The 50625-nt window shown below is 67.6% G+C and carries 45 protein-coding genes; 25 read left to right on the forward strand and 20 right to left on the reverse strand.

Annotated elements, in window-relative coordinates; genetic code table 11:
* Positions 1 to 694, reverse strand: a 694-nt coding sequence (locus D3261_RS15125; protein ID WP_147464985.1) for a type II CAAX prenyl endopeptidase Rce1 family protein, incomplete at its 3' end; no start/stop codon positions are given.
* Positions 695 to 799: 105 nt separating this feature from the next.
* Here D3261_RS15125 and D3261_RS15130 point away from each other — a divergent pair.
* The 4 genes from D3261_RS15130 (at position 800) to D3261_RS15145 (ending at position 3298) form a co-directional block, all read left to right on the forward strand.
* Entirely contained in the window at positions 800 to 1153 is a 354-nt protein-coding gene (locus D3261_RS15130) for a helix-turn-helix domain-containing protein (protein ID WP_120073777.1), read from the forward strand.
* Positions 1153 to 1554 (forward strand): hypothetical protein, encoded by a 402-nt coding sequence (locus D3261_RS15135; RefSeq protein ID WP_233554013.1) that lies wholly within the window; start codon positions 1153 to 1155, stop codon positions 1552 to 1554. Before D3261_RS15130 ends, D3261_RS15135 begins: the two co-directional genes overlap by 1 nt.
* A gap of 127 nt (positions 1555 to 1681) precedes the next feature.
* Positions 1682 to 2428, forward strand: a complete 747-nt coding sequence (locus tag D3261_RS15140; RefSeq protein WP_158589402.1) for a sensor domain-containing protein — start codon at positions 1682 to 1684, stop codon at positions 2426 to 2428.
* Between the two features lie 207 nt (positions 2429 to 2635).
* Positions 2636 to 3298 (forward strand): HAD family phosphatase, encoded by a 663-nt coding sequence (locus tag D3261_RS15145; protein ID WP_120073783.1) that lies wholly within the window; start codon positions 2636 to 2638, stop codon positions 3296 to 3298.
* A gap of 373 nt (positions 3299 to 3671) precedes the next feature.
* On the opposite strand, the gene D3261_RS15150 is transcribed toward D3261_RS15145, so the two are convergent.
* The 3 genes from D3261_RS15150 to D3261_RS15160 form a co-directional block, all read right to left on the reverse strand.
* Entirely contained in the window at positions 3672 to 5408 is a 1737-nt protein-coding gene (locus D3261_RS15150; RefSeq protein WP_120073785.1) for an alkaline phosphatase, read from the reverse strand.
* 407 nt (positions 5409 to 5815) lie between these two features.
* Positions 5816 to 8143, reverse strand: a complete 2328-nt coding sequence (locus D3261_RS15155; RefSeq protein WP_120073787.1) for a DEAD/DEAH box helicase — start codon at positions 8141 to 8143, stop codon at positions 5816 to 5818.
* Between the two features lie 217 nt (positions 8144 to 8360).
* Positions 8361 to 8957, reverse strand: coding sequence for a hypothetical protein (locus tag D3261_RS15160; protein ID WP_120073789.1), 597 nt, complete (start codon positions 8955 to 8957; stop codon positions 8361 to 8363).
* An 88-nt stretch (positions 8958 to 9045) separates the two neighbouring features.
* Here D3261_RS15160 and D3261_RS15165 point away from each other — a divergent pair, with 88 nt between their 5' ends.
* Positions 9046 to 10722 (forward strand): TrkA family potassium uptake protein, encoded by a 1677-nt coding sequence (locus tag D3261_RS15165; RefSeq protein WP_120073791.1) that lies wholly within the window; start codon positions 9046 to 9048, stop codon positions 10720 to 10722.
* A 21-nt stretch (positions 10723 to 10743) separates the two neighbouring features.
* On the opposite strand, the gene D3261_RS15170 is transcribed toward D3261_RS15165, so the two are convergent.
* The gene (locus D3261_RS15170) at positions 10744 to 12147 is read right to left on the reverse strand and encodes an MATE family efflux transporter (RefSeq protein ID WP_120073793.1); all 1404 of its coding nucleotides are present in this window, start codon (positions 12145 to 12147) and stop codon (positions 10744 to 10746) included.
* A 146-nt stretch (positions 12148 to 12293) separates the two neighbouring features.
* Between D3261_RS15170 and lipA the strand changes: the two genes are divergently transcribed.
* The 5 genes from lipA (at position 12294) to lpdA (ending at position 18897) form a co-directional block, all read left to right on the forward strand.
* Positions 12294 to 13238, forward strand: coding sequence for a lipoyl synthase (gene lipA, locus D3261_RS15175; RefSeq protein WP_120073795.1), 945 nt, complete (start codon positions 12294 to 12296; stop codon positions 13236 to 13238).
* A 541-nt stretch (positions 13239 to 13779) separates the two neighbouring features.
* On the forward strand, positions 13780 to 14880 hold the full coding sequence (pdhA, locus tag D3261_RS15180; RefSeq protein WP_120073796.1) for a pyruvate dehydrogenase (acetyl-transferring) E1 component subunit alpha: 1101 nt from the start codon (positions 13780 to 13782) through the stop codon (positions 14878 to 14880).
* Entirely contained in the window at positions 14880 to 15893 is a 1014-nt protein-coding gene (locus tag D3261_RS15185; RefSeq protein ID WP_120073798.1) for an alpha-ketoacid dehydrogenase subunit beta, read from the forward strand. Before pdhA ends, D3261_RS15185 begins: the two co-directional genes overlap by 1 nt.
* On the forward strand, positions 15894 to 17417 hold the full coding sequence (locus tag D3261_RS15190) for a dihydrolipoamide acetyltransferase family protein (RefSeq protein ID WP_120073800.1): 1524 nt from the start codon (positions 15894 to 15896) through the stop codon (positions 17415 to 17417).
* A 55-nt stretch (positions 17418 to 17472) separates the two neighbouring features.
* Positions 17473 to 18897, forward strand: coding sequence for a dihydrolipoyl dehydrogenase (gene lpdA, locus D3261_RS15195; protein WP_120073801.1), 1425 nt, complete (start codon positions 17473 to 17475; stop codon positions 18895 to 18897).
* Positions 18898 to 18942: 45 nt separating this feature from the next.
* On the opposite strand, the gene D3261_RS15200 is transcribed toward lpdA, so the two are convergent.
* A complete protein-coding gene (locus tag D3261_RS15200; protein ID WP_120073803.1) occupies positions 18943 to 20220 on the reverse strand; it encodes a glycoside hydrolase family 26 protein in 1278 nt (425 codons plus the stop codon).
* A 125-nt stretch (positions 20221 to 20345) separates the two neighbouring features.
* Positions 20346 to 20969 carry an MBL fold metallo-hydrolase gene (locus D3261_RS15205; protein ID WP_120073805.1) on the reverse strand — a complete coding sequence of 208 codons (624 nt, stop codon included), beginning with the start codon at positions 20967 to 20969 and terminating at the stop codon, positions 20346 to 20348.
* A 125-nt stretch (positions 20970 to 21094) separates the two neighbouring features.
* Between D3261_RS15205 and D3261_RS15210 the strand changes: the two genes are divergently transcribed.
* From D3261_RS15210 to hisS, 3 genes are all read left to right on the forward strand, one after another.
* A complete protein-coding gene (locus tag D3261_RS15210) occupies positions 21095 to 21448 on the forward strand; it encodes a DNA-binding protein (RefSeq protein WP_120073807.1) in 354 nt (117 codons plus the stop codon).
* A 225-nt stretch (positions 21449 to 21673) separates the two neighbouring features.
* Positions 21674 to 22816, forward strand: coding sequence for a M23 family metallopeptidase (locus D3261_RS15215; protein WP_158589403.1), 1143 nt, complete (start codon positions 21674 to 21676; stop codon positions 22814 to 22816).
* Positions 22817 to 22965: 149 nt separating this feature from the next.
* Positions 22966 to 24273 carry a histidine--tRNA ligase gene (gene hisS / locus D3261_RS15220; protein WP_120073811.1) on the forward strand — a complete coding sequence of 436 codons (1308 nt, stop codon included), beginning with the start codon at positions 22966 to 22968 and terminating at the stop codon, positions 24271 to 24273.
* Between the two features lie 24 nt (positions 24274 to 24297).
* Here hisS and D3261_RS15225 read toward each other — a convergent pair whose 3' ends face one another.
* Positions 24298 to 25599: an MFS transporter gene (locus D3261_RS15225; RefSeq protein WP_120073812.1), complete on the reverse strand. Its 1302-nt coding sequence runs from the start codon at positions 25597 to 25599 to the stop codon at positions 24298 to 24300.
* 176 nt (positions 25600 to 25775) lie between these two features.
* On the opposite strand from D3261_RS15225, the gene truA reads away from it, so the two are divergent.
* The gene (truA, locus tag D3261_RS15230) at positions 25776 to 26579 is read left to right on the forward strand and encodes a tRNA pseudouridine(38-40) synthase TruA (RefSeq protein ID WP_120073814.1); all 804 of its coding nucleotides are present in this window, start codon (positions 25776 to 25778) and stop codon (positions 26577 to 26579) included.
* Here truA and D3261_RS15235 read toward each other — a convergent pair.
* The 5 genes from D3261_RS15235 to D3261_RS15255 form a co-directional block, all read right to left on the reverse strand.
* Positions 26576 to 27910, reverse strand: coding sequence for a M28 family metallopeptidase (locus tag D3261_RS15235; RefSeq protein ID WP_120073816.1), 1335 nt, complete (start codon positions 27908 to 27910; stop codon positions 26576 to 26578). The genes truA and D3261_RS15235 overlap by 4 nt on opposite strands.
* 55 nt (positions 27911 to 27965) lie before the next feature.
* Positions 27966 to 28568, reverse strand: coding sequence for a TetR/AcrR family transcriptional regulator (locus D3261_RS15240; protein WP_120073818.1), 603 nt, complete (start codon positions 28566 to 28568; stop codon positions 27966 to 27968).
* A gap of 40 nt (positions 28569 to 28608) precedes the next feature.
* A complete protein-coding gene (locus D3261_RS15245) occupies positions 28609 to 29016 on the reverse strand; it encodes a zinc ribbon domain-containing protein (RefSeq protein ID WP_120073820.1) in 408 nt (135 codons plus the stop codon).
* 75 nt (positions 29017 to 29091) lie between these two features.
* Positions 29092 to 31293, reverse strand: coding sequence for an LUD domain-containing protein (locus D3261_RS15250; RefSeq protein ID WP_120073822.1), 2202 nt, complete (start codon positions 31291 to 31293; stop codon positions 29092 to 29094).
* Positions 31290 to 31796, reverse strand: a complete 507-nt coding sequence (locus tag D3261_RS15255) for an LUD domain-containing protein (protein WP_120073824.1) — start codon at positions 31794 to 31796, stop codon at positions 31290 to 31292. Before D3261_RS15255 ends, D3261_RS15250 begins: the two co-directional genes overlap by 4 nt.
* Positions 31797 to 31914: 118 nt before the next feature.
* Here D3261_RS15255 and pepF point away from each other — a divergent pair, with 118 nt between their 5' ends.
* Genes pepF through D3261_RS15275 form a run of 4 tightly spaced genes read left to right on the forward strand, consistent with a single transcriptional unit; the run spans position 31915 to position 35970 of the window.
* Positions 31915 to 33705: an oligoendopeptidase F gene (pepF, locus tag D3261_RS15260; RefSeq protein ID WP_120073826.1), complete on the forward strand. Its 1791-nt coding sequence runs from the start codon at positions 31915 to 31917 to the stop codon at positions 33703 to 33705.
* Positions 33706 to 33756: 51 nt separating this feature from the next.
* Entirely contained in the window at positions 33757 to 34974 is a 1218-nt protein-coding gene (locus tag D3261_RS15265; protein WP_120073828.1) for a proteasome-activating nucleotidase, read from the forward strand.
* 53 nt (positions 34975 to 35027) lie between these two features.
* Positions 35028 to 35537: a pyruvoyl-dependent arginine decarboxylase gene (locus D3261_RS15270; RefSeq protein WP_120073830.1), complete on the forward strand. Its 510-nt coding sequence runs from the start codon at positions 35028 to 35030 to the stop codon at positions 35535 to 35537.
* Between the two features lie 46 nt (positions 35538 to 35583).
* Positions 35584 to 35970, forward strand: coding sequence for a DUF5811 family protein (locus tag D3261_RS15275; protein ID WP_120073831.1), 387 nt, complete (start codon positions 35584 to 35586; stop codon positions 35968 to 35970).
* Positions 35971 to 36022: 52 nt separating this feature from the next.
* On the opposite strand, the gene D3261_RS15280 is transcribed toward D3261_RS15275, so the two are convergent.
* Positions 36023 to 36268: a hypothetical protein gene (locus tag D3261_RS15280; RefSeq protein WP_120073833.1), complete on the reverse strand. Its 246-nt coding sequence runs from the start codon at positions 36266 to 36268 to the stop codon at positions 36023 to 36025.
* A gap of 55 nt (positions 36269 to 36323) precedes the next feature.
* Positions 36324 to 38141 (reverse strand): translation initiation factor IF-2, encoded by a 1818-nt coding sequence (infB, locus tag D3261_RS15285; protein WP_120073835.1) that lies wholly within the window; start codon positions 38139 to 38141, stop codon positions 36324 to 36326.
* Positions 38142 to 38285: 144 nt separating this feature from the next.
* On the opposite strand from infB, the gene D3261_RS15290 reads away from it, so the two are divergent.
* On the forward strand, positions 38286 to 38528 hold the full coding sequence (locus tag D3261_RS15290) for a PRC-barrel domain-containing protein (RefSeq protein ID WP_007691219.1): 243 nt from the start codon (positions 38286 to 38288) through the stop codon (positions 38526 to 38528).
* Positions 38528 to 38986: an NOB1 family endonuclease gene (locus D3261_RS15295; RefSeq protein WP_120073837.1), complete on the forward strand. Its 459-nt coding sequence runs from the start codon at positions 38528 to 38530 to the stop codon at positions 38984 to 38986. The genes D3261_RS15290 and D3261_RS15295 overlap by 1 nt, the downstream gene beginning before the upstream one ends.
* Before the next feature lie 14 nt (positions 38987 to 39000).
* On the opposite strand, the gene D3261_RS15300 is transcribed toward D3261_RS15295, so the two are convergent.
* Together D3261_RS15300 and D3261_RS15305 are read right to left on the reverse strand one after the other, a co-directional pair.
* Positions 39001 to 39789, reverse strand: a complete 789-nt coding sequence (locus tag D3261_RS15300; RefSeq protein ID WP_120073839.1) for a CPBP family intramembrane glutamic endopeptidase — start codon at positions 39787 to 39789, stop codon at positions 39001 to 39003.
* Positions 39790 to 39832: 43 nt separating this feature from the next.
* A complete protein-coding gene (locus D3261_RS15305) occupies positions 39833 to 41116 on the reverse strand; it encodes a glucose-6-phosphate isomerase (protein ID WP_120073841.1) in 1284 nt (427 codons plus the stop codon).
* A gap of 74 nt (positions 41117 to 41190) precedes the next feature.
* On the opposite strand from D3261_RS15305, the gene D3261_RS15310 reads away from it, so the two are divergent.
* The 5 genes from D3261_RS15310 to D3261_RS15330 all read left to right on the forward strand — a co-directional run bounded on the left by D3261_RS15310 (position 41191) and on the right by D3261_RS15330 (position 46437).
* Positions 41191 to 41772, forward strand: coding sequence for a hypothetical protein (locus D3261_RS15310; protein WP_120073843.1), 582 nt, complete (start codon positions 41191 to 41193; stop codon positions 41770 to 41772).
* 43 nt (positions 41773 to 41815) lie between these two features.
* The gene (locus D3261_RS15315; RefSeq protein ID WP_120073845.1) at positions 41816 to 42280 is read left to right on the forward strand and encodes a DUF5812 family protein; all 465 of its coding nucleotides are present in this window, start codon (positions 41816 to 41818) and stop codon (positions 42278 to 42280) included.
* Positions 42281 to 42336: 56 nt separating this feature from the next.
* Positions 42337 to 43863: a PGF-CTERM sorting domain-containing protein gene (locus D3261_RS15320; protein WP_120073847.1), complete on the forward strand. Its 1527-nt coding sequence runs from the start codon at positions 42337 to 42339 to the stop codon at positions 43861 to 43863.
* 73 nt (positions 43864 to 43936) lie between these two features.
* Positions 43937 to 44800, forward strand: coding sequence for a protein translocase subunit SecF (secF, locus tag D3261_RS15325; protein WP_120073849.1), 864 nt, complete (start codon positions 43937 to 43939; stop codon positions 44798 to 44800).
* Entirely contained in the window at positions 44797 to 46437 is a 1641-nt protein-coding gene (locus D3261_RS15330) for a preprotein translocase subunit SecD (protein ID WP_120073851.1), read from the forward strand. The genes secF and D3261_RS15330 overlap by 4 nt, the downstream gene beginning before the upstream one ends.
* A gap of 282 nt (positions 46438 to 46719) precedes the next feature.
* On the opposite strand, the gene rnhB is transcribed toward D3261_RS15330, so the two are convergent.
* From rnhB to D3261_RS15345, 3 genes are all read right to left on the reverse strand, one after another.
* Positions 46720 to 47358, reverse strand: coding sequence for a ribonuclease HII (gene rnhB / locus D3261_RS15335; protein WP_120073853.1), 639 nt, complete (start codon positions 47356 to 47358; stop codon positions 46720 to 46722).
* A 50-nt stretch (positions 47359 to 47408) separates the two neighbouring features.
* A complete protein-coding gene (locus tag D3261_RS15340) occupies positions 47409 to 48725 on the reverse strand; it encodes a tRNA pseudouridine(54/55) synthase Pus10 (protein WP_120073855.1) in 1317 nt (438 codons plus the stop codon).
* A 106-nt stretch (positions 48726 to 48831) separates the two neighbouring features.
* Positions 48832 to 50346: a lipopolysaccharide biosynthesis protein gene (locus tag D3261_RS15345; RefSeq protein WP_120073857.1), complete on the reverse strand. Its 1515-nt coding sequence runs from the start codon at positions 50344 to 50346 to the stop codon at positions 48832 to 48834.
* Between the last annotated feature and the right edge of the window lie 279 nt (positions 50347 to 50625).

The following is a 50625-nucleotide window of genomic DNA, read 5'->3' on the forward strand; positions in this document are numbered from 1 at the left end:
AGGCGGTGAACGCGAGCAGCGTCCCCACGCTCGCCCCGCCGACCCCCACTCCCCAGTCGGTCAGGAACAGCGGGAAGTGCCAGCCAGCCCACAGCACACCGAGGATCAGCGTACCGAGGAAGGGACCGTGCACCTGCTGGTGGCGCACCAGCGCGAAGTCGCGCCAGCCGGGTTCCTCGGCCAGTCCCGTCGTGAGCACCTGTAGCAGGAGGAACGGCACGTACAGCGCCAGGAGCTCGACGGGCGGGACGCGGAGTCCGGCGTCCGTTCCAGCCACGACCACGGTACCGATCGTGATGACCACCGGAGCAGCGAGGAGGGCGACCGCGTACCAGCGCCAACTGACGCGCCACCGAAACACCCGCGCGCCCCAGCGACGCAGACCCGGCCGCCCCTCGGCGAGCGCCGTCACGAGGAACGCAGCGCCCAGCGGGCCGAGGTACGCCCCGAAGAGCATTCCGGTGAACTGTGAGGTCCCGAGAACCTCGGGGAAGGAGAACCGCCAGATACCCACGCCGTTTTCGGAGAGAACGTAGGGCAGCCAGGCCACCCAACTCAGTCCGTACGCCAGAACGTAAAACGACACGAGGCTGTGGCGGCGCATGAGTGCACCCACACCCCGGTCGGGCGTTCGTTCGTCTTCGACCGTCCCGTCGACGGCAACCGTCTTTCGTTCGTCGTCTGGTTCAGCCATTGCCGGCTATCGAATGGACGACGGAGGTATTGAACGCCGATGGGTGGTTTCCGGGTCTGAAACTGCCCCTCCCGAATTATATGTGCACTCGTCGTACGGCTGTTCGTGGACGAGGAACGCGACACCGACACGGCGACGATAGCCGCCGTGCTCGATGACGAGTACGCTCGCGCGGTCCTCGCCGCGACCAGCATCGAACCAATGTCAGCAACCCAACTCAGCGAGACCTGCGACGCTTCGCCGCCGACGATCTACCGACGGCTCGAGCGACTCAAAGCCCACGACCTGGTCACCGAACGGACCCGGATCGACCCCGGCGGCAACCACTACGCGGTCTACACCGCTCGCCTCGAAGGGGTGTCGATCCGATTGCACGACGGCGTGTTCACCGCCGAGATAGCACGACGTGAACCGGACGTCGCCGACCGGTTCACCCGCATGGTGAACGACCTCAGATGATGAACACGTCGCTCCTCTCGGCTCTCGAAGTGATGCGTTCGCCCCTGCAGATCGAGTCGAGCGGACTGCCCGCCGTCGAGGCGCTGGTGCTGTTCCTGGGTGGCGTGCTCACCGCAGTCCTGGGGTTGTTCATCGGCTACCAAGCCTATCGGGGCTACCGGCGCAACGACAACCGCCCGATGTTGTTTCTCTCTACCGGCCTCGTGTTGCTCACCGCCGTGTCCTTCGGCGTCTCGGTCGTGCTCGGCTCGCTCGGTGGACAGGACCCGTTCGTGACGCTGGGCGTGCAGCGTGCGGTCGACCTGGCGGGGCTCGGCTGTATCATGTACGCGCTGTACGGCAGACACGACCGGTCGGACGCCGACCATACCCGACGGAAGACGACACCACAGGAGGACTGAATTCGATGTACCCACCTCACTCACGTTCGTGCGACACGGTCGATCGGTCGGTCGATACCGAACGGCGACCGACCGTTTCGAGAGCCGACTGGAGCGCTCGTGGCATCGGTTCCGATGGAGGTTGCCAGTGGAGCTGACGCGGCCACGGTCGACCGCCACCCCACGAGACGCGGTTCGGGCGTTTCTCGGCGTCGTAGTGCGCGGGCAGACGTACCGAAACGTCGCGTACCTGTTGCTCACGTTCCCGCTCGGACTGTGTTACTTCGTCTTCCTGACCACCGGGTTCTCGTTGAGCCTCGGGTTGGCGATCGTCCTCGTCGGGATCCCGCTGCTGGTCGGGATGCTGGTCGCGGTCAACCTGTTGACACGGTTCGAGCGATGGCTCGCGGTGGAACTCCTCGGCGTCGAGATCCCGATTCCGGAAGACCACACCACGTCGACCGGCGACGTCCGGGAACGCCTCGGGACGGTCCTCGTCGACCGCCGGACGTGGACCGGACTCGTCTATCTGCCGACGAAGTTCGCGACCGGGCTCGTTTGGTTCGTCCTCATCGTCACGCTGCTCGCGGTTTCCATCTCGCTGCTCCTCGCGCCGCTCTACTACGACACGGCGGGGGTTTCTATCACTCTGCCGTGGGCGTCGGTCGTCGCCGACGTCTGGGTCGCCGAGACCGCGGGAGCGATCTACGGGAACTTCATCAGCGTGGCGGTCGAGACGAGTATCGAGCGGATCGACACGCTGGGCGAGGCACTGCTGGCCTCGGTCGGTGGTCTCGTGGCCGTTCTGTGCACGCTACACCTCCTCAACGGGGCCGCGCGTGTCGAAGGGGCGTTCGCGAGAGCGATGCTCCGAGCCCGAGACGAGTCCAGCTGAACCGTCGTCGGGTCGAGACCGTACTCACCGCGACGTTCGACGAACGTCGCGACCCGATTCGGACGAGCCGAATAGCCGCGAGAACGCACGACTGAACCGGCACGGACGGGGATGTGTCGACCCGCTCACGAGAACGCCTACAGCGTCGAGTCCGAACGGGACCGAACCAGAATACACTTTGACGGTGTGAGTGTAGCCGAACGAAGAATGACTACTGACGGGGAGCGGACCATCGAGGCCGTACTGTTCGACATGGACGGCGTCATCGTCGACTCCGAACGCTACTGGGCCGAGTACGAGGAGGAGCGGATCCTCCCTGCGGCGGAGGTCTCGGGGCTCGATCCCGGCGAGATCACCGGGATGAACTACAAGGAGATCGCCGAGTACCTCACCGAGAACTACGACGCGGCGGTCGGCACGGACGAGCTCCAAGCGATCTACGAGGAGTGCGCCGCGGAGCTCTACACCGAACGCGCCGAACTCATGGACGGCTTTCGCGACCTCTGTGGCACGCTCCGGGACCGAGGGATCCGGCTCGCCATCGTGACCTCCTCGCCGCCCGAGTGGATCGAGATGGTCCGCGAGCGCTTCGACCTCACGGGCTTCGACGCGACGGTCTCGGCCGAGGAGATCGACGGCCCCGGCAAACCCGAACCCCACATCTACCGTCACGCCGCCGAGGCGGTCGGCGTCGACCCGGCCGACTGCGTCGCGGTCGAGGACTCGACCAACGGGGTCGCCTCCGCCACGGCCGCCGGCGCGACCTGCATCGGCTATCGCGGCGGGAGCGACCGAACCCTCGACCTCTCGGCGGCGGACGTGGTGGTCGATGGGCCGCAGGAACTCAGAGCCGAACTGCTCGCGCGATAAGCGAGGATCCGTGAAACAGCTCAAGTCGGTGTTTGTTTTTGAATAGCCACGGAACCGATCCCGAACACTGATACAAACGGGAAACCGCACCGCGACCGCCCCGCAACGGCCACACGCCTCCCCAGCCGACTGCGCTCCTCGTTCGCTCCCGCTGGTCGCTCACTGTCGTTCGAAACGGCGAAGCCGTTTCGTGATGACGAGAGAGCGAAGCTCTCTCGAACCACGGTGCTCATCCCTCACACGAGCGTCGCGCGCCGCCAGACGGACGGCGTCTGCTCACGGGCGCGAAGCGCCCGTTCGCACGTCCAGCGAGACGGCTTCGCCGTCTCGCCCGGCGCAGGCCGCGTGCCGACCGCACCGCCCGTACGTGGGTTCAGACATCCGTTTCGTCGAGCGAACGGTCCTGGATCTCGACCCGGCCCTCGGGCACCCGGAGCGCGACCATGAGCTCCGTATCGGGGTCGGACGAGTCGTCGAGCTTGTCCACCGAGTAGGCGGTGTAGGTACACTCCTCCGGCGTGAACTCCACGACCGAGTAGCCCCAGTGGTGGCTGTCGAAGAATTCGATGTGAGGGTTCTGGGCCCGGACGAACGGCGAGAGGAGCGTTTCCGAGACCGAGCCCCACAACCCACCGCTGGCCCCGAGGCCCTCGCTGACGGTGACGCTCGTGATCGCGGGCGTCATGAACTCGACGCCGACCCGGTGGTCGGTGTTCGCGGGTTCGCCGCCGAAGACGTGCGAGAAGGGGTTCTCGTACGTGGTCTGCTGGTAGCTCGCGATGTAGCAGTGCATGTCGCCCGTGAGGGTGACGAAGTTCTCGATGTCGGCCCGCGCGACCTCGTCGGTGATGAGCCGGCGCTCGTAGCCGTACCCGTCCCAGCCGCTCTCGGAGGGATGGAGGGACAGCGGGCCCACGCCCACCCGGAACGGCACCGTCAGCACCTCGTCGGACCACACCGTCCAGGTCGCTTCCGAGTCCCGGACCTCGTCGAGGAACCACTCGCGCTGGTCGTCCCCGAGCATGCTCCGTTCGGGCGCGTCGTGGCCGAACGAGAGCGGGAACCACGCCGGTAGGTGGTTGTCGGCGTTGCGCGGCGGGTCGCGGTAGAGCCGCTCGTCGGTCATCACCAGGTCCACGAGGTCGCCGAACGCGAAGGACTGCCAGAGCCGGTAGCGCTCGCCGAACGAGTCGGCCTCGGGGTCGTAGCCGATCCGCGAGGGCATGTACTCCCACCACGCCGTGAGCGCGTCCGCCGCGAGCCCCAGCATGAACTCGGGGTCCCGCCCGCGGGGATGCTCCGGTCCGCGCGGTGCGCCCGCGTCCGGGTCCCAGTGGACGTTGTCGGTGAACTCGTGGTCGTCTCGCGCTGCGATGATGGTGTGGCGTTCGAGCGCCTCCTGAAGGTGCTCGTCCGAACGATAAGCCCGGTAGAGATATCGGTAGTCTTCGAGGGTCCACGCGAGGTCGTGGCCGCTCGGGAGTTCGAGGTCCCGGTCGGGGAGGTCGGGACTCCCGAGGCCCTTGTAGTCGCCCGCCACGGACTCGTAGATGAAGTCCCCGACGTGGACGACAAAGTCGACGTCCTCCTCGGCGACGCGATGGTACGCGCCGTAGTAGCCGTTGGTGTAATCCTGGCAGGTCAACACCGCGAGCCGGAGCGAGTCGGGGCTCGCGTCGGCGGCGGGCAACGTGCGACACCGCCCGACTCGGCTCCGAACCCCGTCGTAGGTGAACCGGTAGTGGTAGAACCGGTCGGGGTCGAGCAGCCCCAGCAGGTCCACCGAGACGGCGTAGTCGTGCTCGGGCGTGACGTGCTCGGCGGTGACGGTGCCGCGGTAGACAACCTCGTCGAAGTCCGGGTCGTGGGCGACCTCGATCCCCAGCGGCTGGTCCTCGCGATACGCCTCGGGGTCGATCCGGGTCCAGACGACGACCCCCGTCGATTCGGGCCCGCCGCTCGCGACCGACTGCGGGAAAGTCGGTTCGGGGGCGGCGTCGGGGTCGGCGTCGAACGGGTCTTCCTCGGCGGCGTCGTCGGGTTCGACCGGAAAGGAGAGCGAGCGCGCGTCGAGCGCGGCGGCGAGCTTCTCGTGACCGTCACTCGTCATCGGTTCGATTTTCGGGCGGGGTGGATTGAAACTACCGGACCCCACTTTTTTCGACGGGGGAATCGCGCTCGCTCGCCTTCGGCTCGCTCGCGCTCAACCCCCGCCCAAAAACCTGTTCTCCTGAACGAAGTGAAGGAGAGCTTGGAAGAGCGAAGCTCTTCCAGTGGACTAAAAAGGGCCGCTCGTTCGCCTACAGCTCACTCGCGGTACAATCACTAATCACTCCGCGCCGCTCCCGCCACCGCCCCGCGACAGCCACATGCCTCCCCAGCCGATTCCTTCGCTCGCGCCGCTCGCTCAGTCATCCCTCGCACAATGTCCGCGGTCGCCCCTCACTATCGTTCGGACCGACCGCGAGCGCGCGCCACGGCGGTTGGTTCCGATGCGAAGCCGGTTTCGGCGGCGGCTCAATCCACCCACACAGTTCTGGTTTCCGTAACCGGCGGGAGCGGCAGGTCGGGGAAGACGACCTCGACGGCGAACGTCAGCGTGTCGGGCTCGCCGCCGAAGACCGGCGCGGGGAGGGTCTCGCTCCCCAGAAACGACGCGGTCTCGGTCATCTGAGTGTCGTTGACCGTCACCCGAAGGCCAGCTCGCGCGCCCTCGCCTCGGTTCTCGACGGTGACCTCACACAGGTCGTTCTCGCCGCGCGCGATCCGCTCGGGGAAGGCCCCCCAGTCGATGTCGAGCGCGGGCAGGGCGCGCGCACGCTCGACCACCCGCTCGGCGACCCCCTCCGAGAGCCCGATCTCGACGAGGTCGTCGACCCCGGCCGAAACGACGTCCGCCGGCGTCTCGATCCCCGAGCTGGCGAGCTTGCTCGCCCGGCCCGGCCCGACGCCGTCGATGGCGGTGAGCGCGACCGCGTCCTCGTCCACACCGTTCTCGATCCGGGCCGCGACGCAACACGCCCGGTTGGCCTCCCATGCCGACCCGAAGCGGTCGAGGAAGGCCCCGAGCGCGGCGAGGAGTCGGAGCGCGTTCTGCCTGATGACCCATGCGTCGCTCCGGAGTTCGGACGGCGTCGAGCCGCGGGTGCTGGATTCGAGGATCGCGAGCACCTTCCGGGGCCCCGAGTCGAGGTCGCCGCCGGATCCGAGCACCCCCGCGATGGCGTCGCGCTCGGCGCGGCGGGCGTTGACGCTGTCGAACTCCGTGCTCTTCGCGACGGTTTCGAGGATCCCTCGGATTCCGGGATCGGTCCCCGCGAGGTCGAAAAAGCGGCGGGCGGTCGGCAGCCGGAGGTAGTACGACGAGGTCAGGGTGCCGAGCGGCGTCGCAGCGACGTCGAGGTCGTCCGTCTCGATGAACCCCCGGTCCCGGAGTTCGGAGAGGGTCTCACGAACCTCCTCGCGAAGGTTCTCGACCGCGTCGGTCACGTGGCCGTTCTTCGCCCGCACGAACCCGAAGGTGGTTTCGAGCCAGTCCATCACGTCGCCGACATCCCTGATGGTTCCCATCGCGATCTCGGCGTTGAGGTGGGTGTCGAGGTCCGCGGCGAGGTGGGAGTCGATCTCCTTCCCGTCGCGGAGGAGTTTCCGGTACTTGTCGGCGTCGGCGGCGTCACAGACCACGTAGGCGTAGCCCGCGTCGTCGTAGCCCGGCCGACCCGCGCGCCCGAGCATCTGGAGCACGTCGAGCGGGCTCATGTCCACCTCTCCTTCGAGGGGGTCGTGGTACTTCGTGTCGCGGATCACGACGCACCGAGCGGGGAGGTTGACCCCCCACGCGAGCGTCGAGGTCGAGAAGAGGAGCTGAACCTTCCCCTCGCGGAACCACTCCTCGACGTGGTCCTTGTCGGACCGCGAGAGACCCGCGTGGTGGAAGGCCACGCCGTCGAGCACGGAGTTCCGGAGGGTCTGGTTCTCGAGGACCTGGCTCTCCGTATGAAAGTCGTAGTCGCCGCGCGCGCCCATCGGCACGTCCCTGGAGGCGAGTTCGTCGCGGGCCTTCTCGGCCGCTCGGACGGTGTCCTGGCGCGAGGCCACGAACACGAGCGCCTGGCCCTCGTCCCGGATGTGGTCCTCGGCGAGGTCGAGCGCACGATAGAGACGACGGTACTTGTCGGCGAAGGCGTTCTCGCCGTGGGTGTAGGTCCGGACACCCGATTCGAGGTCGACGGGTCGATACTCGTCGCCGAAGTCGAAGGTGGTTTCGGGGGGCGCGTCGAGCCAGTCGGCGATGTCGCCCACGTTGGGCATCGTGGCCGAGAGCGCGACCACGCGGGGGTCACAGAGCCGCCGGAGCCGGGAGATGGTGACTTCGAGCACGCTCCCGCGCTTCTCGGAGTCGAGGAGGTGGACCTCGTCGATCACACAGCACGAGACGTCGGTGATGAAGCCATATCTGGGGGAGTCGTGTTTCCGCGTCGCGGAGTCCACCTTCTCGGGGGTCATCACGAGGATGTCGGCGCGCTCGGCGCGGTGGGGGACGAGGTCGCGCTCGCCGGTGACGACGTACACGGAATATCCCATCGACTCGAAGCGCTCCCACTCGGACTCCTTCTCGTTGGTGAGCGCGCGCAGCGGCGCGATGAAGAGGGCGGTCCCCCCTTCCTGCAGGCATTTACAGATCGCGAGTTCGGCGAGCGCGGTCTTGCCCGAGGCCGTCGGCGCGCTGGCGACGACGTTCTCCTCGCGTTCGAGGATCGCGGGCAACGCCTCGCGCTGCATCCGGTTGAACTCCTCGAAGGCGAACGCGTCGGCGAACTCGGGGACCGTCTCGGCGACGCTCATACGGATCCTCCCGTAGGGGGGTCCGTGGGAGGTCGTCGTGAGCAACGCGAAACGACGGGGCTCACGGAGCCCGCCCCCGGCGGTCCCGCGTCGGTCCTCGCGGGTCGGACGAAGCGACGGTGATCACGTGAAACGATACTGGGGGTGGGGCCGACAAAGGCGTTTCTTCTCCCGCATCGGGGACCGCCGGCGAGCGTTCGAGCGGTCCGGTAACGGGTCAGTCGCCGTCGGAGTCGCTGTCCGTGTCCCCGTCGTCGCCGTCCGAGTCCGTGTCGCCATCCGAGTCCCTATCGTCGCCGTCGGAATCCCTATCGACCCCGTCAGAGTCGGCGTCGGCTCCATCGGCGTCCGCATCGTGACCATCGACATCCGCGTCGGCTCCGTCGAAGTCGGCGTCGATTCCGTCAGAGTCCGAATCGACTCCGTCGGAATCCCGATCCACTCCGTCGGAATCCACATCGACTCCATCTGAATCGGCGTCGGTATCCGGGGTCGTGGCCGAACGGGTCGGCCGGGAGGCGGGGTCGTTCGGCGCGGTCGCGGGTTCGGGATCCGCCGGTCGGGGTTCGGGGTCCACTGGTCGGGGTTCGGGGTCGGAGAGGTCGTCGCCGGTGAGATAGAGGTAGACGGGCGGGATCAGGTACGCGACGATCGCCACGAGCGCGAACAGCCGCTCGTAGTACGCGAGCAGCCCGAGAACGGTGAGGGCCGCCGTCGCCCCGGCGTGGACCCCCGTGCGCCGTTGGGTGTATCGCCGGTAGTAGTTCCAGCCACCGCGGGCACGACCGACGAGGGTGGCTACGGGTGCGCTCATGGCCGCCGTTGGTTCGGGAGCGGTATCAGTGTGTTCCGCCCCACGTACAAGCCAAAGCCTCATTGGGGCCACGCGAGCACCCACAGGAATGAGTTCCGAGAAGCCGCAGGGACCGCTCGAACAACAGCTCCGCCAGCTTCGATCGGTCGAGTCCCTGGGCGACATGACGGGACGACAGCGAACGGTGGTGAAGTTTCTCGGGGCGCTGGTTTCGATCATCCTGGTCTACACCGTCATCTACCAGACCGGCATGCGGACCCTCGAAGGCGACGACATATCGTTCTTCCACGCGCTCGAAACGGTCGTCGACACCATGACCACCACCGGGTACGGGGCCGACGCGCCGTGGATAACGCCGTACATGAACCTCCTCATCATCTGGTATCAGATATCCGGGGTGCTCATCGGCTTCATCACGCTTCGCATTCTCATCATCCCGCTGTTCGAGCGCGCCCCGGTGGTGCTCGACGACCGCCTCACCGCCAAGGACGACCACGTCGTGGTCTGTGAGTACGGTCGGGGGAAGGACGTGCTACTCAACGAGTTCGAGGCCTCGGGGATCGACTACGTCCTGGTCGATCCGGACAAAGACGAAGCTATCGACCTCTCGAATCGCGACTATCAGGTCATCGACGGCGACCCGACGAAGATGGAGACGCTCCAACGGGCCGGGGTCGAGAACGCCGCGCTGGTCGTCACGGACGCGCGGGCGCGCAACGCCAGCGTCGCGCTGACGGCCCACCAGTGCAACGAGGACGTCCGGGTGCTCTCGCTCACCGAGACCCCCGACCGGCAGGACGCGCTCGAACAGGTCGGGGTGGACCGGGTGGTCTGCGTCCCGTCGCTCATCGGCCGCCAGCTGGCGGAGAAGGCGACGGCGACGGCGACGTTCGCGACCGCGGCCGACGCCATCGGCGACGGGACCGTGGTCCGGGAGCTGGTCGTCCGCCACGACGGGCCGCTCGCCGGGGCGCGGGTCGAGGACACGCCAATCGTGACGAACCCGGATCTGACGTTGGTCGGTGCGTGGATCGACGGTGAGCTACGGCTTCCGCCCCGGTCGTCGGAACGGCTGTCGCCGAACGCGGTGCTCGTGGTCGTCGGGCCCGAGGCCGCTTTCGAGGAGGTCCACGGCGAGGACGGGTTCCGGTCGCTGACGACGTACGACAGCGTCGTGGTCGCCGGGCTCGGCGAGGCGGGAACGGCGGTCACGGAAAGCCTCCCGGACCAGGTCGACGTCACCACCATCGACGTGGACGAGAGCACGGGGGCGGACGTGGTGGGGAACGCGAGCGACGGACCCGTGCTCGCGGACGCCGGTATCGAGGACGCGACGGCGTTCATCGTGGCCGTCGACGACGACGAGACCGCGCTGCTCGCCACGGCGGTCGGCCGGTCGATGGCCAACGAGATCGACATCCTGGTTCGGGTGACCAACGCGGAGGACGTGGCGAAGGCGTTCGACGCGGGGGCGGACTACGTGCTCTCCGAGCGACGGACGATCGCACGACTCCTCGCCGCCGAAGCCCACCGGGAGCCGGTGGTGCATCCGATCGGGCAGATACGGTTCGCCAGGGTCGAGAGCGACGAGTTCGTCGGCCAGGACCTCGGGGAGATCCAGCGGAACGCCAATCAGGAGTGGGTGGGCGTCGGCCTCGAACGCGACGGGGAGTTCCTGGCCGACGACACCGTCCGGATCGCCGACGGGGATACGCTCGTCGTCGCGGGGACCGACGAACGGCTTCGACGCCTTCCCGGGGAGTGAAACGCCCGGCCGGTCCGCCGGTCAGGTGCTGGCGCGCTCGCTCGCCCGGTCGAGCATCCCGTCGCCCACCTCGCGACGGTAGTAGAGCCAGAGACCGACGGCGGCGGCAAAGTTCGATATCGTCACGGCCCAGAACACCGCGGCGACGCCGACCCCCAGCACGACTCCCACACCCGCGGCGATCGGAAGTCGAACGACGCAGAACTGCGCGAGCGTGGCGACGAGGCTGGTGCGGGTCCGGCGCGCGCCGTTGAAGCCCGCCTCGAAGAGGTAGGCGACGCCGATGGCGGGGTAGCCGTAGGCGAGGATTTCGAGGTACGAGACCGAAAGCGAGAGCGCGCGGTCGGTGAGCGCCGGCGCGAACAGGGTGGTGACCGGGACCGGGAAGAGCCACTGGACGGCACCGATGACCGCGAGCCCGCCGCCGGCGATCGCCACCCCGAGATAGGTCGCCCGTTCGGCACGGGCGGGCTTCGCGGCACCGAGGTTCTGCCCGACAACGCTCTGGGCGGCCTGCTGGAGGCCGAGGGCGGGCACGAAGGCGACCGAAGCGACTCGGCCGCCGATGGAGTAGGCCGCGAGGCCCGCCGTGCCGCCCGCCGCGAACGCCACCGTGACGATCAGGACCCGAACGACCTGGCGCACGACCCCCTGTCCGGCGATCGGCGCGCCGACGTCGAACAGCTCCCGGAGGTCGTCGGTGTCGAACCGAGCGGTCGCCCGGGTGTAGATCCAGCCGTCGCGGCCGGCGAGCGCGAGGCCCGCCGCGAGCAGGAACCCGGCGACGTAGCCGGCGACCGTGGCGAGCGCCGCGCCCTCCACCCCGAGCGCGGGGGCCGGCCCGAGCCCGAAGATCAGGATCGGGTCGAGCACGAGATTGGTGGCGACCGTGACGACCGAGATGTAGAGCGGTGCGCGCGAGTCGCCCCAACCGACGAAGGCCGCCTCGATCGCGTCGCTCGCGGCCGCCGCCGGCAGGCCGACCGCGACCACGGCGAGATAGACCGTCGCGAGCGCCGTGACGTTCGCCCCGCCCGGCTGGAGCCGTGTGAGGAGGTCGACGAGCGGGCGCGCGCCGACCCAGAGGACGAGCCCTCCGACGACCCCGAGCACCACCGCGACCCCGAGCCCGGTCGCGGCGGCCCGGCGCGCCCCGGAGACGTCCTCGCCGCCGACGCGCTGGGAGACGAGGATCTGGGTGCCGACGAACGGGAGCGTTATCACGAACGCGAAACACAGCGCGAGGACCGGGAGCGAGAGCCCCACCGCGGCGACCGCGGCCGAACTCAGCCGCCCGAGGAAGAAGAGGTCGACCACCTGCTGGACGACCTGTACGAGGTTCTGGACCAAGAGCGGGGTCGCGAGCACGACCAGTGCCCGCGTCAGCGACCCCTGGGTGATGTCCTCGGACGAGAGGTCGAGCACGGAGGTCGTTCATATGTCATGGTAATTAATCATTCGTATTTCGGATGGGACGGAAGGCCGGGCCCCCTCGTGGTGGAAGGCCGGGCTGGGTCGGCGTCGTGACGGCGAACCCCACCCTTTTGCCGACGCGACCCGGAGGGACACCAATGAGTCGCGCGCGAAAACCCGGCTGGCTGAAGAGCCGCCCGCCGTCGGGGGAGCGGTTCACCGACATCAAACGAACCCTGCGGGACCGCGACCTCCACACCGTCTGTGAGGAGGCCAACTGCCCCAACATGGGCGAGTGCTGGTCCGGACGCGCGGGCGAGGGCCCCGGCACCGCGACGTTCATGCTGATGGGCGAGCGGTGCTCGCGCGGCTGTAACTTCTGTGACGTCGAGACCGGCGGGATGAGTGAACTCGATCCCGACGAACCCGAGAACGTCGCGGCGGCGGTCGCGGAGATCGGGCTCGACTACGTGGTGCTCACCTCCGTCGACCGCGACGACCTCGCGGACCAGGGGGCGGCCCACTTCGCGCGAACCATCGCGGCGATCAAGGAACGCGACCCCGAGATCTTGGTCGAGGTGCTGATCCCCGACTTCCGTGGCGAGACCGACCTCGTCGACGAGATTATCGCGGCGGGTCCGGACGTGATCGCCCACAACATCGAGACCGTCTCGCGGCTCCAGTGGCCCGTCCGCGACCGCCGGGCCGGCTACGAGCAGTCGCTCTCGGTGCTCGAACACGCGGCGGACAGCTTCGAGGGGTACACCAAAACGTCGGTCATGCTCGGCCTCGGCGAGTACGACCACGAGGTCTACCAGACGCTCTCGGATCTGCGAGAGGCGGACGTCGACGTGGTGACCCTCGGCCAGTACCTCCAGCCCTCCCGGAGCCACCTCGACGTCTCCGACTACGTCCACCCCGACAAGTTCGAGACGTGGCGGCGGGTCGCCGAAGAGGAGTTGAGCTTCCTCTACTGTGCCAGCGGCCCGATGGTGCGCTCGTCGTACAAGGCGGGCGAGCTGTTCGTCGATGCGATCGTTCGAGAGGGGCGGTCGGTCGAGGCGGCGCGCAAGAGCGCGCGAACCGCCGCGAACTCGGCGTAATTCGGGTTGTTCTTCCGAAACGGTTTTTCAAGAGGCTGAATCGCTTCGAGGACCGCTGCTAACCCGACACAATTGAGAACCGCAGACCGCACCACCCCGCGACAGCCACGAGCCTCCCCAGCCGATTCGTTCGTGGTTCGAAAATCGCGTAGCGATTTTCGTCATCACGAAAGGCGCGAAGCGCCTTTCGAACGACTCCCGTCGGTCGCTCACTCATCCACTGGCAGAGCTTCGCTCTGCCAAGCCTGCGCTCGCGTTGCTCGCGCAGACCTCGCACAGTGTCCGCGGTCGGCGCTCGTTTTCACTCGCGCACGACCGCGAGCGCGCGCCGACCGTCTCCAGGCTCCGAGCGCCTGCCGTCCGATTCGTCGACGATCAATGATAACTGTTGACGAACGTCGAGAGACAGGTGTGTGAAGTAGACACATACATGGTTTAGTTGGGGTGGTCGGCAAGAATGGCACCCACAAGAAGGTTTTTACAAAAAGAATATAACCGCGGCGACCGATCGATCGAACATGTCAATGAGGTGTCCCCGTCCGTGAGTACGTTACAGCACGACCCCGGTGACCGGATCGAAGTACTCGACGAGGACGGCGGGCTGCACGAGGGCGCGCAGGTGCCCGACCTCGACGAGGACCAGCTCGTGGCGATGTACCGCGAGATGCGTCTCGTTCGCCACTTCGACCAGCGCGCGGTCAGCCTCCAGCGCCAGGGTCGGATCGGGACCTATCCGCCGCTGTCCGGTCAGGAGGGCGCGCAGGTCGGGAGCGCGCACGCGCTCGCCGACGACGACTGGGTGTTCCCGAGCTATCGCGAACACGGCGCGACGCTGATCCGCGGGTTCTCGCTCGAACGCACCCTCCTCTACTGGATGGGTCACGAGGTGGGCTACAGCGACGACGACGCTAACATCTTCACCCCCGCAGTCCCCATCGCGAGCCAGCTCCCCCACGCCGTCGGCGCGTCGTGGGCCTCGAAGCTGAAGGGCGAAGAGAAGGCCTTCCTCTGTTACTTCGGCGACGGCGCGACCAGTGAGGGCGACTTCCACGAGGCGATGAACTTCGCGGGCGTGTTCGACACCCCCACGATCTTCTTCTGTAACAACAACCAGTGGGCGATCTCGGTCCCACGAGAACGCCAGACCGCCTCCGCAACGCTGGCCCAGAAGGCCGACGCCTACGGGTTCGAGGGGATCCAAGTCGACGGGATGGACCCGCTCGCGGTCTATCAGGCCACGAAACTCGCCGTCGAGAAGGCGAAAGACCCCGACGACGAGCCCCGACCGACCATGATCGAGGCGGTCCAGTACCGCTTCGGCGCACACACTACCGCCGACGATCCCTCGGTCTACCGCGAGGAGGGCGAGGTCGAGGAGTGGAAGCGAAAGGACCCGATCCCACGGCTCGAAGCCTACCTCGAAAACGAGGGGATCCTCGACGACGACCGGATCGACGCGATCGAGACCGACATCGAGGACGCGGTGGCCGAGGCGATCGACGCCGCCGAGGCCCACGCGCGACCCGACCCCGCCGAGATGTTCGCCGACGTCTACGACGGGATGCCGAAACGTCTCGAACAGCAATTACAGTACCTCGAACGCCTCCGCGAGCACCACGGCGACGCGGACCTCCTCGAATAATGAGCACGATACAACAGCTCGACGACGACGCATCGACCCAGAACCTCACCCTGGTCCAGGCGGTCCGTGACGGTCTCTACGGCGAGATGAGTAGAGACGACGACGTGCTCGTGATGGGCGAGGACGTCGGCAAGAACGGCGGGGTGTTCCGGGCGACCCAGGGCCTCCACGACGAGTTCGGTGACGACCGCGTGATCGACACCCCGCTGGCCGAGTCGGGGATCGTCGGGACGGCGATCGGGATGGCGGCCTACGGCCTCAAACCCGTCCCCGAGATCCAGTTCATGGGCTTCATCTACCCCGCCTTCGACCAGATCGTCTCGCACGCGGGTCGGCTCCGAAACCGCTCGCGTGGGCGATTCAACTGCCCGATGGTGATCCGCGCGCCCTACGGCGGCGGCATCCGCGCGCCCGAACACCACTCCGAGTCGAAGGAGGCGTTCTTCGTCCACGAGCCGGGGCTGAAAGTCGTCGTGCCGAGCACGCCCGCCGACGCGAAGGGCCTGCTCGCCGCCTCGATCCGCGACCCGGATCCAGTGATCTTCCTCGAACCGAAACTCATCTACCGGGCCTTCCGGGGCGCGGTCCCGGACGATTCGTACACCCTGCCGCTCGGCGAGGCCGCGGTCCGGCGCGAGGGGAGCGACGTCTCGGTGTTCACCTGGGGCGCGATGACCCGGCCGACGATGGAGGCCGCGGAGAACCTCGCCGAGGAGGGTGTCGACGCCGAAGTGATCGACCTGCGAACCCTTTCGCCGCTCGACGACGAGGCGATCCTGGCGTCGTTCAAGAAGACGGGACGGGCAGTAGTGGTCCACGAGGCTCCCAAAACGGGAGGCCTCGCGGGCGAGATCACCGCGACGATCCAGGAGGAGGCGCTGATGTACCAGGAGGCACCCGTGAAACGAGTCACGGGCTTCGACACGCCGTTCCCGCTCTACGCGTTGGAGGACTACTACCTCCCCGAGTCGGCGCGGATCGAGGACGGGATCCGGGAGGCCGCGGAGTTCTAGATGGTGCGCGAGTTCGAACTCCCCGACGTCGGCGAGGGCGTCGCCGAGGGCGAGATCGTGGGCTGGCTGGTCGAGGTCGGCGATACAGTAGAAGAAGACCAGCCCGTCGCCGAGGTCGAGACCGACAAGGCGGTGGTCGAGGTCCCCTCGCCGGTGAACGGCACGGTGAAAGAGATCCACGCCGACGCGGGCGAACTCGTCCCCGTCGGCACGGTCATCGTCACGTTCGCCGAGGAGGGTGACGAGACGGAGGGTCAGGAGCCGGCGGAGACGCGAACCGACACCGCGACCGAGACCCGCTCCGAGGTCGGCGCGGTGGAGTCGAAGGACGACGGAGCGAGCGGCGACGAAAGCGGTTCGGCTTCGAACGGCCGGGTGTTCGCCGCCCCGAGCGCTCGACGACTGGCGCGCGAACTCGACGTCGACATCGGCGCGGTCGACGGGTCGGGCCCCGGCGGCCGGGTCAGCGATACGGACGTGCGGGCGGCCGCCGAGAACGAGGACGGCGAACCGGCGGCTGACGAACCCGTAGCCGACGAACCCGCGACCGACGACTCGGCTCCGAAGGCCGCCGTCGAGCGGGTCGGGAACGACGACGGGACCGGTTCCGAACCGGCGATGGCGACCGGGAGCGCGAGCCGCGAGCGAACCCTCGCCGCGCCCGCGACCCGCCGGCTCGCCGAGGAGTCGGGTATCGATATCGACAGCGTCCCGACCGACGAGGAACGCGACGGCGAGGCGTTCGTCACGCCCGCGGCGGTCGAGGCGTTCGCCGAATCCCAGCGCGCGGCCCAGGACGCCGACCGAGCGGCGCTCGCCGAATCGGGTGGCGAGGAACGGGTCCCGTACCGCGGGGTTCGACGGACGATCGGCGAGCAGATGGCGCGCTCGAAGGCCACCGCGCCGCACGTGACTCACCACGACGAGGTGGACGTGACCGAACTCGTCGAGACCCGTTCGGAGCTCAAAGCCGAGGCCGAGGAGCGCGGCATCAGCCTGTCGTACATGCCGTTCGTGATGAAAGCCTGCGTCGCCGCGCTCCGGGCGTTCCCGTCGATGAACGCGATGCTCGACGAGGAGGCAGAGGAGATCGTCGAGAAACACTACTACAACATCGGTGTGGCGACCGCGACCGATGCTGGACTGATGGTGCCCGTCGTGCGGAACGCGGACGACGGGAACCTGCTCGAACTCGCCTCCGAGATGAACGAGCTCGTTGGAAAAGCCCGCGAGCGCTCGATCAGTCGGGAGGAGATGCAGGGCGGCACGTTCACGATCACGAACGTCGGCGCGATCGGCGGCGAGTACGCCACCCCGATCATCAACGTCCCCGAGGTCGCGATCCTCGCGCTCGGCGCGATCAAGGAGAAGCCGCGCGTCGTCGATGGGGAAATCGTCCCACGACACGTCATGACGCTCTCGCTCTCGATCGACCACCGGGTGATCGACGGCGCGATCGCCGCGCAGTTCACCAACCGGGTGATGAAGTACCTCGGAAACCCGCAGCTCCTGTTGTTGGAGTAGACCGGACGGGCGGGACAACCCCCCTGTTTTTCACGCCAGCGCGTCTGGGTCGGCCATGGTCGTTGGAGACGTCACGACGGGCACGGAGTTGTTGATCATCGGCGCGGGTCCTGGGGGATACGTCGCCGCGATCCGCGCGGGCCAGCTCGGTATCGACACCACACTGGTCGAGAAGGACGCCTACGGCGGGACCTGCCTGAACCACGGCTGCATCCCCTCAAAGGCGCTGATCTCGGCGACGGACGTGGCCCACGACGCGCGCGAGGCCGAGGAGATGGGCATCCACGCCGACCCCGCGGTGGACCTCGCGGGGATGGTCGACTGGAAGGACGAGGTGGTGGACCAGCTCACCGGCGGCGTCGAACAGCTCTGTAAGGCCAACGACGTCAACCTCGTCGAGGGGCGCGCGGAGTTCGCCGACGAGAACACGGTGCGAGTAGCTCACGGGGGCGAGGGCCAGGGCTCCGAGTCCATCGAGTTCGAACACGCCATCGTCGCCACTGGCTCGCGACCCGTCGAGGTCCCGAACTTCGAGTTCGACGGCGAACACGTCATCTCCTCGCGCGACGCGCTCGCGCTCGACTCGGTCCCCGACAGCCTCGTGGTCGTCGGCGCGGGCTACATCGGGATGGAGCTCGCCACCGTCTTCGCGAAGCTCGGGACCGATGTGACTGTGGTCGAGATGCTCGACGACATCCTGCCGCCCTACGAGGACGACGTCTCGAAGGTCGTCAGGAACCGCGCCGAGGAGTTGGGCATCGACTTCTTCTTCGGCGAGGCCGCGAGCGACTGGGAGGAGTCGGGCGACGGCATCACCGTCCGCACGGAGAACGAGGATGGCGAGGTCTCGGAGTTCGGCGCGGAGAAGGCGCTGGTGGCGGTCGGACGCGCGCCCGTCACGGACACCCTGAACCTCGACGCGGTAGGCCTCGAAACGGACGAGGACGGGTTTCTGGCTACCGACGACCGCGCCCGCACCGATGTGGAATCGGTCTTCGCCGTGGGCGACGTCGCGGGCGAACCCATGCTCGCGCACAAGGGCATGAAGGAGGGCGAGGTCGCCGCGGAGGTCGTCGCGGGCGAGCCCTCGGCGCTCGACTACCAGGCCGTCCCCGCCGCGGTGTTCACCGACCCCGAGATCGGGACGGTGGGGATGACCGAGGAGGAAGCCGAGGAAGCGGGCTTCTCGCCGGTCGTCGGGCAGATGCCGATGCAGGCCAGCGGACGTGCGCTCACGCTCGGCGACACCGACGGGTTCACGCGCGTGGTCGCCGACGACAACGCGGGCTTCATCCTCGGTGCGCAGGTCGTCGCCCCCGAGGCCTCGGAGCTCATCGCGGAGTTCGGCCTCGCGATCGAGATGGGCGCGACCCTCGAGGACGTGGCCGCCACGATCCACACCCACCCGACGCTCGGCGAGACGGTGATGGAGGCCGTCGAGAACGCCCAGGGGAAGGCGATCCACACGCTGAATCGCTGACTGGTCGGTTCGACGTTCGAACGAGCGCTGTCACGCCGAGGGGCATTAGAACTCGCCAGCGAATTCCGCATCGGTCAATAGCGGTGGGTAGTCCGTTCGTGCGGCGAGGTGTTTCGAAGCGGAGACGCTTCGTTTGTATTCCCCGTAAACACGGTATCGTTCACCCTCGATGGTGGTTCGTGACGTCCCTCGTTTCCCCCCGAAGACCATCCAATCGCTCTCGTCTGCGCCGGTTTTTCTGACGTTGAACCAGCAGACCATCTTGATATCGTTCTCGTCGACGTATTCGAAGGCATCCTGAATCCACTGGGCCTTCTTTTCAGGCCGGTAACCATCACCCGAATCGGGAACTGAAGACGAGGCCATTTCTATCAATGCCAGTGGTTTGTCATTCAGGTCCCGTATTCGCTTCACCATCGACCCGAACACCCGATTCGGGGAGCGCCAGTTCGAGGTCGAGTCGTTCTCGTAGCGCTGACTCCCGCCAAAGTTGAAACCGTCAAGCCCTACCCAGTCCACGTACTCGTCCCCTGGATAGTACCGTTCGGCCCGGATGTTGCCGATATCCTCGGCATTCGGCGACCAGATCCACTGCACGTTCGTCTCATCCAACCCGGTCTCCGAGAAGACATCGTAGATATGTCGCCACATCATAATGTAATCGTCAGGTGTACCAGTTGCGGGGTTCTGACCCGTAGTTGAGTTGGGAGTCGAGGGAGCGTCTGCAGCGATCTCCTTGGAATCTAGTGCGCTCCAGGGAAACCAGTCACCGTTCATCTCGTAGGCGGGTCGGAAGTAGAATCGTCGTCCTCGCGTTTTTTCGCCTCGTGGACGGGCCCAGTCGTTGAGGAGAGTCGCCCACGCTTCGAGGTGGTCGTCGTAATTCCCGTTTGCGATCCGGGCCTCTACGTCCTCAGGAGTCTGTTGCTTTCGTTCGGAGTAGGGTTTCCACGAGATGAGCGGAACATGATTACGCTCCCAGATGTCGGTCAACGCACCCTTTACGAATCCCTTCTTGTTCTTCCGTGGAATGAACGCGTTGATGTATACCATCGCGACCGCTGGCTTCTGTGAAAGCCACGTACTGAAGCGATCAAGGTTCGAGATGAGGTCCGATCCTGGCCCTCCGGAGTAGACTCCCGTGAGCGCTGTTCCTGACCGTGTTTCGGGTGATTCAGGTGTTGGTGTCGATGTTGGTGTCTCGCTTGATCCTGTCCCATTGGCTGGCGTTGGCGCGGAAACCCCGTCGAACGGCGTTGAGCACCCACTCAGACCGAGGACACCAGCCAGACTGGTATCCCGGAGAAACTTTCGACGATCCATTGGACGATTCGAAGTGAGTTGTGACCAATTTAAAGACTCGTCTTATTATAATCTCAGTTACAGAACGCGGACTCATCGACCTCATCTACCCGTAGTCATATAACCCCATTCCCGTAGGACTAGAATCAGTCGGGTTTGTTCGCGAAGTTCACGAACGCGTCGAGCTTCTCGGCGGCCCCGTCGGTGACCGAGGAGCCGTGGTAGACGAGGCCGGCGTCGAACTCGTAGTCGAGCAAGCGTTCGAGGTTCTCGTCGGCCGCGTTCAGGTCCGTCGAGTAGAACGCGGTCGGCAGGACGAAGTAACCCGCCGGCAGGCCGCGCACGTCCGAACCGAAGACCGCATCGCCCATCACCGCGACGTCGCGTGACTCGTCGATCAGGACGTGGTTGTCCTCGGTGTGACCGGGGACGTGGACCGCCTCGAAGCTCCCGATCCGGTCGCCGTCGCCGTAGCGGTGGTCGGGGTCGTGTTCGGTGTCGAGGTCGGTCTCCGCCGGGACGAACGTCTCGACGCCGTAGCGCTCGACCACTTCGTCGAACCCCCCGACGTGGTCGCCGTCACCGTGGGTGACGACGAGGCGTTCGGGCTCGATCCCCACCTCGTCGACGCCCGCGGCGAGCGCGTCGACGGTGTCGGCGAGTCCACAGTCGAACAGGGTCGGTGTGTCACCGTCGACGAGGAACACCCGGAACCGGCCGTTGCCCTCCCGAACCGTGATGTCGTGGACGTCGGGATGGATCTCGGTCACGGTCGTCGGTGGGGCGACGAGCGCATAAACCCAGCGAGGAGGGTATCGTGGGACGCGCGTCGGGCCACGAGGCGGCGAGTCCCCGTGTCCGCCGGGTTTTTGTCCGGTCGTCCACAACGGGGCGTATGAGCGGCTCCGAGGAAGACATCGAGGAACTCCGCGAACAGAAGCTCGAACAGCTGAAGGAACAACAACAGGGCGGCGGCTCCCAGGAAGCGCAGGAGGCCCAACAGGCCCAGCAGGAACAGGCCGAGGCCCAGAAGAAGGCCGTCCTCCGTCAGAACGTCACCGACGAGGCGCGCCAGCGGCTCAACTCGGTGAAGATGTCGAAACCCGACTTCGGCGAGAAGGTCGAACAGCAGGTGTTCGCGCTCGCGCGCTCCGGCCGACTCGGCGACAAGATCGACGACGACCAGATGCGCGAACTCCTCACCGAACTCAAACCCGACCGCAAGAGCTTCGACATCAAACGACGGTAACCACTCGTTCGACCCAACAGGGATTTTATGTGAATCGCTAGATGATTTTATCTATCGGCGAGCCGTAGTAGTGTCATGGATCTCAATCGTCGAACCATGCTGAGAGGCTCGGCTCTCGGATTTTTCGGGGTTGGTGTTGGCTCCGGTAGCGAAGGACGGGCGGCCGCCGCCCCGGCACCTACCGCGACAACGTCGAAGTCGCTGGCGAGTGCCGTCGCTTCCGGTATGGAAACCTATCGAAGTCCGTCGAAGGATGCGGCGCTGGTGGACATCGCCCAGGACTTCACCCCAGCAGTCGGCGAGGTGCGCCACGCTCCGGTCCCCTTCACCGGGTCCGACGGGCAGACCTATCTGGCGTACGAACTCGAAGTGACGAACTTCACGACCGGGTCGGTAACGATAGAGCAGCTCGAAGTGATCGATACGGAGACGAGTGCGGTGATTCACGTCCTCGATGCCGACGAGGTGGCTGGTCGTCTCCAACCCGCGGGGCGGCGGGAGAGCGTCGCGTCGTTGGAGCCGTCGATGACGGCGCTCGTGTTCTTGCACGTGACCGTCGACGATCCGTCCGACGTTCCCGACGGGCTGCGTCATCGAGTATCCCTCCAGGTCGAAGCCGCACCGCCGGGCCAACGAGAGCTCGTCGAGACCATCGGCGACGTCACGGTCGACCGGCGCGGGGTCGTCACCGTCGGGCCGCCGCTGCGGGGGTCGAACTACATCGCGGCCGATTCGTTCGGGGACGCGGTCCGTCACACCCGGGCGGCGCTGCCGGTCAACGGGCGGATCTGGCTCGCACAGCGCTACGCGGTCGACTACGAGCAACTCGATGCCGAGGATCGTATCTACAACGGTCCACGGGAGGACCTCGAAAGCTACACGATATACGGGGAGGAGGCGGTCGCGGTCGCCGACGCGACGGTCGTCACCGTGATCGACGGTGTCTCGGAGAACGTCCCCGGTGCGTTCCCGGAGGGGATCACGCTCGAAGAAGCGGACGGCAACGCGGTGATCCTCGACCTCGGCGACGAGAACTACGCCCTGTACGCCCACTTCCAACCGGGCAGCATCCGTGTGGTGGAAGGCGACCGCGTCGAGCAGGGAGACGTTCTGGCGCTGGTCGGCAACTCGGGCAACAGTATCGCCCCACACCTGCACTTTCACGTCATGAACCGGCCGCTGTCGCTGGCCTCCAACGGTCTGCCGTACCTGGTGGATTCGTTCTCTATCCTCGGGAAAACGCCGGGGACTGCTGCGTTCGACCAGGCTGAAGCGGATGGGGAACCGCTGGCCGTCGACCGGTTCGACCCGCCGGTGGCGTCCGTTGGCACCCTGCCCCTCGACCAGATCGTCGTGGGCTTCGACTGATTCTGGCGTCCGGCGGTCAGCGCTCCGTGTCCTCGGGTGAACCACCCCTGTCGAAACGATTCTCGGCGATGAGGCGTCGAATCACCGGCCCGTCGGCAGTGTCGTCCATTCCGTAAGCGTGAACACCCGAATACCACTAACCGGGGTACATGTACGACGGCATCAAGGGCTTTCGCGACATCTATCCCGACGAGATGGCCGCTCGCCGAACGGCCATCGACGCCCTCGAAGACACCGCACGGCGGTACGGCTTCCGCGAGATAGCCACCCCGGCCCTCGAACGCGCCGAGCTCTGGACCGACAAGTCCGGCGACGACATCGTCGAGGAACTCTACGCCTTCACCGACCGTGGTGGCCGCGAGGTGGCGATGACACCCGAACTCACGCCGACCGTCGCGCGGATGGTGGTGGCGAAACAACAGGAACTCTCGAAACCCATCAAGTGGGTCTCGACCCGGCCCTTCTGGCGGTACGAGCAGGTCCAACAGGGCCGCTTCCGGGAGTTCTACCAGACCAACGTCGACGTCTTCGGCTCCGCGGAGCCGACGGCCGACGCCGAGGTCCTGGCCTACGCCGCCGACGCGCTGACTGAGTTGGGACTCACGAGCGAGGACTTCGACTTCCGGGTCTCCCACCGCGACATCCTGGGGGGGTTGCTCGAATCGATCGACCCCGAGGTCGACACCGAGGCGGCCATCCGCGCGGTCGACAAACGCGAGAAGCTCGAAGCCAACGAGTACCTCGGGCTGCTCCGGGACGCGGGCCTCTCGACGGACGAGGCCGAGGACTTCGACGCGCTGCTCGACACCGACGAGGAGGACCTCGCCGACCTCGTGGCCTTCGCTGGGACCGAGCGGGTCGAAGAGGCCGTCTCGAACCTCGAAGCCGTGCTCGCGGCCGCCGACGACCTCGGCGCGCGCGAGTACTGCACGCTCTCGCTCGACACCGCCCGCGGACTCGACTACTACACCGGTGTCGTCTTCGAGTGTTTCGACACGACGGGCGAGGTCGGTCGATCGGTGTTCGGCGGCGGGCGCTACGACGACCTCATCGAGGGCTTCGGCGGGCAACCCACCCCCGCCGTCGGGGTGGCGCTCGGGCTCGCCCCGCTCTCGTTGCTCTGTCAGCGCGCCGACGTCTGGCCCGACGAATCGTTGTCGACCGACTACTACGTCCTGCAAGTGGGAGACACCCGCGAGACGGCCGCCGAACTCACCCGGGAGCTGCGGGGACGGGGTCACGTCACCGAGACCGATGTCGCGGGTCGGAGCTTCGGGGCACAACTGGAGTACGCCGACTCGATCGAGGCCGAGACGGTGGTGATCGTCGGCGAGCAGGACCTCGCGGAGGGACAGTACACGGTGAAGGACATGGAATCGGGCGACCAGACCGAAGTACCAGTGGAGGCGTTCCCCGGCGAGCACGAGCGCCCGACCTACGACGACTTCGCGGCGTAGGCGGGGGAAAAGCAGCGAGGCAACTCAGTCCTGTGGCGTCGCCTGCCCGGCGGCGGTTCGGTCGGTGTCGACGGTCTCCTGGACCTGGGTGTAGACCAACACGAGGCCGACGGCCGCGAGCACCGCGCCGAAGGCGAACGGCGTGACGTAGCCGAACCGAACCAGGAAACCGGAGGAGAGGGGTCCGATCGCGGTGCCCAGCCCGAACGACATCGTGAGGACCGAGAGCTGGGTCCCCGAAGCGCCCTTCCGCGCGAGGTCGCCCGCGAGCGCGAGCGCGGGGGCGAACACCGCCGCACCCGCGAGGCCCTGGGCTGCCCGCGCGACGATCATCTCCCACGGTGCGGTCACGAGCCCCTGGGCGAGGGTGGCGGGCACGAGGATCACGAGTCCGGCGAGGATGAACGGTTTGCGGCCGATGCGGTCGCTCGCGCTCCCGATCGGGGCCTGGACCAACACCTGGATCAGCACGAACGCCGCGAACTCGATCCCGAACAGTTGGGCACCCTGGTTGAGCCGCTCGTTGACCTGGGGTTCGATGGCGGAGAGCAGCGCGATACCGATCGCCATGAACAGCGAGGCGACCCCGAGGGTGAACACCGGGTCGAGCGTGCTGTCGCCGTCGTGGTTCAAGATCGCGATCGAGGTGTCGTCGGACGACTCCACGGGGTCGATGTCGGGGTCCTCGACGAGGAGCATCACGAGCACGATGCTGACGATCGCCGAGGCCGACGCGATGTAGAAGGCGGCCTCGAAACCGGTCATCTCGAAGCCGGCGACCACGTAGTGGGCGATCTCGTCGGTGGACCCGAACCCGGAGACGACCGCGCCGGCGAAGATCGGGCCGGCCCCGAACCCCAGCAGTCTGAAGGTGTTGAACGTCCCCATGTTGCCACCGCGGCTCGTGTCGTCGGCGAGTTCGTTCACCAGGGCGATGGTGGCCACGATGGTGAACGCGACGCCGACTCCCTGAGCCGCCCGGATGGCGAGCAGCGCCCAGTAGCTCGAGACGAGGGAGTACGTGAAGTTCGCGACCCCGAGCACGGCGAGGCCGAACAGTACGAACACCTTTCGCTTGCCGAGTCTGTCGGAGATGCGACCGGCGAACGGCTGGAGCGCGCTGTTGAAGAAGCCGAAGGCCGCGAGGATGATCCCGGTGATCAGCGAGACCCCGAGGCCACCCGTCCCACCCGTGATGATGCCGCTGGAGACGTAGAGCGGGAGGACGACGATCAGAAACGAGTTACCGACCGAGTCGGCCATCCGGGCGATGGCGAGCGCGAGCACCTCGCGGTTGACGCCGATGTATTCCTGTATCGTACTCACTGCGGGCCCGGTCCCCCTCGCCCTCGTCTCGACCGCCCGTCTCCGCGGGACGGCGGTCTCGGTTCTCCACGCGTTGGTTGGACCATATAGTCAGCGGAGGCTACCGGGCGGTCGACTATCAACGCTTCGAACCCGGCGGTCGACGCACCGAAGTCCCCCGCCGTCGATCCACCGCTATGCGCGCGTTCCGGGTGGCCTACGACGGCCGTCCCTACCACGGCTTCCAGCGCCAGCCGACGGTCCCGACGGTCGAGGGGACACTGTTCGACGCGCTCCGGGACCTCGGCGTGCTCGACGCGGCCGCCGACAAGCCGTCGGGCTACGCCGCCGCGGGCCGCACCGACCGTCGAGTGTCGGCGGTCGCCCAGACCGTCGCGTTCGATGTTCCCGATTGGCTCGTTCCGCGGGCGCTGAACAGCGAGCTTCCCGAGTCGGTTCGGGCGTGGGCGCACGCCGACGTGTCGCCTGATTTCCACGCCACCCACGACGCGGCCGCGCGGACCTACACCTACCACCTCCACGCGCCCGCCGCCGAGGTCGGCCGAGCTCGCGAGGCGTGCAGCCGGCTCGCCGGCGAACACGATTTCCACAACCTCACGACCGACGACCGGAACACCGTCCGGGCGCTCGACGTGCGGGTGGAGCCCGATGGCGAGTTCCTGGTGCTGACCGTGCGAGCGGGCGGCTTCTCGCGCAACCTCGTCCGGCGGGTCGGCGCGCTCGTCCGGGCGGTGGCGGTGGGTGCAGCGCCGGTCGAGAAGATCGACCGGGTGCTCGCGTCCGACCCGCTCGACGGGCCGGCGGGCATCGGCCCCGCACCGGCGACGGGGCTGGTCCTGACCGACGTCGAGTACCCCGACCTCGACTTCGAGGTCGACGAGGCGGCCGCGGCGAGCGCGCGTCAGGTCTTCGCGGAGAAACGGGTCGCGGCCGCGACCGCCGCTCGCGCGGCGGGCGAGGTCGGTGGCCGGATCGGCTAATCCCAGTCGGGGGGCCAGACCTCGGCCGCGCGCATTCCGGGTTCGGCCCCCGCCTCGCGGAGCGTCGCACGGAGGGCGTCGGTGTCGATGGAGGGGGGATCGGTCGTCGTGAGGTCGCGAACGAGGAGCGCGGCGAGCATGGCGTGTGTCCGGAGGTTTCGAGGGTCGACCTTGTCGCGGGTGTCGGCGCGGGTGTGGGTGAACCCGCGGTCCCACTCCCCGCCGCCGTCCGGTGCCCGACTGTGGAGCTGGAGCGCCGGGATCCCACGCCTGAGAAACGGCCAGTGGTCGCTGTAGGGGTGTGGTCCCTCGGCCGTGGCGATGGGCTGCCCGCTCTCCTCGGCGACGCGCTCCGCCACGGCCGTCATCGCTTCCGAGGTGTGGGTGAGCGCCCGGAGGTCCCGAAACCGGCCCGCACCGTCGACGTTGACGACCGCTTTCACCCGGTCGAGGTCGAGCGACTCGGCGAGCGCCGCGCTCCCGAGCAAGCCGAGTTCCTCACAGCCGACCGCCGCGACCCGGACCCGCGAGTCGAGGTCGAGGTCGGCGAGGAGGCGTGTCGCGGCGAGCGCGACCGCGACGCCACAGCCGTTGTCGAGCGCGCCCTGACCGATATCGTGGGCGTCGTAGTGGGCCATCACGAGGATCTCCGAACTCGACTCGGGGCCGAACTCGGCCACCACGTTCCGACTCTCGCCGTCGTCGGTGGTCGCGTCGACCCGCAGGCTGGCTTCCGCATCCTCGGCCGCGTACTCCCGGAGCCACGCGCCGGTCTCGTGGCTCACCCCGATGCCGGGGATCGGTGCCTCGCGGTCGAACTGGAGCGCACCGGTGGGCGGGAGCTGGCCGCGAACGTGGTTGTGGAAGACGAACCCGCGCGCGCCGGCCGCCGCGGCGTGACCCAACTTCTCCATTCGGTGGGTGTGGCGCTCGCCCGCCGGCGAGTCGGTGCTCGCGACGGCGATCGCCCCCTCGACGGCGGCCGCCTCGACCTCGGTGGGGGTGCCGTGGCCCACGTCGACGAGCGGGGCGCGGCGGTCGGCGGCGGGCGAGTACGGGAGCGCGATCGCCTCGAACTCCCGACGATTCGCGTCGGGCGGGTGGACGGCGAACCCGGTTCGACCGCGGGTCCAGCGGCGCATCCCGAACGGCTCGATTCGGGGGTCGAGCCCGAGCGCGTCGAGTTCGTCCGCGACGATCCGGGCCGCACGGCGCTCGCCGGGGCCGCCGCCGAGGCGGTCGTCGAGCGCACAGAGGCGGGTGAGGAGGTCCCACGGGAAGTCGTCGTGCCACGCCGCCCCGAGCGCGCCGTCGATGTCCTCGGAAACCATGACGACCGTGCGTGCCCGAACGGGAGGTGCGTTGCGGTCGCGGGAATCGGCGGACTCAGTCCGCGAGGAGGGTCGATTCGACGTAGGTGTCGAGGGTGTCGCGGGCCGCCACCTCCGCCGTATCCGACGTCACGAGGTGGCGCGTCATCCCACCCTCGGTGAGCGAGAGGAGGAGGTCGGTGGTGTACGCCGGGTCGACGTCCCGGAAGTCGCCGGTCTCGATACCGCGTTCGAGGATCTCGACGAGGGTCTCGTGGAGCAGCCGGTCGGCGCGGGCGAACTGCTCGCGGTAGGCCTCGTTTATCGGGGCCTGCGAGCGGAGTTCGAAGATGGTGAGCCGGAACGCGCGCGTTTCGTCGTCGAGCGTCGCCGGCAGCGACCGGTCGAGGAACGTTTCGATCTGTTCGCGTGGGGTGGCGTCCGGGTCGACCGCGTTCCTCGTCGCGAACTGGTCGAGCCCGTCCTTCAGCACGTCGATGAGGAGCTCGTCCTTGGTGTCGTAGTGGTAGTAGAGCAGCGACTTGCTCTTCTCGAACTCGTCGGCGATCGCCTGGATCGTGAGGTCCGCGTACCCGTGCGTCTGGAGCGCGGCGTAGGTCGCCTCCACGATGGCGCGCTGCGTCTCCGAGCGCTGGTCCACGTCGCCGTCTGCGGCCATGGCTACTGAATAACCGTTCAGCGTCGAAAAGGGTTTTCCTTCACCGGGTCGGCCCGGAACCCGGCTCGTCGAGGGGCTCGGCACACCACCGGCAGAACGCGAGGTCGTCGTCGACGTCCCGTCCGCACTCGGGACAGACCGCTATTTGACCGTCGGCGGTGCCGGCCCGGAGCTGAAGCAGGTAGTTGTCGACGACCGCGATCCGGTAGGCGTCGAACACGCTGAACGCGCTCACGACGAGGAGGGGTAAAGCATCGAGCCAGGCGAACGAACCACCCGACAGCAGCGCGTCGAGCGTCGCGTCCGGGACGAACACGGTCGAGAGCAGGGTCAGCCCGATCCAGCCGAGCGCGCGGAGCCAGCGCCGGAGGTAGAGGTGGCCGAGCGCGGGCACCGCCGCCCCGAGGACCGCCGCGAGCCACGGCCGCTTCTTCGAACGGGTTTCCATCACGTTGACTGAACAGTTAGTTACGAATCAATCTTTCGCTCACCGGGTCGTTGCCCGGGTTCGCGGGTCGGCCTCTCAGGAGCCGTCGGGTGCGATGAGCTCGACCGGGTGGACCACGCCGTCCTCGAACACCGCCCCGAGCTGTTCGGTACACGAGGTGCCGCTGGCGACGAGCTGGCGACTCGGGTCCTCGAACGCGTCTTCGAGCTCGCTCCCGACGTCCATCGAGAGGTCGTAGTACTCCGATTTGTAGCCGAAGCTCCCCGCCATCCCGCAGCACTCGACGTCGGAGGTCTCGACGTCGAAGCCGAGCTCGTCGAGCACCGCCTCGGTGTAGGTTTCGAGCCCGAGGGTGCGCTGTTGGCAGTGGCTGTGGTAGGCTACCGGCGTCGTGGGCGTGGCGAGAGCGTCCCCGCTCGCGCCGTCGGCGAGCAGCCCGTAGACGTATTCGAGGACGTCGTAGCTGTTCGCCGAAATTCGAGGAGAGTCGTCGGGCACGAGCTTCTCGTACTCGCGCCGGAACATCGCGAGGTCCGAGGGCTCGATGGCGACGACGTCGAAGTCGGCGTCGAGGTAGGGGTCGAGCTCCGCGGCCAGCGCCTCGGCGTGGTCGGTGGCGGTCGCGATCATCCCCTGGGAGAGCGGTGCGCGGCCGGTCTCCACAGGGGGACAGAGCTCGACGTGCACGCCGAGGGCTTCGAGGGTGCGGACGGCGGCCTTCCCGCGCTCGACGAGCACGTAGTTGGTGTAGACGTCGGGATAGAGCACCACCGACCGGTTCGCCGTGGCGTTCGGCGCGCGCGGTCGCCGGGAGTCGAACCAGTCGACGAGCGTCTGCCGGCGGAAGGTCGGCAGGTCGCGCTCGGGGGCCACCCCCAGGAATCGGTCCATCGCCGTTCGCGCGGGTCCAAACGAGGTCACCCAGTTCGAGAGCGGCGCGGTCGCGCTTCCGAGTTTGGCGAGCGTCTCGAAGTTCCCGAAGAACCGCTTCTGGACGTCGACCGTTCCCTCCGCGTCGGGGGTCAGCCCCTCGACGAGGAACTCGAACTCCGAGGGCGCGGCGTCGGCGTTCAGCCGGTCCCGGACGACGGTGTTGATCCAGGGGATGTCGATCTTGACTGGGCAGGCGTTGACGCAGCGCGAGCACCCAGTACACAAATCGTTGAAGTCCGCCGCGGCCTCCTCGCCACCGATGCCGGCCTCCCAGCCGGTGGCGATGCCCCCCGTGTAGGTCTCGCCGCCGAAGGCGTGGCCGCCGACGTGCTGGAAGTTGGCACAGGAGTTGGCGCACGCGCCACAGCGGATGCAGTAGAGCGTCTCGCGCAACTGGTCGTCGTCGCGCATGTCGAGCCGGCCGTTGTCGATCAGAACGAGATGAAAGTCCCGCTCGTCGTCACCGCTCCCGAGGGGATCGTCGGGCCGGTCGAAATCTATCGTGGGGATCTCCACGGGCGGTGTCAACATCGTGACGTACTGGGAGATGTCCTGCCCCGTTGCGCTTTTGGAGATCAGGTCGACGAACGGCTGGAGTTCCGTAGCACCAGGAATGACCTTCTCGACGCCCGTCACGGCGATGTGGGTGTTCGGCGTGACGGCGCTCTTGCGGGCGTTGCCCTCGTTCGTGACCAGCGTGATGGTGCCCGAGTCGGCGAGCACGAAGTTCGCGCCGGTCATGCCGATGTCGGCGTGGCGGATGCGCTCGCCGAGGTAGTCCCGGGCGAACTCGGTGAGTTCGTCCGCGGTTTCGAGCGGTTCCTCGGGCTCGAAGACCGCGTTGAACAGCGTCGCGATCTCCTCGCGGGACTTGTGGAGCGAGGGGCCGATGATGTGTGAAGGGGACTCGTCGGCGACCTGGAGCACGAACTCCCCGAGGTCGGTCTCCCAGACGTCCACTCCTGCCGCTTCGAGCGCCTCGTTGACCTCGATCTCCTCGGTTGTCATCGACTTGCTCTTCACCAGCGAGTCGGCGTTCTCGGACTCGGCGACGCTCGTGATGTACTGGTTGGCGTCGGCGGCGTCGTCGGCGAGGTAGAGGTGACCGCCGTTCGCCTCGACGCTCTCGCGGAGGGTGTCGAGGAGCGCGGGGAGGTCCGCGATGGCGTCCTCCTTGATCCCGCGGGCTTCGTCACGGAGAGCCTCGTACTCGTCGAAGCGCGCCGCGGCGGCGTAGCGGTCGCGGTTCATCCGCGAGACGTTCTCGTTGATGACGGGCCCCTCGGTTGCCATCAGCCCGCGGATCCGCTCGGCCTTCCGGCGGCGAGCGCGTTGAGAGCTCATCGGTCCTCCACCACGACGACGTGGACGTGTTTCGGGCCGTGGACGCCCTCCACGAGCGCGCCCATGTCGCCGGTCGAGCTCGCGCCGGTGGCGAAGACCGCCGAGCCCCCGTCCCCGAAAATCTCGTCGAGGCGGTCGACGGAGGCTTCGATGTCGTCGCACACGTCGCTCGCGCGCAGGACGGCGACGTGGTTCGGCGGGTAGAGACTCAGGGGTTCGGTCCCCCCATCGTCCGAGCGGATCAGGAGGGAGCCGTAGGCGGCGACCGCGCGGTCGGCTCTGGTGACACCGGTCTCGGCCTCGTGGAGCCCTCGGGGAGTGAGCTCCGTCTCGACGGTGGTGTCGGCGAGCGAGACGCCCTCGATGTCGAGTGCGGCACCGATCGCGGGAGCGACGACCGCCTCGTCGATCGCGGCCGGAGCGGTCGCGGCGTCGGTTCGGCTCACCGAGACGTCGAGGTCGGCGAGGGAGGTGGTGAACGTCTGCACGTCAGTCGTTGCCATGCCGAACGATCGTGGCTCGGGCGGTAAGAACTGTCGCCCCGCGAGCCGAACCCCATGACTGGACGAGGACGGTCCCGAGGTGAGAAGGCTTACTTCCGGTCGTGACCGAATTCGACGCATGAGTTCGGTTCCCGAACGCAGCGAGATCGAGACCGAGTACACGTGGGATCTGGAGAGCCTCTACGCGACCGACGAGGACTGGGAGGAAGCCTACGCCGACGTCGAGGAGTCCCTCACCGACCTCGAAGCCTACGAGGGCCGCCTGACGGAGGACGGCGAGACCCTGCTCGCGGCGCTCGAAACCCGCGAGGAGCTCTTCCGGAAGCTCGCGAACGTCGCCTCGTACGCCCGGATGCGCCGCGACGAGGACACGAGGGACCAGGAGTACCAGGCGCTCACGGCCCGCTCGCAGTCGCTCGCCGCCGACGCCTCCAGCGCGGCGAGCTTCATCGAACCCGCACTCCAGGACTGCGACCGGGAGGAGCTCGACGCGATGGCGGAGGAGGTGCCCGAGCTCGCGGAGTACGACCACTACTTCGACGACGTGCTCCGGATGAAACCCTACACCCGCTCGGCGGAGATCGAGGCGCTGCTGGCCGACCTCGGGGAGGTCACGGGCGCGGCGAGCGAGGTCTACGACATGCTCGCGAACGCCGACATGGAGTTCCCGACCGTCGAAGACCCCGACGGCGACGCGGTCGAGATCTCGTTGAGCAATTTTACAACGCTCCAGAAGAACCCCGACCGCGAGTTCCGGCGGGAGGTCCACGAGCAGTTCTACGACGAGTGGGAGACGGTACGGAACTCGGTCGGGACGGCCCACCGAAACAGCGTGAAGGCCGACGTCAAGCTCGCGAACGCGCGCCACTACGACACCGCACGCGAGGCGGCGCTCGACGGCGCGAACATCCCGATCGAGGTCTACGACACCCTCGTGGACACCGTCCATGACAACCTCGACGTGCTCCACCGCCACGCGGACCTGAAACGCGAGAGCCTCGGGGTCGACGAGCTGCGGATGTGGGACCTCTACATGCCGATGGTCGACTCCGAGAGTCCGGAAGTCACCTACGAGGAGGCCAAAGACCACGTGGTCGAGGCGCTCGCGCCGCTGGGCGAGGAGTACCAGGAACGAGTCGTCGAGGGCCTCGACTCCCGGTGGGTCGACGTCTACGAGAACAAGGGCAAAAGTTCGGGCGCGTACTCCGGCGGGACCTACGACTCACAGCCGTACATCCTGATGAACTACCAGGACGAGATCGGGTCGATGTACACCCTCGCCCACGAGCTCGGCCACTCGATGCACTCCGAACTCGCGAGCGAGGCCCAGCCCTACGTCTACGGGAGCTACGAGATCTTCGTCGCGGAAGTGGCGTCGACGGTGAACGAGGCGCTGCTGACCCACCACCTTCTGGAGACGGTCGAGGACGAGAACTTCCGCCGACACGTCCTCAACGAGTACCTCGAACGGTTCCGGTCGACGCTGGCCCGCCAGACCATGTTCGCGGAGTTCGAGCTGAAGACCCACGAGCTCTCGGAGGCGGGCGAGGCGCTCACGCCCGACCGGCTCGATTCGATCTACGGGGAGTTGAAGGAAGAGTTCTACGAGCCCGCCGTCGTGGACGACCGGATCGCACGCGAGTGGATGCGAATCCCCCACTTCTACCGGGCGTTCTACGTCTACCAGTACGCGACTGGTATCTCGGCGGCGGTCGCGCTCGCCGAGGGCATCCGCGAGGAGGGCGAGGACGCGGCGGAGCCCTACCGTGAGTTCCTCGCGTCGGGCTCGCACGACTACCCGATCGAGCTCCTCCGCGGGGCGGGCGTCGACATGACGACCGCCGACCCCATCGAGGCGGCCTTCAGCGCCTACGACGAGGCGCTCGACGAGTTCGCGGACCTGACGTAGTCGCCCCGACCAAAACCACTTTTAACGACCGGAGCCTACGATGGACATCGAATGTCACACAGTCCCTCCCTTCCCGACCGGCCGCGGCTGAACCTCGACCCGGAGCTCACCGGCGAGGAGCGAGTGGCGGCGCTGGCCGAACACCTGGAGGACGTGACGGCGGTCCACGACGAACTCGCCGCCCGCCTCGACGAAGCCCGCGAGAACCGCGAGGAGCTGGCCGAGGAAGCCGAACAGCTCCAAGAGGAGAACGAGGCGCTCAAGACCTCCTCGCTCTACGTCGCCACGATCGAGGAGCTCACCGACGACGGCGCGATCGTCCGCCAGCACGGCAACAACCAGGAGGTGCTCACCGACGTCGCGCCCGCGCTCCGTGAGGAGATCGACAACGGCGACCGGGTGGCCGTCAACGACTCCTTCAGCGTCCAGCGCACCCTCTCGGCCGAGACCGACGCCCGCGCACAGGCGATGGAGGTCGAGGAACGCCCGACGGTTACGTACGCCGACATCGGCGGGATCGACGACCAGGTCCGCGAGGTGCGCGAGGCCGTCGAGATGCCGCTGATCGACCCCGAGCGCTTCGATACCGTCGGGATCGAACCGCCGACGGGCGTCCTGCTCCACGGCCCGCCCGGCACGGGCAAGACGATGCTCGCCAAGGCCGTCGCCAACGAGACCGACGCGACCTTCATCAAGATGGCCGGGTCGGAGTTAGTGAGAAAATTCATCGGCGAGGGCGCACGCCTCGTCCGCGACCTCTTCGAGCTGGCGAGCGAGCACGAACCGGCAGTCATCTTCATCGACGAGATCGACGCCGTCGCCGCCAAGCGGACGGACTCGAAGACCTCCGGCGATGCCGAGGTCCAGCGCACGATGATGCAGCTCCTCTCGGAGATGGACGGCTTCGAGGAGCGCGGCGACATCTCGATCATCGCCGCCACCAACCGGTACGACATGCTTGACCGCGCGATCCTTCGTCCTGGGCGGTTCGACCGCCTCATCGAGGTCCCCAAACCCGACATCGAGGGGCGCGAACAGATCTTCGCGATCCACACCCGCGGGATGAATCTCGCCGACGACGTGGACTTCGAGGAGCTCGCCGAGCTGGCCGAGGAGTTCAGCGGCGCGGAGATCGAGAGCCTCACGACCGAGGCCGGGATGTTCGCGATCCGCGACGAGCGAACCGAGGTCCGGATGGCCGACTTCGAGGAGGCCTTCGAGAAGGTCACCGAGGACGAATCGGCGGCCACACCGATCGCGTTCAACTGATCGATACCGCCGAGATCGCAACCCACATCGACCTCCTTCGCCGACCATCCCGCATGAGTACCATCAGGGTCGTCCCCGGCACCGGCACCGGCCCGACCGCGCTCGCGGCCTACGACGCCGCGCTCGCCGACGCGGGGGTCCACAACTACAACCTGATTCGGGTCTCGTCGGTGGTCCCCGCCGAGAGCCGGATCGAGGTGCTCGACACCGCGCCCGACCTCGGACCGGCGGGGAACCGCCTCACCGTCGTGGAGGCACGGGCGACGACCGAGATCGACGGCGGTGACCCGGAAACCCACGTCGGCGCGTCCGCGGGGCTGGGCTGGACGCGCGACGCGACGGGGCGGGGTCTGTTCTACGAAGCCTCGGGGTCGGACCCCGAAGCGGTTCGCGAGCGCGTCATCGAGGGGCTGTCGGCGGGCCGTGACCTCCGGGAGTGGTCGTTCGTCGACGAGCGCGTGGTGACCGCCGACGTCGCGACGGACCTCGACCCGCATCGTTCGGACGCGTTCGCCACCGCGGTGGTGGTGGGGATCTACGGCGAGAGCGAGCCGATCCTGTAGTCGGGGGGTTTTTGAGGCCGTGACGAATAGGGAGGGCGTTCTTCTCATGACCGGCAACACGCCATACGCGGGACAACCGACCGACACCGACCCCGGACGGCGCGCGAACGCCGACGTGCCGGAGCTCTCGCCCGAGCAACGCCGGACGCTCCAGGCGGGCCTCGACACCGTGGTCGCCCGCACCCGGGAGTACCTCCCCGACGAGTACGTCGTCGGCGCACAGATCGTCGCCGGGAGCGACGGCCCCGAGGGCACCGTCGCGGTCCAGCCGCCCATCGGTCACCCCGTCAGCGCGGGTCTCCCGGCCGACGGCGACCTCGACGAGGGGCTCGACGACGACGACCGCGACGAGGTCGCCCGCGGGCTCGCCGCGAGCGCCGCCCTCCAGGTGAAACAGGCCGTCTCGGACGCCATCGTCCCGGTCGCGCGATAACGCGACGGCTGCGGAGCTCGAAAACGTCAACGGAGAACGGAGCGACGAGACTTCAGCCCGAAACCGCGGTCGGCGGGTCGTAGAACAACACGTAGCCGAGCGTCGCGAGCGCGGGAATCGTGCCCGCGGCGAGGCCCGTCGGGACCGCCAGTGAGGAGGCCACGCCGCCGGCGAACCCCGCGATGAGGAGGGCGGGGAGCGCGAGCAGGACGAGGTCCGCCGGCGCGACCGTCGGGCGGCGCTCGTCGACCGTCTCGACGACCGATTCCGCGGTCGCGGGGAGCGGGGAACGGGTCATCGTGTCTCGGCCAACGAACGCCGGCTAATTAAATATTATTACTGCGTGTGAGCCGTCACTTCCCCCAGAAGGGGTCGCGCCGACGGTGTTTGTCGAGGTACATCCGGAGGGCGTCGGCTTCGTCCGCCGGGATGTCCTCCGTGAGCTCCTGTTCGAGGACCTTCGCGTGTTTCTCGGGAAGTTCGACCCAGAGCTCGTCGCCCTCCTCGATCTGTCGGCCGACGGTGGGGCCGTCGATGGCGACACTGACACGATCACCCTTGCGGGCCTGGTCGACGTCCTCGCCCTGGTCCTGGATGCCGTTGACCTCGCCGATGCGTTTCGGCTCCGCCCCGGAGAAGTCGACGACGCGCGCGTTGCGTTTCATGGTCCCGGTCAGGACCTCGACGCCGACCACCGCCGGGTCGTTCTGCCGGAAGGTGTGGTCGGGGAGGATCTGGAAGCGTGCGGGTCGCGAGATGTTCTCGAGGATGGCGTCCTGTTGGCTCCGCTCGCGTTCGGTGACGAACTCGTCGTACTCCTCGACGAGACGATAGATCACGTCGCTCTCGAAGATCCGGACGCCGCTCTCCTCGGCCTGGTCGGCGGCGTTGTCGAGCACGTCGACCGAGAAGGCGAGCACCGTCTCGTGTTTCTCCTCGTCGGCGGTGCTCGCCACCGTGACGTCGCGCGGCGCGACCGCGCCGACCTCCGCCCGAACGATCGGGATCTCGGCCTCTTCGAGGGCATCGGCGACGGCTTCGAGGCTTCCGAGGGTGTCGGCCTTCACCACGACCCCCTCCTCCTGGGTGGTGACGCCGATGGCGGCGAGCTCCTCCTCGACCGCCGCGACGACCTCGTCGAGGGGCTGGTCGCGGACCACCCGCACCGGGGCCCCGGCCATCGCGTTGTCGAGCTCCGGCGCGGCGATCTTGAGCCCCGCCGCTGCGCTCACCGCGTCGACCTGCTCGAACCGGCTCTCGGTCCGGATCTCGGCGAGCGGTCGGGGCTGGAGCAGCGCCCGGACGTCGGTCACGATCGGGCTGCCCGACGCACCCACGACGATGGTGTCGTCAGATCGAACAGTACCGTCGTAGAGCACCACGTCGATCGCGGTGCCGAACCCCTTCTGGTCCTTGACTTCGAGCACCGTGCCCGCTCCCGGCCCGTCGACGTCGATCGCCATCGCGTCCTTGAGGTAGCGCTGGGAGAGGCCCATGAGGACAGTCAAAACGTCGGGGACGCCTTCACCCGTCTCGGCGCTCGTCGGCACGACGCCGACGTTGTTGGCGAAGTTCTGGACGCGCCAGTACATGTCCGCCGAGAAGTCGTGGTCCGAGAGCTCGCCGATGACCTCGTAGAGGTTCTCGTCGAGCCGTGAGCGGGCACGGTCGGTCTGGGCGTCGTAGCTCTGCTGGATCGGGCTGTCGGGCTGGGGGTTCCAACCAGCCACGGTATCGATCTTGTTCGCCGCGACCACGAACGGGGTCTCGGTCCGGCGGAGGATGTCGAGGGCCTCGATGGTCTGGGGCTGGAACCCGTCGTTGACGTCCACGACGAGGATCGCGATGTCGGCGAGCGCACCCCCCCGAGACCGGAGGGTCGAGAAGGAGTGGTGGCCGGGCGTGTCGATGAACAGGAGGCCAGGAAGGTCGAAGTCGTCGGGGTCGACGAGGCTCCCGGCGAGGTCGGAGACGGTTTCGAGGGGGACGGCGGTCGCGCCGATGTGCTGGGTGATCGCGCCCGCCTCGCCGTCGGTGACCGCCGAGCCGCGGATCTTGTCGAGGAGCGTGGTTTTGCCGTGGTCGACGTGGCCGAGGACCGCGACGATCGGGGTTCGGAGGGACGCCGCCGTGTCGCCGGCGGCGTCCGCGTTGGTGTGTGTTTCGGACATGGCATTCACCCGAGAAAGTCGTAGTTGAGGGGAACGGGCCACGCCAGTTAAACACGTCGTCGTGTCCGTCCAACGGGTCAGTGACGCGTTTCGGTCGCTCCGCCCTCCGTGGTGTTTATAATGCCGGCCTTCGGTATGACGGGTATGCCAGACGTACTCGCGCGGAACCTGATCGACAAGGCCGTGATCGGGTCCGACGGGACCGAGCTCGGCACGCTCTCGACGGTGACCATGAACATCGAGACCGGCGAACTCGCGAACCTCATCATCACGCCACGGGGCGAGACGATGGACCAGGTCGAGATCGAACGCGACGACGAGGGCCGATACGCCGTCCCGATCCGGAGCGTCCAGGCGGTCAAAGACCACATCGTCGTCGACCGGTGATGGAAATACTCGACTCGTCGGCGTTCATCAACGAGTACGACACGGGTGACGACATCGCGACGGTGCCGGAGGTGGGGATGGAGCTCGAAGGCGAGCATTCCTATCGCTACGACGCGCTCGAAGGCGCGGGGATGTACATCCACGTGCCCGAGGAGGCCGTGGTGGGTCGGGTCGAGCGCGCCGCGCGCGAGAGCGGCGACGCCGCCGAGCTCTCGGAGACGGACATCAAACTCGTCGCGGCGGCGTTCGAGCTCGATGCACAGTTAGTGACCGACGACTACGCGATGCAGAACGTCGCCGACCGGCTCGATATTCGTGTCGAGTTCATCGCCCAGGAGGGCATCACGGAGGCCCGCGAGTGGGAGTTCCAGTGTCAGGGCTGTGGCCGGACGTTCGACGAGCGGAAGGACCGGTGTCCGATCTGCGGCAGCGGGCTCGCGCGGAAGAACCCCTCGTAGGGTTCGCGGCGGTCTCAGAAATAGGGGTGAAAGGAGAGGGCTTCCAGTGCGTAGAGCTGGGCGAACGTGACCGCGTTGTAGGCTCCATGAATGAGGGCGGGAACCAGCAGGTTGTCGGTGTACTCGTAGAGCCCGCCGAGAATGAGCCCCAGCAGGAACGTCGAGACCACGTAGCCACCGGCCCCCGCGAGACCCGAGGAGGCGATCGTGGCGGTGGCGTGGGCGAGCCCGAAGAGGGCGCTCGAAAGCAGGACCGCCGGCACGGGCGAGAACACCCGCCGGAGGATCCCCTGCACGCCGCCGCGGAACAGGATCTCCTCGCCGGGCCCGGTGGCGAGGAACGAGAGCGCGATGAGGTAAAGCGCGAGCGTCGGGTCCGCCCTGACCGCGCTCACGATCCGGTTCGTGCCGGGTGCGAGGCCGATACCCTGGAGGAAGATCGAGACGGCCTGCGAGGCGGCCACCAGCAAGAGGAAGCCAACCAGTACCCAGCCGAGGTCGCGGAGGAGGCGTCGGGGACGCGAGAGCGAGGGCCACCGGACGTCGAAGAGGTCGGGGAGGTCGGCGTAGCGCATGTAGGCGAGCACGACCACGGCGAACCCGACGTTCTGGAGGAGCGTCGACCCGACGTAGCCCGGCGTGCTCCGGATCGAGAGGTCGAAGGCCGAGAGCACGGGCAACAGCGGGACGACGATGAGGTTCGCGACGACGAAGCCGGCGACGACGAGCCCGAACGCGATCGTGACCGCCGAGAGGTAGCGAAGGGGGTTGGATCGGCTGCCGTCAGTGTGTTCTGCCGCCATCCGTTCTGTGAGGCTCGGTGGCCGCGCCGAATAGCTCCTTTGGTCACTCCACGAGTAGTTCGGTTTTCTCCGCGACCGCCGCCGACTCCTCGTTCGACTCGCCGATGAGGCCGCGAGTCGCGTTCTTGCCCCACTCGACCGCGGGCTGGGTGAACGTCTCGACCCCGTAGAGCTCGCCCGCGAGCACGCACGCGACCTCCATCGTGTAGAGGAGCTCGCCGATCCCACGACCGTCCACCCGGTCGAGTTCGACCCGAACCGAGGGGCGGTCGGCCGCCGCGAGGCTGGCCTCGGTGGCTTCGAACTCGGCGTCGATGAGGTCGTCCATACCCACGCCGCCGAGGTATTCGAGCGCGTCGGCGTCCGACTCGGGGATCGGGAGCGACGTGCGCTCGCGCGGGCGGACGAAGGTCACGAGGGTGTTCGACGGCCCCGCCCGGTAGCGCTGGAGCTGGGAGTGCTGGTCGGTCGCGCCGAGCGCCCGCGCCGGGAGCTGGCCGAGGCCGTCCTTTCCCAAACTTTCGGCCCAGAGCTGGGCGAACCACTCCCCGAAGGAGTCGAGCGACTCGGCGTAAGGTAGCATGGCGTTGACTGCCGCGCCGCGCATATCGAGTGCGTACGCGACCGCACCGTAGGCGTAGCCGGGGGTCTCGTAGAGCGAATCGGACAGATCGGCGGCGTCCCGCGCGCCGTCGAGGATCGGGGCGACGTCGTGGCCGCGGATCGCGAGCGGAACGAGGCCCACCGTCGAGAGCGCCGAGAAGCGTCCCGGCACGCCGTCGGGGACGCGGAGTGCGGGGAGGTCGTGGTCGTCGGCGAGGTTGCGGAGCGGGCCCGAGTCACCCGTCGTCACGACGGTTCGCTCGGTCCAGTCGACGCCGGCCTCCTCGAAGGCCGCGCGGGCCACGAGGAAGTTCGCGAGGGTCTCGGCGGTCGTGCCCGAGCGCGAGACCACGTTCAATACCGTGTCGTCGAGCGGCAACAGCGAGAGCACCTCCGAGACCTCGCGGGGGTCGACGTTGTCGAGGGTGAGAATTCGAGAATCGCCGAGCGCCTCGGCGAGGGTGGCCGCGCCGAGCGCGCTCCCGCCGATCCCGACGACGAGGACGTACTCCGCCCCCGAGACCGGTTCGACTGCTTCCGTGATGGCCTCGGGGTCCGTGGTCTCGGGTAGGTTCAGCGCCGCGTAGCCGAACTCGTCGTCCCGACGGCCGCGCTCGATCCGCTCGTGAGCGGTCCCGACGCGCTCGTCGAGCCGGTCGAGGGACGTACGGGCGATCCCCGGTTCGGCGACTTCGACCAGCGCGTTGCCGATATCGATCTTCATGCGGGGAGTGACGACGCCGGCGACAAAGCCCTGCCGACCGCGGCGTTTAATCGCTGGGGGCCCTCGGTCGTGCCATGGTCGAGGCGAACGCGGGCGACGACGCCGACGCGGCCGACGGTGGCACGGACGGTAATCGCCGGGCGGACGCGGATGAGAAGACCTACGACGGGCTGCTGGGCGCGATCCCCTACGCGTTTCGGTCGACCCGGTCGCGGGTCTTCAGGAGCTACGCGGTCGTCGGGGTGCTCGCGGCGGTGCTCGTGGCCGTCTTCATGGCCCTCGCGCTCGTCACGCTGTTCGGCGCGACGGCGGGGGCGCGCGGCGGGTCGTTGACGCTCTCGCGTGCGTTCTACATGGTGGTCGCGCTGTTCCTCGTCGGCCCGCTCCTCGCTCCCGTGCTCCTCGTCGCGCGCCGACACCGCCGGGTAGGCGACCGAAAGCGCTACGATGCCTGGCTTGGGTTCGCGGGGTTCGTCTTCCTCGCGTCGCTCTACGTCGGCCTCGTCGTGGCGGTGCCGGTCGCGAACCAGGAGGCCGTGACCGGCGTGCTCGCACCCCTCATCGAGGTGCTCTACGCGCTTCCGAGCCTCGCGGGGTTGATCCCCCCGGTCCTCGCCGCCGTCCTGATCTGGCTCGCCCACCGGTTCGCCCGATAGCCCGAACTGAAAGACCCAATCCCACGGAGCGCGGAGCCCGCACATGGAAAAGCAGAGCACGTTCCTCGTGACCCACGCCGACGCGGGGTCGGCGGTGTTGAAGGACGCCGACGACGGCCAGGTCCACACGCTCGCCGAGAACCCGGACCTCGACGCGAACGACGCGCTCGACGCCACGGTCGCGAGCGACGAACTCGGCGTCACGTGGGAACTCGTGGACGTCGAGGAGCGACGACCGCTGACGACCGGCGAGAGCGAGGAGCCGCCGACGAGCCAGGAACGCGACCTCGCGGCCGAGGGGGACGAGGGCGACGTGACGACCCGCGAACGCGCCGGCATCGGCGAGATCCACGTGCTCACGGTACCCCCGGAGCGGGTCGCGGACGCGGTGAGCGACGTGCTCGACGACGAGGCGACGCTGGTCCGGGCGGCCCGACTCGGCGTGAATCGTGTGGAGGTACGGCGCGATGGGGAAGCGGGCGTGGTGAGCGTTCGCTACCTCCCGTAGGGGGTTCGTGCAACAGAAAACTTATCGCACGATGGCGAAAGACATGGAAACAGAACATGAAGCGACGAGCGGCCGTGGTTTTGGGGCTCATCGTAGTAGTCTGTGTGGTCGCGATCGCCGCGTTCGCGACGCCGAGTGCTGGACAGTACGCCAGCCAGAACGAGACCGGACCGAACGATAACCGGTCGGATGCAATGCATATACAGAAGCGAACGTTCATCCAGGGCGAGACGAGCGACTCGGACGACGACTGGTTCGCGTTCGATGCACAGTCGGATCAGGCGATCCGAGTTACGACTGAGTTTGGCGGACAGTACGCACGCGTGACGCTCTACGGGCCGAACGGGAAGGTCCTCGGTAACGGGTCAACCGGTGGAACGGAGGACGCCGCCGAGATCGGGGCGATAGCTGCCGAGTCGGGTACGTACCATCTCCGCGTCGCTGAAGGGGGCGAATATCCGATTCAGTACGGAGTGAAAGTCGCAACCGAGACAGCGGATCGGCTCGAACCGGACGGCGACCGAGATGCTGCTACGCTGGCCGAGCCGAACAGAACGTACGGAATGACCGTGTTTCAAAACGACGAGGATTGGTATGCAGTGGATCTGAACGAGGATGAGAACCTTACGACGAGACTCGGTCAAAACGACACCGGAGCGGAGTTCGGTCAGAACGTCGGCGTGGACATCTACGCGCCCAATGGAAGTCGCGTTGGTGAAGACGGGTCGTCCGGTCTCGGAAACACGACCGAACTATTCGCATCGAACCCGGAGGCATTGCAACAGCACGTTGCATCCCGAGCAGGTACATACTACGTCCGCGTGGCTCCGGCACAGTCCGGTGCCGTCAAAGGATTCACCGGTTACGAACTCAGCCTCAATACGACGGATCGGTCGAACACTGAACCGCGCAGTAGGACCGATAGCCTCGTCATCGTCGGCGGGTCGGCCGAGAACAAAGTCACCTACGCGTTCACCCACGATGGAACCGTCGAACGAAGCGGGGAGAGCCACGGCGCACCGATCGACGACGACGCGGTGACGATCGACACGGACGTCGACACGGTCTCGGACGGTCGGGTCGACGGTCGCCTCGGCGGCGGTGGCGACGCCTACCTCGTGCAGGGGAACGTCACAGGGTTGCGACTCGACGGCAACGCGACCGTCTATCGCGACGGCATCGAGGTCGACCCCACCTCGTTCGGTCCCGTCGCGGCTCGCGACACCACAACGGTCACGTCGACCGCGACACCGACGGCCACATCAACAGCCACCATGACACCGACTCGGACCGCAACCGCAGCGCGAACGCCGACATCGACCGCTACCCCGCCGCCGACGGCTACCACGACGACAACTGCGACCGCTACCCCACCGCCGACCGCGACGGCAACCCCGACTGCAACGGGGACGGCTGCTTCGACGACCCGTACGGCGACGAACGCAAACGGGAGCCAGGGCGAGATCGTCGGGGGAGCCGAAACCGAAGCCGAAACCACGACGGAGGACGGGCCGGGATTCGGCGCGTTGCCGGCGGTGATCGCGGTCGTCGCGGCCGGACTGGTGGCGCTTCGACGCCGCTGAACCGATCGAGGGGGCGCTCGTCGGCGAGCCCCATATAAGAAAGCTTATTCGAAGCCGTCGCACACCGCACGGCATGGTCGCGTTCGACGTACCGGACCTCGATTACACCCGGTACACCGACCGCCAGCTCGCCGCGGTTCCGCTGGCGGTGCTCGTTCTCGCGCTCTGCGTTCTCGGCGGCTGGTTCCTCGTCACCGGCGCGCCGGTGACCCCCGGCATCGACTTCACCGGCGGAACCGAGGTCCAGATCTCGACCGGTGCCTCACAGACCCAGATCGAGGAGGCGTTCCCGACCCAGCCGACCTCCGTCACGCCGACCGCGGGCGGCAACACCTACATCGTCACCTTCCAGTCGACGAACACCGACGCGCTCACCAACGCCGCCCAGTCCGCGGGTTATCAGGTGGACTCCGTCCAGGCCACCTCCGCGAACTTCGGTGCGGGAGCCCAGCAGACGGGCGTGATCGGGCTGATCGCGGCGTTCGCCGGGATGGCGCTCCTCGTGTTCGTGCTCTTTCGGACCTTCGTCCCCTCGATCGCGGTGATCGCCTCGGCGTTCTCCGACATCGTGATCCCGCTCGCGCTGATGAACCTCTTCGGGATCAAACTCTCGCTCGGGACGGTCGCCGCGCTCTTGATGCTGATCGGTTACAGCGTCGACTCGGACATCCTGCTCAACAATCACGTCCTCCGGCGGCGGGGTGACTTCTACGAGAGCACCTACCGTGCACGCCGCACGGGGGTGACGATGACCCTGAGTTCGATCGCCGCGATGGCGGTGATGGCGGTCGTCGCCTCCGACTTCGTGCTCGGGATCCCGCTCCTCCCGGAGGTCGGCACGATCCTCGTGATGGGACTTATAACAGATCTGATGAACACCTATCTCCTCAACGTCAGCCTGCTTCGCTGGTACAAGTACGAGGGGGTCGCGCGATGATACGCGACAACTGGCGGATCGTCCTGCTCGTGGTGTTCGTCGTCGTCGCCGGGCTGGCGCTGTTCGTGCCGGGCTTCGGCGTCGGCGACGGTGGCAACGCCACCGCGACCAACGCCACGAGCGGGCCCACGAACCTCCAGTTCGGGCTCGAACTCTCGGGCGGCACCCGGATCCGCGCGCCGCTGGTCGGGATGACCGCCGAGAACGTGGACGTGGCCCCGAACCAGCAGGCCAACCTCACCGGATCGGTAGCGGAGGACCTCGGGGTATCACCGACCGACGTCCAAGTGCGGGTGGGCAACGAGTCGGCGACCGTCGAGGTGTTCTCGGAGAACGTCTCCCAGGAGCGGTTCGCGGGCGCGCTCCAGCGGGCCGGTTACAACACCACCCAGAGCGACATCCGGACCGGCGTGACCGAGGAGACCGACGAGAGCGCCGTCGAGGTGCTCGAGAACAAGATCAGCGAGTCGGGGCTCACCGGCGGCACCGTTCAAACTGTGTCCTCGGGCGACCGGAGTTACATCCAGATCGAGGTCCCGAACCAGAACCGTTCGGAGGTCAGGGACTTAGTGGCCGACCAGGGCCAGGTCCAGACGGTGGCGTACTTCACCGTCGAGGGCAATCGAACCCCGTCGTACTGTGAGGGCCCGGTCGGTGGCAACGGGAGTGGCGGCGGTGAGGGAGGCGGCAGTGGGGCGAACACCTGTAACGTCACCGTCCTCCAGAGCCAGGACGGGTTCCAGTCGGTCGGGACCGTCCAGCGGGACCAGCAGGGCCAGCCTATCGTGCCGGTGACGCTCACCGAGCAGGCCGCCCAGCCGTTCACCCAGGCGATGCAACGGTACGGCTTCGCCGACGCGGCGAACGCCTCCAGCCGGCAGAGCCAGGTCAGGACCTGTAACTTCGAGACGGGCGGGGGTGGGCACTGTCTGCTGACGGTGCGCGACGGCGAAGTGGTCTACGCCGCGAGCGTGACCCAGGGGCTCGCCCAGCAGTTCGCCACTGGAAGCTTCGTCAACGACCCGGGTTATCAGACGTCGGCGGGGAACGCCTCCGAAGCGCAGAACCTTCAGGTCGACCTCCAGGCGGGGGCGCTGCCCGCGCCGTTGAACTTCGACCAGGGCACGAGCCAGTACATCCTGCCGAGCGTCGCCCAGCGATTCAAGGGCCTCTCGCTCGTCACGGGGCTGGTCGCGGTGCTCGCGGTCGCGGGGGTCGTGTTCATCCGGTATCGCGAACCCTGGGTGGCGATCCCGATGGTGGTCACCGCGCTCGCGGAGGTGTTCATCCTGCTCGGGTTCTCTTCGGCGGTCGGGCTGGCGCTCGACCTCTCACACATCGCGGGCTTCATCGCGGTGATAGGGACGGGTGTCGACGACCTGGTGATCATCGCCGACGAGATCCTCCAGAGCGAGGTCAAAACCGGACGGGTGTTCCAGAGCCGCTTCCGGCGGGCCTTCTGGGTCATCGGCGCGGCCGCCGCCACGACGATCATCGCCATGAGCCCGCTCGCGGTGCTCTCGCTCGGTGACCTCCGTGGGTTCGCCATCGTCACCATCGTCGGCGTGCTCATCGGCGTGCTGATCACCCGGCCGGCCTACGGGAACGTGCTCCGACGGCTGCTCACGGACACCTGAATCCACGTTTTCGACCGAGCCGTTACATTAGCGAATCTTGGGATTTGCAACAGACGAGAGCGGTCGGCGCGTGTGGAGGGCGTCGAAGACGCCCGACTCGCGCGAGGGATGAGTGGAGTGAGCGAATGGAATGAGCGAGCGGAACGAATCGGTTGGGGAGGATCGTGGTCAGTGCGGGGCGGTTGCGGTGCGGTCTCTCATTTGAGCCAGGACTTGTAGCGGTCGATCAGCGAACGGACTGCGAAAATTCGACCCGGCGCAAACGAGTCCTAAGCCACTCGTTCAAAAGTTCGAAAACGTCGACTGGGCCGCCGCATCCAACACGTCCCGACTGGTCTTCCACGACGCACGGGCGAACGATGGAAGTTCACCGTGCTCACGGACGTACTCCCGAAGGAACTCACGAGTGTTCGGATCGCTCGGGTAGCCGCTCCCCATCAAACCGTACTCCTCGGCCAGCCGGTCGATATGCGCATCGCGGGCGACCTTCGCGACGATGCTCGCCGCGCCGGCGAGCGCGTGATTCTCGTCGGCCCCGTGTTCGGCCGTGACCGCCACGTTGGCATCCGTCGCCGCCGTCACTCGCCGACCGAACCGCGCCGCGTCGGTGTCGCAGGCGTCGACGATCCCAGCCAGTCCGTCCTCGACCGCTTCGTCGATCGCTCCGGCCGCTGCCGTGATCGTGAGCGCGTTGATGTCAGTCTCGGGGTCGTCGATCTCGGAGGCCGTGACCTCGACGACGGCGGTCGAAACCCGGTCGTCGCCGTGGAGGTCGGTGGCGAGCGCCTCGCGACGGGCGGGCGGGAGGCGCTTCGAGTCGTCGATAGCCTCGGGTAAAACAGCGGGGTCGGCGCGGACGCACGCCACGAACAGCGAGCCAAGGACGGGACCGCGGCCGGCCTCGTCGACGCCGAATCTCATGGCCGTCCCTCGGACGGCGACGCCAAAGCGATTGTGATGGCGGGGACCGACTACTCGCCCGGCTCGTCGATGAGATACTCGGGGTCGTCGAAGGCCTCCGCCTCGCCCTCGACGGCGACCACGTCGAGCGCCGTGACCTCGCTCTCGACACCCAGCAGGCCGGCGAGGCTCGGCTCCGTTCGGCCGTCGTCACCGCTCACCAACTCCTTGACGTAGAGCCCGCCCGCGCCCTTGACCTCGACGGTGGCGTGATGCGGGTCGTCGAGCGTCCCCTCGGTCTCGTAGACCTCGCGCTCTCGGGTCAGCGCCGCGCGGCGGTGGTCGACGCGCTGGGGGGTGTACTGCTCGACCGTCGCTCCCTGGAGTTCCGAGAGCGCGTCGTCGAGGTCGCCTTCGTCGATGGGGTCGGCGAACTCGACGGCCATCGAATAGGTCTTGTTGGCGTCGAGTTCCTTCACGCGCTCGACCATCTCGTGGGTCGCGCGCCGAAGGCCCACGACCTCGGCCTTGCCGTCGGCGAACTCGTTGATCTCGGTTTCGAGTCGGTCGGTGTCGACCGCGCGGCGCTGGGGGTGTTTGACCTCGATCACGAACGGCCGGCCGGTGCCGAGCATCACGGCGTCGACGTCCTCGCGGCCCGCGCCGTGGAAGAGGCTTTCGTCCCCCTCCATCGCCTCGCGAACCACGGGCGCGGTGAGCTGTTCGACGCTCTCGTCGTAGAGGTAGCCCGACCCGCCGCAGTGCTCGCAGGGTTCGGTGCCGCCGTCGGCGGCCATCTGGGTCCCGCCGCCGCCGCACTCGCGGCAGGGCCACTCGGTCTGGGGGATGTCGCGTTCGAGCTTGCGGTACCGGCCGTAGACGAACGCCGGGTTGACCTGGACGTCCACGCCGCCGGCGTCGAGCCCGCGTTCGAGGTTCACCAGCGCGAGCACGTCGGGGCGCTCGAAGTCGACCTCGGTGCCGGTGCGCGCGCCCACGCGCTTGCCGACCTCGCGGTTGAGTTCGGATTTGAACAGTTCGCCTGCATCCTCCGGGAGGCCGCTGTCCTCACGGAGGAGGCGGTCGTTCTCTTCGATCAGCGGCGGGACGCGGGTGCCGACCTGGTAGGTCGAGAACTCGACCCCGGAAAGCGCCTCGCAGACCTCGTCGGCCCAGGCGTCGAAGCGCTCGCACTCGCCCTCACAGACCCAGCAGTCCTCGACCGGTTCGGCGGGCTCGTCGTCGTCGAGGTGGACCGCGACCCGGAGGGCGCGACCACGTTCGTCGTTGGTGAGTCCGAAGCTCCGGTCGGCGAAGACGCGGCCGAGGCACGGGTTACAGACCGGACCGTTCGCGATGACGGCCCGCGCGTCGTCGAGGATGGACATAGCTCGAAGAGCGGGCGCGTGCGTGTTTCGCTTTCGGATCCCCCCTAAATCCCGTCCGACGAACAGGACCCCCGCGATTCGGTCGAGCGGAAGTCCGGAAGTGGTCTCAGGAGACCATCGTCTCGGCCATCCGTCGGCAGAGCCGGATGCTGTCGTAGCCCGAGAACGCCTCGAAGGCGACCACACAGACGGTGTAGACGGCGACACCGACGAGCACCAGCAGGCAGAACTCGAGCACGCCCGTCGCGATGCCAGCGGTGTGAACCCCGACCACCGCGAGCCCCATCACCGCGCTCGCGACCGCGGGATAGGCGATGAGACCGAGGAGTTTGGCGTAGCTTCCGTCGACGATGCGCACCGCGAGGTACGTCGAGACGGGTTCGGAGAAGACCAGGGAATTGCCGACGATCACGAGCGCCGTGCCGACCGCGCCGTATCGCGCGGTGGCGGGGTAGATCAGGAGGGCGATGATCACCAGTTTGCCGAACTGGATCTTGGTGGCGATCTCGGGTCGGCCGATCGCCTGAAACAGCGGTCCCGTGGTGGCCCCGAGCGAGCGAAGCAGGCCCCAGGCCGCGAGGAGCTGTATCAGCGGGACCATCGGGCCCCACTCCTCGGTGAGGAAGGTGTTCACGAAGGTGGGCGCGACCGCGGCGATACCGACCGCGACCGGGAACGAGACGAACGTCGTCAGTTGGACGGTCTTGAAGAAGCCGTCGCGGAGCTGTCGGTCGTCGTTCTGCATCTTCGCGTAGGTGGGAAAGACGACGGAGGAGATGGTCTGGGTCACCTCGGTCGCGGGCGCGTTCGAGACCCGGTAGCCAAGCTGGTAGAACGCGAGCACGGCGGCTCCGAGATACCAGCCAACGAACGCGTCGTCGCCCTCCATGATCAGGAAGAGCACGACTCCCGAGGCGAAGATCCACTTCCCGTAACCGAAGAGCTCGCGGGCGTGGCCCATGTCGAACCGGGGCCACGGCCGGTAGTCGTCGACGAGGTAGGAGGCGATCAGCCGGACGAAGTCGCTCGCGACCAGCCCGAACACCAGCGCCCAGACCGACTGGGTGACGAACGCGACGCCGAGCGCGACGAGAACGTAGAAGACGGTGCCGGAGATGGTGTAGAAGAACTGCTTGTCGAACCGGAGGTCCTTCTTGAGATAGAGGAGGCCGGGGTTCTGGAGCCCCGAGAGCAGCGGCGAGAGCGCGAGCACGCGGAGCACGGGCGTGAGCTCGGGCTGGTCGAAGACCGCGGGCGAGGCCATGAACGGGGCGACGAGGAACAGGATCGCGGCGACCACGACCCCCCGGGCGTTCTGCATCATCCAGGCGGTGTCGAGGTAGGCGTCGACGTTCGCCTCCTCGCGCTGGATCAGCGCGGCGTCGATACCGAGCCGGGAGAGCTGGGTCAGCCCGCTCATCACGACGAGCGCGAGCGCCATCACGCCGTAGTCGTCGGGGCCGATGATCCGCGCGACGAACAGCACGATGACGAGCTGGAGGAAGCGGTCGAGGACGTTGGTGATCGTGACCCAGACGCCGCTGGTGACCGCCCGCTCGGAGAGGCTCTCGCCGGGGGCGAGAACGCGTCGCAGGACGTCCACGATGGTTCGAAGCGACACTCGCGGGTGGTTTTCGGGCCGAGGGTAAAAGCGCGCCGTCCCGCGGTCGCCTGGGTCGATCGATCCTCGAACCGCGTTCGAAACCGACGGTCGGAGCGCGTGTGCTGGCCTCGGGGTCGTGGTACTCTGCTGTTCGCTCCACCTCCGCAACGCGCTGGCACGGCTCTCGGGCTGGTGGACGCGATTACTGCTCGGAACGCGCGAGACGACCTGACCGACCGTCTACGCACCGAACCCGGCGAGGATCGTCCGACCGTCGGTGCCGCCGAGTTCGGGGAG

The sequence above is a fragment of the Halococcus sp. IIIV-5B genome, from assembly GCF_003602035.1.
In the GTDB taxonomy this organism is placed as follows: domain Archaea; phylum Halobacteriota; class Halobacteria; order Halobacteriales; family Halococcaceae; genus Halococcus; species Halococcus salsus.

Excerpts from the sequence above, each read along its gene's own strand:
- D3261_RS15135 (WP_233554013.1), top strand. The coding sequence starts at position 1,153 with ATGAACACGTCGCTCCTCTCGGCTCTCGAAGTGATGCGTTCGCCCCTG.
- D3261_RS15145 (WP_120073783.1), top strand. The coding sequence starts at position 2,636 with ATGACTACTGACGGGGAGCGGACCATCGAGGCCGTACTGTTCGACATG.
- D3261_RS15150 (WP_120073785.1), bottom strand. The coding sequence starts at position 5,408 with ATGACGAGTGACGGTCACGAGAAGCTCGCCGCCGCGCTCGACGCGCGC.
- D3261_RS15155 (WP_120073787.1), bottom strand. The coding sequence starts at position 8,143 with ATGAGCGTCGCCGAGACGGTCCCCGAGTTCGCCGACGCGTTCGCCTTC.
- D3261_RS15160 (WP_120073789.1), bottom strand. The coding sequence starts at position 8,957 with ATGAGCGCACCCGTAGCCACCCTCGTCGGTCGTGCCCGCGGTGGCTGG.
- D3261_RS15165 (WP_120073791.1), top strand. The coding sequence starts at position 9,046 with ATGAGTTCCGAGAAGCCGCAGGGACCGCTCGAACAACAGCTCCGCCAG.
- lipA (WP_120073795.1), top strand. The coding sequence starts at position 12,294 with ATGAGTCGCGCGCGAAAACCCGGCTGGCTGAAGAGCCGCCCGCCGTCG.
- D3261_RS15185 (WP_120073798.1), top strand. The coding sequence starts at position 14,880 with ATGAGCACGATACAACAGCTCGACGACGACGCATCGACCCAGAACCTC.
- D3261_RS15190 (WP_120073800.1), top strand. The coding sequence starts at position 15,894 with ATGGTGCGCGAGTTCGAACTCCCCGACGTCGGCGAGGGCGTCGCCGAG.
- lpdA (WP_120073801.1), top strand. The coding sequence starts at position 17,473 with ATGGTCGTTGGAGACGTCACGACGGGCACGGAGTTGTTGATCATCGGC.
- D3261_RS15200 (WP_120073803.1), bottom strand. The coding sequence starts at position 20,220 with ATGGATCGTCGAAAGTTTCTCCGGGATACCAGTCTGGCTGGTGTCCTC.
- D3261_RS15210 (WP_120073807.1), top strand. The coding sequence starts at position 21,095 with ATGAGCGGCTCCGAGGAAGACATCGAGGAACTCCGCGAACAGAAGCTC.
- D3261_RS15215 (WP_158589403.1), top strand. The coding sequence starts at position 21,674 with ATGGAAACCTATCGAAGTCCGTCGAAGGATGCGGCGCTGGTGGACATC.
- hisS (WP_120073811.1), top strand. The coding sequence starts at position 22,966 with ATGTACGACGGCATCAAGGGCTTTCGCGACATCTATCCCGACGAGATG.
- truA (WP_120073814.1), top strand. The coding sequence starts at position 25,776 with ATGCGCGCGTTCCGGGTGGCCTACGACGGCCGTCCCTACCACGGCTTC.
- D3261_RS15235 (WP_120073816.1), bottom strand. The coding sequence starts at position 27,910 with ATGGTTTCCGAGGACATCGACGGCGCGCTCGGGGCGGCGTGGCACGAC.
- D3261_RS15240 (WP_120073818.1), bottom strand. The coding sequence starts at position 28,568 with ATGGCCGCAGACGGCGACGTGGACCAGCGCTCGGAGACGCAGCGCGCC.
- D3261_RS15245 (WP_120073820.1), bottom strand. The coding sequence starts at position 29,016 with ATGGAAACCCGTTCGAAGAAGCGGCCGTGGCTCGCGGCGGTCCTCGGG.
- D3261_RS15250 (WP_120073822.1), bottom strand. The coding sequence starts at position 31,293 with ATGAGCTCTCAACGCGCTCGCCGCCGGAAGGCCGAGCGGATCCGCGGG.
- D3261_RS15255 (WP_120073824.1), bottom strand. The coding sequence starts at position 31,796 with ATGGCAACGACTGACGTGCAGACGTTCACCACCTCCCTCGCCGACCTC.
- pepF (WP_120073826.1), top strand. The coding sequence starts at position 31,915 with ATGAGTTCGGTTCCCGAACGCAGCGAGATCGAGACCGAGTACACGTGG.
- D3261_RS15265 (WP_120073828.1), top strand. The coding sequence starts at position 33,757 with ATGTCACACAGTCCCTCCCTTCCCGACCGGCCGCGGCTGAACCTCGAC.
- D3261_RS15270 (WP_120073830.1), top strand. The coding sequence starts at position 35,028 with ATGAGTACCATCAGGGTCGTCCCCGGCACCGGCACCGGCCCGACCGCG.
- D3261_RS15275 (WP_120073831.1), top strand. The coding sequence starts at position 35,584 with ATGACCGGCAACACGCCATACGCGGGACAACCGACCGACACCGACCCC.
- D3261_RS15280 (WP_120073833.1), bottom strand. The coding sequence starts at position 36,268 with ATGACCCGTTCCCCGCTCCCCGCGACCGCGGAATCGGTCGTCGAGACG.
- infB (WP_120073835.1), bottom strand. The coding sequence starts at position 38,141 with ATGTCCGAAACACACACCAACGCGGACGCCGCCGGCGACACGGCGGCG.
- D3261_RS15290 (WP_007691219.1), top strand. The coding sequence starts at position 38,286 with ATGCCAGACGTACTCGCGCGGAACCTGATCGACAAGGCCGTGATCGGG.
- D3261_RS15295 (WP_120073837.1), top strand. The coding sequence starts at position 38,528 with ATGGAAATACTCGACTCGTCGGCGTTCATCAACGAGTACGACACGGGT.
- D3261_RS15300 (WP_120073839.1), bottom strand. The coding sequence starts at position 39,789 with ATGGCGGCAGAACACACTGACGGCAGCCGATCCAACCCCCTTCGCTAC.
- D3261_RS15305 (WP_120073841.1), bottom strand. The coding sequence starts at position 41,116 with ATGAAGATCGATATCGGCAACGCGCTGGTCGAAGTCGCCGAACCGGGG.
- D3261_RS15310 (WP_120073843.1), top strand. The coding sequence starts at position 41,191 with ATGGTCGAGGCGAACGCGGGCGACGACGCCGACGCGGCCGACGGTGGC.
- D3261_RS15315 (WP_120073845.1), top strand. The coding sequence starts at position 41,816 with ATGGAAAAGCAGAGCACGTTCCTCGTGACCCACGCCGACGCGGGGTCG.
- D3261_RS15320 (WP_120073847.1), top strand. The coding sequence starts at position 42,337 with ATGAAGCGACGAGCGGCCGTGGTTTTGGGGCTCATCGTAGTAGTCTGT.
- secF (WP_120073849.1), top strand. The coding sequence starts at position 43,937 with ATGGTCGCGTTCGACGTACCGGACCTCGATTACACCCGGTACACCGAC.
- D3261_RS15330 (WP_120073851.1), top strand. The coding sequence starts at position 44,797 with ATGATACGCGACAACTGGCGGATCGTCCTGCTCGTGGTGTTCGTCGTC.
- rnhB (WP_120073853.1), bottom strand. The coding sequence starts at position 47,358 with ATGAGATTCGGCGTCGACGAGGCCGGCCGCGGTCCCGTCCTTGGCTCG.
- D3261_RS15340 (WP_120073855.1), bottom strand. The coding sequence starts at position 48,725 with ATGTCCATCCTCGACGACGCGCGGGCCGTCATCGCGAACGGTCCGGTC.